The following is a 56,584-nucleotide window of genomic DNA, read 5'->3' as shown; positions in this document are numbered from 1 at the left end:
CCTACTCCCAGCAGTCCCAACGGTATGTCTCCCACAAGGAGCGGTTCCGTGCGGTCGTTCCCCCCACCGTCGCCGAGCGTTCGGAACTGCTGGCCCGGTTCGAAGCCCAGTTGCAGGCGCTGCACCAGGTCTATGGCGAGATGGTGGAGGCGGGGATTCCCGCCGAGGACGCCCGTTACCTGCTCCCCAACGCCACGGAAACCAAGATACTGGTCACCATGAACGGGCGGGAACTGCTCCATTTTTTCGAACTTCGCTGCTGCGAGCGCGCCCAGTGGGAGATCCGGGCCATGGCGGTGGAAATGCTGAAGCTGGTGAAGGGCGTGGCGCCGACCATCTTCCGGGATGCCGGCCCTGGCTGCCTCACCGCCCCCTGCCCGGAAGGGACCATGACCTGTGGCAGGATCAGGGAAGTCCGGGAGAAGTTCAGAACCATGTAGGATGCACCAGGAACGCGAAAAGCGCGTTCCTCATGAGGAACAAATGTCAAAGATAAACATCGGCGGTCAGGCTGTCATCGAAGGGGTCATGATGCGCGCCCCCCGCTCCCTGGCCATCGCCGTCCGTCGCCCCACCGGCGACATTGTCGTCAGGAAGGAAGAAGTAATCCCCCTGTCGGAGCGTTTTCCCATCGTGAAACTCCCCGTCGTGCGAGGGGCGGTGGCCCTCTTTTCGTCACTCATCACCGGGATCAAGGCACTCAACTTCTCCGCCAACGAGGCGATGGTCGAAGAGGAGAAGGAGGGGGAAGAGAAGCAGGAGCTTTCGTCCTGGGCCATGGCAGGGACCATGGCGGTGGCGTTCGGTTTCGGCATCCTCCTCTTCTTCATCCTCCCCCTCTATCTGACCAAGCTTCTCACCCCTATCATCGGTACTTCCAACATCGTCTTCAATCTGGTGGACGGGGTCATCCGGGTGGTGGTTTTTATCCTCTACATCTTTGCGATTTCCCGGATGAACGACATCCAGCGGGTCTTCCAGTACCACGGGGCGGAACACAAATCGATCTTCGCCTTCGAGGCGGGGGATGCACTGACGGTGGAGAATGTGCGCAAGTACAGCTGTCTCCACCCCCGCTGTGGGACGAGCTTTCTCCTCATCGTCATGCTGGTGAGCATCGTGGTCTTTTCCCTGATCCCCAAGCTCTGGCCTTTCTACCTGAAGGCCGGTTCCCGGATCGTGCTCCTTCCCCTCATCGCGGGGCTCTCCTATGAGCTGTTGAAGTGGAGCGCCAAGAACGACCAGTCTCCCATTGTCAGGCTCCTTATCGCGCCGGGGCTGGGACTGCAGCGACTCACCACCCGGGAGCCGGACGACAGCCAGCTGGAAGTGGCGATCCGCTCCATGGAAGAGGCACTGGAGGTGAATAGCGGGTACAAGGATGACAGATTGGTGATCTGAGAATCAATAGGACGTATGAGACGTATGAGACCTATAAGTCCACTATGTCCCGTAGGTCTCAGTTTATGCTAAGGATTTCATGATGTTCGACAAAATCGAAGAACTGGAACGGCGCTACCAGGAACTGGAAGCGCTTCTGTCCGACCCGGCGGTCATCGCCAACCAGCCGGAGTTTCGCAAGCTCTCCCGGGAGCATGCCGACCTCACCGACCTGGTTGCGGCCTACCGTCGCTATCGGAAGGTGCTGGCCGAGCTGAACGAGAACCGTGAACTGCTGTCCGACCCGGACATGAAAGGGATGGCCGAGGAAGAAATGGCATCTCTCCAGGAAGAGCGGGAACGGCTCGAAGATGAGATCAGGTTGCTGCTCCTTCCCAAGGACCCTAACGACAGCAAGGGGGTCATCCTGGAGATCCGCGCCGGGACAGGCGGCGACGAGGCGGCCCTCTTCGCGGGAGACCTGTTCCGCATGTACTGCCGTTTTGCCGAGACAAACCGCTGGCGGGTCGAGGTCATCTCCGCCTCCGAGTCGGAGAAGGGAGGTTTCAAGGAGGTCATCGCCTCGGTGGAAGGGGATGGCGTTTACTCGAAACTCAAGTACGAATCGGGGACCCATCGGGTCCAGCGGGTTCCTGAGACCGAGGCCCAGGGACGCATTCATACCAGTGCCTGCACGGTCGCCATCATGGCCGAGGCGGAGGACGTTGACATCGACATTAACCCCGCCGACCTGAAGATCGACGTCTACCGCTCATCCGGCGCCGGCGGCCAGCACGTCAACACTACCGACTCGGCGGTCCGCATCACTCATATCCCCACGGGGACGGTGGTGGCCTGCCAGGAAGAGCGGAGCCAGATAAAGAACCGGGCCAAGGCCATGAAGGTCCTGAAAACCCGCATCCTGGACACCATCCTCCAGGAACAGAATGCCAAGCTGGCCGCCGACCGGAAGCAGCAGGTCGGGTCCGGTGACCGGAGCGAGCGGATCCGCACCTACAACTTTCCCCAGGGGAGGATGACCGATCATCGCATCGGCCTGACCCTCTACCGGCTCGATGCCATCATGGCGGGGGATATCGGCGAGATTGTGGACGGGCTCAGGGCGTACTATCAGATGGAAGCGCTGAAGGCACAATCCGAAGCAGCTTGAGGAACGCGCCTTTTCCGCAATCTCGGCGTTGCCTTTCGTTGCTCCTTGTGCGGCGTAGCGCTGCTACGCCTCCGCGTCGCGCCTCGGGCGCCTTGACCTTGCGAAAAAATCGCGTTCCTGAGAATGCAATAGTTATGTCAGAAAAACAGGAAATCTGGACGGTTCTGAAGGTTCTCACCTGGACCAAGGGGTACCTGGCCCAGAAGGGGGTGGAGAACGCCCGGCTGGAGTCGGAGTGGCTTCTTTGCGGGGTGCTCGATCTCGACCGGGTCGGACTCTATCTCAATTTCGACAAGCCGCTGACCGAGGCAGAATTGGCCCGGTTACGGGGAATGGTGGCCCGGCGGGCTCGACGCGAACCGCTCCAATACATTCTCGGCAGCCAGGAGTTCATGGGTCTTGAGTTCGCGGTGACGCCGGCTGTGCTGATCCCCCGCCACGACACCGAGGTGCTGGTTGCGGAGGCAGTGCAACGGGCCGCGGACGGAAGCCGGATCCTCGATATTGGCGTCGGGAGCGGCTGTATCGCCATTGCCCTGGCCAAGGTTCTCCCCCGCGCGGAAGTCATGGGAGTAGAGGCGTCGCCGGAGGCGCTGGCCCTGGCCGAGAAGAACATCGAGGCCAATGCCGTCCGGGTTACTCTCTTCGAGGGCTCGCTGTTCGAGCCGTTTCCAACGGAGCGGTTCGACCTGATCGTCTCCAATCCCCCCTACATCCCCACCGTCGACCTGGAGAGCCTCCAGCCTGAGGTGCGGGATTTCGAGCCCCGCCAGGCCTTGGACGGCGGTGCCGACGGGCTGGATTTCTATCGCCTCATAACCCCGGCTGCACCGAGTCACCTCAATCCCGGCGGCTGGCTCCTGTTCGAGGTGGGGATCGGCCAGGCAGCGGCTGTCAAGGGGCTGTTGGAGAGGACCTGCGTATTCACCGACATCTTTACCGCCAGAGACCCGAGCGGCATCGAGCGGGTGGTGGGTGGACGGCTGGCGTAGGGGCGCTGCTTGCTGCGCCCCTGATTACCGGACCAAGATGGGCGGAGCAAGCGCCGCCCCTACATTACTGATAGAGGTACTGCAGTGGATAAGTTAATCATCAAAGGTGGCAAGAAACTCTCCGGTGAGGTCACCGTGAGCGGTTCGAAGAACGCCTCGCTCCCCATTTTCGTTTCAACCATCCTGGCCCCCGGCCGCAACGAAATCAGCAACGTGCCGTTCCTACGGGACATCAACACCACCATCAAGGTGTTGGAAACCCTGGGGGCGGTGGTCGAGGGGAACGGCAATGTGGTCGGTATCGACACCACCAACGTGAACAACCACGAGGCCACCTACGAGCTGGTCAAGACTATGCGTGCTTCGGTGCTGGTTCTCGGCCCTCTCCTCGCAAGGCTTGGCAAGGCGCGGGTGTCGCTCCCCGGCGGCTGCGCCATCGGCGCACGTCCCATCAACCTCCACCTGAAGGGGCTGGCTGCTCTGGGTGCGGACATCAATCTCACCCATGGCTACGTGGAGGCCAAGGCGAAACGCCTCAGGGGGGCACGGATCAATTTCGACATCTCCACCGTCGGCGGTACCGAACATCTCATGATGGCGGCCGCCACCGCCAAGGGGGAGACGATCCTGGAGAACGCGGCCCGCGAGCCGGAGATCGTCGACCTGGCCATTGTCCTCAACAACATGGGGGCGAAAATAGAAGGTGCCGGTACTGACACCATCCGGATAACCGGCGTGAACGAGCTGGGACCGGTCAGCCACCGGGTGATGCCGGACCGGATCGAGGCGGGGACGTTCATGATCGCGGCGGCCATCACCGGCGGCGACATCAGGATCCGCAACATGCAGCTGGAGCACCTGGATGCCCTTGTCTTCAAGCTGCAGGATGTCGGCGTGGAGATCATCAACAAGGATAACATAGTGCGGGTCAAGGGGCCGCGGAAGATCAGGGGGATCAACATCAAGACCCGTCCCTATCCCGGTTTCCCCACGGACATGCAGGCCCAGTTCATGGCGCTCATGTGCCTGGCCGACGGGGCCAGCGTCATCAGCGAGAACATCTTCGAGAACCGGTTCATGCACGTCTCCGAGCTGATGCGCTTTGGTGCCGACATCACCGTCGAGGGGAACACCGCAACGGTAAAAGGGATAAAGAAGCTTTCCGGCGCCCCGGTCATGGCCACCGACCTACGCGCCTCTGCCTGCCTCATCCTGGCGGGACTGGCAGCGGACAACACCACCGAGGTTTCCCGCATCTACCACCTGGACCGGGGGTATGAGTCCATAGAGAAAAAGCTGGCGGGGCTCGGCGCGGACATCCAAAGAGTAAAGGAGTGACGGATGCCGCTTTTCCGCAATCTCTGCGTTGGCGTTCAGAATCTCCTTGTGCGGCGTAGCGCGGCTACGCCTCCGCGGGATTCCTTCGCCGCCTTGACCTTGCGAAAAATCGACATCCGGAAGGTTACACCATGAAAGACTTCATAACAATCGCCATTCCCAAGGGGCGTATCCTCCAGGAGTCCGTGGCCCTCTTCAAGAAGATCGGGATCGACTGCGAGGAACTCCTCTCCGATACCCGCAAGCTTATCTTCGAGAATCCGGTGCAGAAGATGCGCTACATGATCGTCCGGGCCACCGATGTTCCTACTTACGTGGAGTACGGCTGCGCCGATCTGGGGATCGTCGGCAAGGATACGCTCCTGGAGCAGGACAAGGACCTCTACGAGCCCCTGGATCTCAAGTTCGGCTACTGCCGGATGATGGTGGCGGAACCGGCGGAACTCTCCCGCGACGACGACCCGGCCGGCTGGACCAACATCCGGATCGCCACCAAGTACCCCAACTTCACGGAGAAGTATTTCACCCGCAAGGGGGTGCAGGTGGAGATCATCAAGCTCTATGGCTCCATCGAACTGGCGCCGCTGGTGGGGCTCTCCGAGCGGATCGTTGACTTGGTTTCCACCGGTGAGACCCTGAAACAGAACGGCCTGGTAGAGGTGGAGACCATTGCCGAGATCACCACCCGCCTCATCGTCAACCGGGCGAGCATGAAGACGAAATACCAGCGGATTACCGAGATCATCCAAGGTCTGGAGAAGCACGTATGAGACAGGTTGCTGAAAAGCAGCCATCTCGCCGCCGTCCTCGAACGCCGCGTCGTGCGGCGTAGCGCTGCTACGCCTCCTTCGGGATTTCTGCGGGTGCGACGATCCGGCCACTTTTGAGCAACCTGGGGTTCCGAGATTCTTAACCCAGCAAAGGATAAGGCATGAAATTTCTCCATATTCACGATGCCAACTTCGACGCGGAATTTGCTGCCATTCTGGCCCGGGGTGAAGAAACCGGGCGGGAGGTGGAGCAGGTCGTCCTCGACATCATTGCGGCGGTACGGGCGCAGGGTGACGTGGCGCTTCTCGACTACACCCGGCGTTTCGACCGGCTGGAAGCCGGTTCCGTTGCTGCCCTGGAGGTGACGGAGGATGAGTTCAACGAAGCCTTCGCCCGGGTGGAAGAAGCGGACATGGCTGCCCTCAAGCTGGCGGTGGAGCGGGTTGCCCGCTTCCACGAGAAGCAGAAGCAGGAGACCTGGCTTTCCACGGATGAGACCGACATTCTCCTCGGACAGATGGTGACGCCTCTGGAGCGGGTCGGTATCTACGTTCCCGGCGGGAAGGCGAGCTATCCTTCCAGCGTCATCATGAATGCGGTGCCGGCCAAGGTGGCCGGTGTCGGCGAAGTGATCATGGTCGCCCCGACGCCGGGGGGTGAGATCAATCCCCACGTGCTGGTGGCGGCACGGCTTTCCGGCGTCGACCGGGTCTTCCGCCTCGGCGGCGCCCAGGCGGTGGCGGCCCTTGCCTACGGTACGGCGACGGTCCCGCGGGTGGACAAGGTCACCGGCCCCGGCAACATCTACGTGGCGACCGCCAAGAAGCTGGTGTTCGGCCAGGTGGGAATCGACATGATTGCCGGCCCCTCCGAGATCCTCGTCATCAACGACGGGAGCGGCACGCCGGCCCACATCGCCGCCGACCTCCTCTCCCAGGCGGAACACGACGAGCTTGCCTCCTCCATCCTCATCACCACCGACCGTGATTTCGGCGAGCGGGTGGCGGCGGAAGTGGAGCGGCAGCTGAAGGAGCTGTCACGGGAGAGCATCGCCCGGAAGTCCTGGGAATGCTATGGCGCGGTCATCGTCGCCGGCACCCTGGACGAGGCAATCGTCTTTTCCAACCGGATCGCGCCGGAGCACCTGGAACTGGCGGTGGCCGACCCCTTTGCCATCCTTCCGAAAATCAGGAATGCGGGCGCCATCTTCCTCGGTCACTTCACCCCCGAGGCGGCGGGTGACTATCTGGCCGGCCCCAACCACACCCTGCCAACCGGCGGCACCGCCCGCTTCTTCTCTCCCCTGTCAGTGGATGATTTCGTGAAGAAGTCTTCCATCGTCTATTTCAGCCAGGGGGGGCTCAACCGGCTGGGAAAAGACATCGTAAGGATCGCCGAGCTGGAAGGATTGGAAGCCCACGGCAAATCGGTCAGCATCCGCCTTTGGTGAACCGCAGCTTTTTCCCCATGTCGGCGTTGGCCTTCGGGATTCCTTGTGCGGCGTACAAACTGTACGCCTCCGCGTCATCCCTTGACTGCCTTGACCTGAGAAAAAATCCACGGTTCTGAATGTAGTGCTGTTGCAAGATAGCAATTTTAATAGTGAGGAGGTGTCCATGTCCCGCAAAGCCATCATCGAGCGCATCACCAGGGAGACCCAGATAAAGCTTACCCTCGACCTTGACGGGACGGGGGAGGCGAAGGTCTGCACGTCGGTACCGTTTCTCGACCACATGCTCAACCTGTTCGCCCGCCACGGCCTGTTCGACCTGACCGTGGAGGCGAAGGGGGATATCGACATCGACTTCCACCACACGGTGGAGGACATCGGCATCGTCCTCGGCGAGGCGCTGAAAGAGGCCCTCGGCGACAAGGCGGGAATCCGCCGCTACGGCCAGGCCACGGTCCCCATGGACGAGACCCTGGCGAGCGTGGCTGTCGACCTGTCGGGGCGTCCCTATCTGGTCTACAACGTGCGGCTCCCCAAGGTGAAGATCGGCGAGTTCGACGTGGAACTGGCGAAGGAATTCTTCCAGGCATTCACCAACCACCTGGCAGCCAATATCCACATCAACGTCATGTACGGCGACAACGTCCACCACATCCTGGAGGCCTGCTTCAAGGCCCTGGCAAGGGCATTGGACCAGGCGACCCAGGTGGACCCGCGGATCGCCGGGGTCATGTCGACCAAAGGGAAATTATAACGGCGGGACTAGGAACCGGGGATCAGGGACCAGCAAAAGCTCATGCGCTTTGCCCGTTCCCGGTCCCCGGTCCCCGGGCCCCGAGGTCTTGAGATGATTGCAATCGTTGACTACGGCATGGGGAATCTCCGTTCCGTGCAAAAGGGGTTCGAGAAGGTCGGCTTCGAGGCAATCGTTACCGCCGACCCCAAGGTGGTGCTGGAAGCGGAGAAGATTGTCCTCCCTGGCGTCGGGGCGTTTCGCGACTGCATGCGGAACCTGGAGCAGGGGGGGTTCGTGGAGCCGATTCTCAAGGTGATCCAGGAAGGGCGGCCCTTCCTGGGTATCTGTGTCGGCATGCAGCTTCTCATGACCGACAGCGTTGAGTTCGGTCTCTACCAGGGGCTGAACGTCATCCCCGGGCATGTGCTCCGTTTCCCGGAAGGGATGGAGGAGAACGGCGAGGAGTTAAAGGTCCCCCATATGGGGTGGAACCAGCTCGCCATCCGTCGCCGGTCCCCCATCTTTACCGGCATAGAGGAGGGGACCAATGTCTACTTCGTCCACTCCTACTACGAAAAGCCGGACGACGACTCGGTGGTGGCGGCAACCTCCGCGTACGGAATCGAGTTCTGCGCCTCCATCTGGAAAGACAACATCGTCGCCACCCAGTTCCATCCGGAGAAGTCCCAGGAAATAGGGCTGCGCATGCTGAAAAATTTTGGAGAAATGAAAAACTGATAGTAGCTTTGAAAGGTTTTATTGATGATAGTTATTCCGGCCATTGACTTGAAGGAAGGAAAGTGCGTCCGCCTGGAGCAGGGACTCATGGAGAAGGACACCGTCTTCTGCGACAATCCGGCCGAGCAGGCCTTGGAGTGGGAGCGGCAGGGGGGAGAACTGCTCCATATCGTCGACCTGGACGGGGCATTTGCCGGCGTGCCGAAAAACAGGGCCGCCATCGCTTCGATCATCTCGGCGGTTTCCATCCCGACCCAACTCGGCGGCGGGATACGTGACATCGAGACCATCGGGGCGTACCTCGACCTCGGTCTCTCCCGGGTGATCCTCGGCACGGCCGCCCAGCGCAATCCTCTCCTCGTGGAGGAGGCGTGCAGGCTTTTCCCCGGTCGGATTGTGGTCGGCATCGATGCAAAGAACGGGATGGTCGCGGTGCAGGGGTGGGCCGAAGTGACCGGTGTCACGGCAGTGGACCTGGCGAAACGTTTCGAGGGGTACGGCGTGGCCGCCATCATCTATACCGACATCAGCCGGGACGGGATGATGCAGGGGCCGAACCTGGAAGCTACCCGCGCCCTGGCCGAGGCGATCACCATTCCGGTTATCGCGTCCGGCGGTGTTTCCTCCCTCAAGGATATCGAGAACCTCATGGCCATTGAACCGTCCGGCGTGACGGGAGTGATCACCGGCAAGGCCATCTACACCGGCGCCATCAGGCTGGCCGAAGCGGTGGCGCTGACCAAGAAAGGCAGGTAAAGGTAGAGGTGAAGGTAAAGATAAGGCCACGGAACTGGAGCTTTTTCTCTATCTTTACCTCTACCTCTACCTGTGAATTCGGAGAATTCACATGCTGACCAAGCGCATTATCCCCTGTCTTGACGTAAAAGGTGGCCGGGTCGTCAAGGGGGTCCAGTTTCTGGAACTCCGGGACGCCGGCGACCCGGTGGAGATCGCCGAGATGTACGACCGGCAGGGGGCGGACGAACTGACCTTCCTCGATATCACCGCCTCCTCCGATGCCCGGAACATCATCATCGACGTGGTGCGCCGCACCGCCGAGCGCGTCTTCATGCCCCTCACCGTGGGTGGCGGGGTGCGGTCGGTGGATGACATCCGTAACCTTCTCAATGCCGGGGCGGACAAGGTCTCCATCAACACGGCGGCGATACATCGGCCGGACTTCGTGAGGGAGGCGGCTGAGCGGTTCGGCTCCCAGTGTACGGTGGTGGCTATCGATGCGCGCCGGGTACCGGGAGAGGAGCGCTGGGAGGTCTATACCCACGGGGGTCGCAATGCCACTGGAATCGATGCCGTGGAATGGGCCAGGCGCATGGAAGAATACGGTTCCGGCGAAATACTCCTTACGAGCATGGACCGGGACGGGACCAAGGACGGCTACGACCTTCCCCTGACCCGCGCGGTGGCGGATGCGGTCAGCATTCCGGTCATCGCCTCCGGGGGTGTCGGCAACCTGGATCATCTTTACGACGGCTTTACCCAAGGGGGGGCGAGCGCTTGCCTGGCGGCCTCCATCTTTCACTACCGTGAGTACACCATCCGGGAGGCGAAGGAATATCTCAAGGAAAGGGGCGTGCCGGTCAGGCTGTAGAACCCTGCGTGTTTTTTTGCTTTCCGGTGGTCAACGACAAACGACAGGAACTTACCATGAACGAGTCACACGACGACATCCTGCAGGCCGTATACCAGGTTGTCCAGGAGCGGAAGGCCGTCCCTGCGGAGAATTCGTACACCGCGTCACTCATGGCCAAGGGGATCGATACGATTCTCAAGAAGCTGGGAGAAGAGGCGACCGAACTGGTCATCGCCGGCAAGGGGGGTGCCAGGGACGAAATCGTCTACGAGACTGCCGATCTGTTCTTCCACACCCTGGTGCTCCTCGCTCATTATGATATCTCTCCCGACGAAATCTATGCCGAGTTGCGCCGGCGCTTCGGCATCTCCGGCATTGCGGAAAAGGCATCCCGCGTTCCATTGAAATAGCTGCTCATGGGGAGTCTCCGGATGATGGTTGCCTGAAAAAAGGGCAAATTTTTCTTGACTTTACGGGTGGCGATGGTACTATGCGTATTCCAAAAAATTACATACCGGCCTGACCTTTTGATACACGTGTAAATTTGCTAGAGGGGGGAGGGGAATATGAATGCCGGGAGTAAAGGTAAAAGAAACTGAATCTTTTGAGCTTGCACTGAAGAAATTCAAGAAGCAGTGCGAAAAAGCGGGAATCCTTTCCGAAGTCCGCAAGCGTGAGCATTTCGAGAAGCCGAGTATCAAGCGGAAGAAGAAGGCGATCGCCGCGCGGAAACGTGCGCTCAAGAAGCAGCGTAAAATGATGGATTAATCGAGGTTGGCATGTCGCTCAAGGATCAATTGACCGAGGAGATGAAGCTGGCCATGAAGGCCAGGGACGAACTCAGGCTCTCGGTCATCCGCCTGGTCCGCTCTGCGGTGAAAAACCGTGAAATCGACCAGAAGCGGGAATTGGACGACCAGGGGATCAGCGAGGTTATCGCCTCGCTGGTCAAGCAACGCCGGGAATCTATCCGGATGTTTGGCGAGGCAGGCAGGGCCGATCTGGTGGCCAAGGAGGAGCAGGAGTTGCAGGTCCTCCTGGCGTTCCTCCCCCGGCAGCTCGACCGCGAAGAAGTCGGTGAGCTGGTCGTCAAGGCCATCGCCGCGAGCGGTGCACAGGGGCCGAAGGATATGGGGCAGGTGATGAAAGCCCTGCAATCCCAGGTTGCCGGAAGGGCTGACGGGAAGATGGTCAGCGAAGTTGTCCGGGAGAAACTGGCCCAGGTATAGCCTTGTATCTCGTTTGACGGTTATTTTTGCAGTGCGAAGTAGGGGCATTTCACGGGAATGCCCCTACTTTTACTTTACGGTTGCAATCGGGTGCAGGAAATGAACCTCATCGACATCCTTATCTGGATTGTATTACTGGTGTTTGTGATAAAAGGGTTCATGAAAGGCCTGGTGCGCGAAGTCTGTTCCCTCCTTGGCCTGGTGCTCGGTGGCTGGGCCGCCTTTAACTACTATCCGTACCTTGCCGAATCCTTGCGGTCGTTTATCCGTGTCCCCCAGCACATTGCGCTGGCGCTCTCCTTTCTCCTCATCTTCCTGGTCCTGGGGCTGCTCTTCTACCTGCTTGGCCACCTCCTCACGGTTGTTTTCAAGATCATGCTGCTTGGGGGGATAAACCGGGTTGGCGGGGTGCTGTTAGGCCTGCTGGAAGGGGCCTTTCTCCTCTGCATGCTGCTCTACCTGGCGACGAGCAAGCCGGTGCCGGACCGTGTCAAGGGGTATCTTCAGCATTCCCGCACCGCCCAGCCGTTCATTGCGTCGGGGCGTGAGATAGTAGCCGGCTGGGACAGTGCGAGAAAGGTCGCTCCCCCTGGCGGGGCCAAATAGTGTGTAGGTGCGGACTGCTGTTGCGTTTACGTTCTGACGGCCTGCTTGTTGGCAGGCGGTACGGTGCAGGGAGATAAGATTCACAATGTCGATGATCCCAGACGATAAGGTGAGGGAGGTACGCGAACGGGCCGCCATCCTCGACGTGATCTCGGACTACGTGAATCTGCGGAAATCGGGCGCCAATTATCAAGGTATTTGCCCGTTCCATGGCGAAAAAACCCCGTCATTCAACGTCAACCCGGCCCGGGAAATTTTTCACTGTTTCGGGTGCGGTGTCGGCGGAAATGTCTTCACGTTCATTATGAAGATCGAGGGGCTCGCCTTCCCCGAAGCGGTCAAATTCGTGGCCAAGCGGGTAGGCGTGGTGATCGAGGATCGCCCCCTGACGGCGACGGAGCAGAGACGGCAGGACGAACGGGAACAGTTCTACCGGGTCAACGAGTTGGCGGCGCGCTTCTATCGTCGTGTGTTGCTCGAGGATGGCGCTGGCGAGGCGGGACGGCGCTATCTGGAACGGCGCGGCGTCGATGCAGCCACTTCCGAGGCATACCGGCTCGGTTTCGCTCCCGACAGGTGGGACGGGCTGGCCCATTTCCTGCAACAGCAGCGGGTGCCTCTCCCCCTGGCGGAAAAGCTCGGCATTGTCCGGCAACGTGAGGGTGGAGGCTATTACGACATCTTTCGCAATCGCCTCATCTTCACCATAGCCGATCCCCAGGGACGCCCCATAGGGTTCGGCGGCCGTGTGCTGGATGATTCCCTGCCGAAGTATATCAATTCGCCGGAATCGCCCATTTACCACAAGAGCGAGGTGCTGTTCGGTGTTGACCTGGCCCGCCAGGCTATGCGTGGCGAGGGGGCGGCGATCATCGTCGAGGGATATTTCGACCATCTCGCCCTCTTCCAGTCGGGGGTGAAGAACGTGGTCGCCACCTGCGGGACGGCACTGACGCCGGGGCACCTCAAGCTGTTACAGCGTTATGCCGGGCGGTTCTATACGCTTTTCGATTCGGACAGCGCCGGCAAGAAGGCGACCTTCCGGGCAATGGAACTCTTTCTCGGCGAGAACGTCCCCGCCAGCGTGATCGAGCTGACGGCAGGCGAAGATCCGGACAGCTACCTGAGAAAAGAAGGAGCGGATGCCTTTGCCGGTCGACTCAAGGGGGCGCGGCCGATCTTCGACTATTTTTTCCGCGATCTGGTGCAACGTAGCGATACCGGTTCCGTGGCCGGCAAGGTGGCGGTAATCGACCAGTTGACCCCCTTTCTGGCGAAGATTTCCAACCCGGTGGAGCGCGATCTCTACGTACGGGAAATTGCCCGGGTGCTGGGGGTCGAAGAGCGGGCGCTCCTGCGCAAGCTTGGGAAGGGACCGGTCACCGCAGCCGACATGGTGCCGGTTCGGGGGCAACAGCGGGGCAGCCTCGGAAGCGAGGAGATGCTCCTGGCGCTGATGGGAAAATTCCCGGAGGTTGCCGGACGGGTGCGCGAATACGGGCCGGCGGGACTTTTTTCCCCGGAGCATTTGCCGATTGCCGAGACCATCCTTGCCCAGCAGGAAACGGGCAATATGGTTGACTGGGGGCGGATACTGGAGCAGATCGGGTCGCCTGAGGAACGGAACAGGTTGGCGGCCCTTTTTGTCGCCGATGCCCATCTCGATGATATCGATCCCCATAAGGCATTCGACCAGTGTCTGCAGGCACGGGAGCGGGACTCCCTGCGGGGACTCAAATCCCTCGCCCGGGAGCTGTCACAGCTTGATCCCGATTCAACGCGTTACCGCGAGTTGCTGGAGCAGATGGAAAGCTTGCGAAATAGAAAATCGCAATTATTATAGATATACGGATTTTTCAGGGGTGAAGTGAATGGCCAAAAAAAATATGGATGAAGTCAAACAGCTGATCGACCTGGGCAAGGAGAAGGGGTTTCTCACCTACGATGAGGTGAACGATCTGCTCCCTCCCGATATTGTCTCGTCCGAGCAGATCGACGACGTCATGAGCATGTTTGGCGAAATGGACATAGAAATCGTCGATTCCGCCCAGAAGGTCAAGATTCCCAAGGTCAAGCTCGACCTTGAGGAAGAAGAGGAGATGGAAGGGGAGCAGGAGGACATGGAGTTCGAGCCGGGTGCCCTCGGCCGGACCAGCGACCCGGTCCGCATGTATCTGCGGGAGATGGGATCGGTGTCGCTCCTTACCCGCGAAGGGGAAGTGGAGATCGCCAAGCGGATCGAGGACGGGGAGCGGGACATGGCGAGCGTCATCCTCAATACCCCGATCACCGTCAAGGAGGTGATCTCCCTCGGTGATAAACTGAAAAAGTTCCAGATCAGTGCCGCTGAGATCAGCAAGGAAGTCGAAGAGGAGGAGTTGGAGGAGGATGAAGAGGATCATCAGAAAATCCGCCTGCTTGCGGTAATCGACGAGATTGCCGAGCTTGATGCCCAGGTGGACCAGTTCCAGAACTCCCTCGAAAGCGGCTCCCTGACTGCCAAGGAGCGGGACCGGCAGACGGCCGAACAGCAGGAGATGAAGGCGAAACTTGCCGAATTGCTTAAATCTCTCCGCCTGAAGGACCGCCATATAGAGAAGATTGCCCAGCGGCTCAAGGAGTTGTCCTGCAAGGTTGACAAGGTTCTGGCGGAAATCGCCGAACTCGAACAGGAGCTTCAGCTTCCCCACGCCGAGTTGGTGACGGTTTTCGAGAAACTGCACAAGAACGCCACCGAGGAAAAGCGTGCCCTCAAAAAGCTCGGCGGCGTATCCCTGGATGAGGCCAACAAGCTGGAGAAGCGTTTGCATGCTGCCGAGAAGAAGCTGAAGAAGGTGGAACAGGAGTCCGGTTTCCGGGCGACGGATCTTTCCACGGCGCTCAAGGCGATCGAGCGGGGTGAGGAAAAGGCAAAGCTGGCCAAGTCCGAACTGGTGGAGGCGAACCTGCGGCTCGTGGTCTCCATCGCCAAGAAATACACCAACAGGGGGCTCCAGTTCCTCGACCTGATCCAGGAGGGGAACATCGGCCTGATGAAGGCGGTGGACAAGTTCGAGTACCAGCGCGGCTACAAATTCTCTACCTATGCCACCTGGTGGATCCGCCAGGCCATTACCCGCGCCATTGCCGACCAGGCCCGCACCATCCGGATTCCGGTCCACATGATCGAGACCATCAACAAGCTGATCCGCACCAGCCGGCAGCTGGTCCAGGAGATCGGCCGGGAGCCTTCGCCGGAGGAGATCGCCGAACGTATGAGCCTGCCGCTGGACAAGGTACGCAAGGTTCTGAAGATCGCCAAGGAACCGATCTCCCTGGAGACTCCCATCGGCGAGGAAGAGGATTCCCACCTCGGCGACTTCATCGAGGACAAGGGGGTGGTGTCGCCCCTGGAGGCGGTCATCAAGGCCAACCTCTCCGAGCAGACCTCCCGGGTGCTTGCCACCCTCACCCCCCGCGAAGAGAAGGTCCTGCGGATGCGTTTCGGCATCGGCGAAAAGAGCGATCATACTCTGGAAGAGGTTGGACAGGATTTCGAGGTCACCCGCGAGAGGATTCGCCAGATCGAGGCGAAGGCGCTCCGCAAGCTCCGGCATCCGAGCAGGAGCAAAAAGCTCAAGAGTTTCGTGGAATAACTCCGCATGGAATAGTACAAGGCCGCCCCGGGCAACCGGTGCGGCCTTTTTCTTCTTGTCCGTGCGAACTGTGCACCACGTTCTTGACGTCCCAAGGAGGATACCCATGAGAACATCTTTCGCACTGGTGCTGGCGGCGCTTGCGTTGTCCCTTCCCCTTGCGGCCAAGGGGGAAACAAAGGATACCTCCAGGGAGAAGGATCTCTGTCTCCTTTCCCAGGAAAACTGCGGGCCGCGGCAGGATACTTTCCAGGAAAGGATCCGGAGGCTCAAGGCGGAAATTGCCAAGGGGACGAACGTCTACACGGAGAAGGAACTCCAGCGGCTGAATGCCATGCTAAAAGAGTACGAATTCCTGTACGACAGGCTCATGTTCGGGCCTTCGTCCCATTGAGGGAGGATAGGCGGAATGGCGAAGGATAAATCACCTGTTACGCCGGCAATCCGCGTTCTGCGTGCCTCCGGGATTACCTTCACCGATCACCTCTACACCTATGAGGAAAAGGGAGGGACTGCCGTTTCTGCCCGGGAACTGGGGGTTAACGAGCATTGCGTGATCAAGACCCTCATCATGGAAGACGATACCCGGCAGCCGTTCGTTGTGCTGATGCATGGCGACCGTCAGGTTTCCACCCGTGAACTGGCCCGGCAGATGGGTGCCAGGAGCGTTACCCCCTGCACGCCGGAAACTGCCCAGAAGCATACCGGTTACCTGGTGGGGGGGCCTCCCCCTTCGGGACCCGGCGCTCAATGCCCGTGTATCTAGAGGAGACGATCCTCGATCTTTCCGCAATATACCTGAACGGAGGCAAGCGTGGGTATCTGGTCGGTATAGACCCCCGGGAGCTCGTAAGGCTCTTGAAGCCTGTCCTGGTACGGGTTGCTATTTAGAGGAGGATTCCGGTGACAAGGGATGAGAGGTTCGAAACGGCCGCAGCCGCGATCAGGAAAGCCCGTGCCCTGGTCATAACCGCGGGGGCCGGCATGGGTGTGGATTCGGGGCTCCCCGATTTCCGCGGCGACCGGGGATTCTGGAACGCCTACCCCATGTACGAACGGCTGGGACTGAGCTTTGTGGATGCGGCGAACCCGGAGCATTTCGAGCGCGATCCGGCTTTCGGCTGGGGCTTTTACGGCCACCGTACCAATCTCTACCGGGAAACCGCCCCCCATGCCGGCTTCCATATCCTGCGGGGGTGGGTCGACCGGTTCGGCCTCGACTACTTCGTCGTCACCTCCAATGTGGACGGCCAGTTCCAGAAGGCGGGGTTTGCCGAGGACCGGGTACTGGAGGTACACGGCTCCATTCATCATCTCCAGTGCTGTCGCCCCTGTTCCGAGGCGATCTGGGACAACAAGGAGAGCATTTCCGTGGATTTCTCTACCATGCGTGCCGGCCGGATCCCCGCCTGCATTCACTGCGGTGGCGTCGCCCGCCCCAATATCCTTATGTTCGGTGACTGGAGCTGGCTTTCCGAACGGACCCGGCAGCAGGAGCGGCACTTCGACGAGTTCATCACCGACAACCGGGAGGTACCGCTGGCGGTCGTCGAACTGGGGGCAGGCACTGCCATCCCCACCATCCGCAGCCTCAGCGAGCGGCTTGGTTCCCAGTACGGGGGGGAGGTCATCCGGATCAATCCCCGGGAGGCCCAGATTTCGCCCCCGTTCATCTCCCTTTCCTGCGGCGCCCTTGAAGGGCTGCAGGGTATCGAATCGGTGCTGACGTCATGACGGTCATCATCCGGCGCAGGGAGAGGGTGGAAATGCCACCGGCGGAAGAGCTGCAGTTTTTTGCCACCACCGGCAAGGGGGTGGAGGAGGTGCTGGCGCGCGAGCTGGTGATGCTCGGCATGGGAAACGTCAGCCAGGAAACCGGAGGCGTTCGTTTCCAGGGGGATATGGCCGCCTGCTACCGGGCCAATCTCTGGCTCCGGACCGCCAATCGCGTTCTGCTCCCTTTGGTCGAGTTTGCCTGTCAGAACCCGCAGGAGCTCTACGACGGGGTGCGGACCATCGTCTGGGAGCGGTGGCTGACGCCGGAACTTACCCTGGCGGTGGACTGCAACCTGCGGGATTCGGCCATGACCCACTCCGGCTTCGTGGCCCTCAAGACCAAGGATGCCATCGTCGACCGGCTTCGCGACCATTTCGGTCGCCGTCCCAGCGTGGACACGAAGGATCCGGACCTGCGGGTCAATGTCCACCTGGTGAAGAACCGCTGTACCCTGAGCCTCGACACGTCGGGTTCGCCGCTCGACCGGCGCGGTTACCGCCTGGCGCGGACCGAAGCACCACTCCGTGAAACCCTGGCGGCAGCCCTGCTGGAGCTGACCGGGTGGGACGGCACGGTTCCCCTCGTGGACCCCATGTGTGGCTCCGGCACCATTCCCATCGAGGCAGCACTCAAGGCGGGCCGGCGGGCGCCGGGTCTTCTGCGGCAGTTCGGTTTCCAGCGCTGGCCGGCCTTTGACCGGACTCTCTGGCAGCGGCTGCTGGATGAGGCCCGGGAAGAGGCCCTTGCCACGCTGCCGGCACCGATCATCGGGTCCGACATGTCGGCCCGTGCCGTAGCCACAGCCCGGGAGAACTGCGAGCGGGCCGGGGTTGACTGCCTGATCCAGCTGGCTCAGCGGGAACTGGCGGACTTCACCCCGCCGCCGGGACCGGGCATCCTCATCGTCAATCCTCCCTACGGGCAGCGTCTGGGGGAGGAGGAAGCGCTCAAACCACTTTACCGGCAGCTCGGCGACGTCATGAAACAGCGCTGCAAAGGGTACACCGCCTATGTTTTCACCGGGAGCTCGGAACTTGCCAAGTGCGTGGGACTCAAGGCCACACGGCGGATCGTTCTGTTCAACGGCCCCCTGGAATGCCGCCTCCTCAAGTATGATCTGTACTGATGGGAATGGCTTAAAAAAAACTTGACACGCACGACCCAATGCCATATTGTTAACTTTCGCTTTGCGGGCCTATAGCTCAGTTGGCTAGAGCTACCGGCTCATAACCGGTCGGTCCCAGGTTCGAGTCCTGGTGGGCCCACCACCTAAATTCAGGATGATGTGGGGATGCCCATAAAGCGCCTACGCAGAAGAAAAAATACCCGCAAGGGAAAGAAAAGAGAGTGCACACCGTAAGGTTGCACTCTTTTTCTTTGGATCGCGATGAATATTCCAAAAGTTTCGGATGTTGTTGGAATCATTAATAAAATTGCCCCTTTTGCGACTGCGGAAGAGTGGGACAATGTCGGCCTCCAGGTGGGTGACCCCGCTGCCCCGGCGGAGCGGATCATGGTATCCCTCGATCCGTGCCGGGAGGCGATAGACGCCGCGATCCGGCAGCAGTGCCAGCTGCTTCTCACCCATCACCCCTTCATCTTCAAACCCCTCAAGCGCATCGCCCTCAACGATCCCCTCGGTAGCCTCATTTCCCACACGATCAAGAACGACCTGGCGGTGGTTTCCCTCCACACCAACCTGGACATTGCCGCCGGTGGGGTCAACGACCTGCTGGCACAGCGCCTGGGACTTGGCAACTGCCAGCCGCTCAAGGTTACCGGTGTGGAAGAGCTGGTGAAGCTTGCGGTTTTCGTTCCCCAGGGGCACGAGGAAAGGGTGCTGGATGCCCTGTCCCGGTTCAGCGGTGTCATCGGCAATTACCGGGACTGCTCGTTCCAGGCGCCGGGAACCGGTACTTTCCGCCCACTGGAAGGGGCCAGGCCATTCATCGGCGAGATAGGGAGGAGGGAACGGGTGGAAGAGGTCAGGCTGGAGGTGCTTTTGCGCAGGGGGGACCTGGCGGCTGCCCTCAATGCGCTCATGAAAGCGCATCCTTATGAAGAACCCGCATACGACCTTTATCCGCTCCTCAACAAGGGTGAATCCCGGGGCCTCGGGCGGATTGGCGAGCTCCCGTCGCCCCTTTCGCTTCGGGAGTTTGCTCTGACCGTCAAGGAGCGACTGGCGGCGGACGGCATCCGGATGGTCGGGGCAGCTGATCGTGCGGTGAAGAAAGTTGCGGTCTGTGGCGGCAGTGGCGCGTTTCTGCTGCGGGAGGCCCATTTTCGTGGGGCTGATCTCCTCGTTACCGGTGATGTGAAGTATCATGAGGCGAGGGAGGCGGAAGACCTGGGTATAGCCCTTCTGGATGCCGGCCATTTTGCCACCGAGCGTCTCATGGTTGGGGGGGTAAGGGAGTTGCTGGAGACGGAACTGGAGAAAAAAGGGTTTGCAGCCACGTTAACGGCTTACGAAGGGGAGAGGGAACCGTTCAGCTTTGTCTGAAAGGACCTCTCCCTTTTTGGTACGTTCATATTATAACAAGGGAAAGGGGAGACGGATTTTGCGAAAGAATTTACAACAGCTTGGTGAACTGCAGAGGATCGATCTGAAGCTTGACGGTCTGCAGGGGGAAAAACAGGCGATGCTGGCCGAGATAGCTGCACTGGAGGAGAAGGTCTCCGGGGCGCAGGGAGCGATTGCCGCCAGGAACGAGGAGCTCGCCGCACTGGAGGCAGAGCGGGTCGCGCTGGATGAGAACCTTGCAACGGAAACCGAGAACATCACCCGTTCCGAGGCACGGCTGAAGGAGATCAAGACCCAGAAGGAGTATCAGGCCGTATCCAAGGAGATCAGCACTGCCAAAAAGCTCACGACCGAACTGGAAGAGCAGATTCTGCAGAAGGGTGCCCAGGCCGAGGAGCTGCAAAAGGAAATTTCAGCCCAGCAGGAGAACCTCCAGGCGCTCGAGCAGAACATTGCTGCCCAGAAGGGTGAGGTTGAGGAGCGGATTGCCGGGCTGGAGTCGGGGATAGTGAAGGATGTGGCCACCCGTGAGGAGATCGTGAAGGGACTTCCTGCAACGGTCATCCGCCGCTACACCATGCTGCGCGAGCAGCGGCGGGGGGTGGCGGTAGTGGAGGCAAAAGACGGCTCCTGCCTCGGCTGCAACATGAACCTTCCTCCCCAGCTTTATAACACGCTGTTCCGTGGCGACGAGCTCATTACCTGTCCCCACTGCCAGCGTATGCTGGTGTTGTCTCCGGAAATCGCCAACGGGTAGTTTCACGTCTGACTTTGGCACAGTAAAAAGCTCCAGATGCAAGGCGCGCGAAGCCTGAGGAATGAGGCGTACCGATAGGTACGTCGCAGTGACGAAGGATTTGTGCAACGCCGCAGATGGACTTTTGACGAAGCCAAATGGTTTGGCCGAAGTAGACCAGATGGCCGCTGCCTGTACAGGGAGAGGAAAGTCCGGGCTCCAAAGGGCATGGTGCTGGATAACGTCCAGCGGGGGTGACCCCAGGGAAAGTGCCACAGAGAGAAGTCCGCCCGTTTCGACGGGTAAGGGTGAAAGGGTGAGGTAAGAGCTCACCGGGTCCGGCGGTGACGTCGGATGCCAGGTAAACCCCACCAGGAGCAAGGCCTAATAGGGAAGCGTCAAGGGCGGCCCGTCCGTGCTTCCGGGTTGGCTGCTTGAGGCCGTCGGCAACGGCGGCCCTAGAGGAATGGTCATCGCCCGGTGCCGGGTAACCGGCACCGGGAACAGAACCCGGCTTATGGGCTGCTTCGGCCAATTGATTCTGCGGTAACGACGGGGCGCTTCCGGGCGCCCCGCGCTATTTGGAGCGTATGTGATCGACGAGGAACTCTGGCGTACCGGAATTGCTGCGCTGGCGAGGGAATATGGGGCGCTGTCTCCCACGCTGCGGGAGCGGGTCGTGGACTTGGCGGCGCAGGTCAGGGAGGCCAAACAGGCGATCCACGACTGCGTGGCCACCGTCAACGCCTGCGGCATCTGCGCCGACTGCGGTGGAGAGTGCTGCGCCCGGGGGAAGAACCACGTCACCGTCATCGACCTCCTGGTCTACCAGGTGGAAGGGAGAGAACTGGTCTCTCCCCGCTTTGACCATGACCTCTGTCCCTATCTGGGGGAGAATGGCTGCCAGATGGCCCCTTCTTACCGCCCCTTTACCTGTATCATCTTCAACTGTGACCGGGTGGAAGGTCTCATGGCTCCGGCGGAGAAGGACCGGTTCTACAAGGCCGAACACCGGCTCCGCGCGGTGTACGGCGAATTCGAGAAACTGTTCGGCAAGCGGTTCATGGCCGGGCTGCTCATCACCTGCGAGCGGGATCTGGTACGGCAGGGGGCCACGCTTCTCGGCATGGGAAGCAGCGGAACAAAGGAGAACTGATGGCGACTGTCAACGATCTGGTCCTGGTTCATATCGACAACAAGCCGGGCTTCTACGCCCGCATCGAGGATATCGTTCCGGACGTGAAGCCTGGATGGTGGCAGGTTCGTCTGCTGGTGCTCACCATGCCGTTGCAGGTTTTTACCTGGATACTGGACGAAAGCCAGGTGAACGGAGCTCCTTACACCATGGGGGGGACGCCGGTCCGCCTCGAAAAAGTGGTGGTGCCTGTGGCGCCGGGAAAGGATGCGTCGCCGGCTCCTCCGGGCCCTGCTGTTGTGGACAGGGCGCCGAAAAAGGATGGCGGTGCCAAGGTGGTGTCACTGGTGGAGCGGAAGAAGAAAGATTGAGGCAGTTTGTGTTGTTGATGCGACAATTCATGTGACCCGGTGCTGGATGATTGCATTGCGCCCCCTTAAACGTACCCCTTATGTTGAATAAAGCCGTCTAATTTTGCTGCGTTTTCCCACCCCATTTTCCGGCGTTTCCATGACCTCCCTCCGCTCAGGTAACTCCTTAAAAAGACGTCGAAAAAATCTTTTTCTTTAGACGAATTTTACCTTGACATCTCCCTTGTTGCTTTGTATAGTTTGGCCACGTGGTGGTAAATTGTGGTAAATTGTGGCAAGAAGTGCCGGGAGAGCCATGTTTAAGGGGATGTTCGAGGCGACCATCGATGCCAAGGGGCGGACGAGTCTGCCGGCAAAGTTCCGGGAGGTACTGGTCGATGTCTACGGTGACGAGAGGTTTGTCATCACCAACTCATCTCCCGTGGATCTTGGTGGCGGCGCATTCAGCAACGGCCTGCTCATCTTCCCCCACAAGAAGTGGCTCGAGTTCGAGGATAATTTCCGGAATACCAAAGGGCTCACTTCCGCGCAGCGCAACAGCATCATGCGGACCATCATCTCTCCCGCCGAGGAGTGTGTAGCCGACAAGCTCGGCCGGTTGCTGGTTCCCTCCCATTTGCGAAAAAGCGCCGCCCTTGAGCGGGAAATCCTCTTCGTCGGTGTCATGGACAAGATCGAGGTCTGGAGCCAGGCGGAGCGGGAGAAAGTCCGCATTCAGGATATGAAGAATTTCCCTTCCGATTCCGAGACCGTGGCCGAGCTGGGACTCTAGGTGGATGGCTTCGAACATATTTCGGTCATGCCTGCAGAGGCACTTAGCTACCTGAACCCCCGTCCCGGCGGAATTTATGTGGATGGTACCCTGGGGGGGGCGGGCCATGCCGGGCAAATCCTGGAAGCTTCCTCTCCGGACGGTATCCTGCTAGGGTTTGATCGGGATCAGGCGGCACTCAAGGTCGCTGCCGAGCGTCTGGCAAAATTTGGCGACCGGCTCCATCTGGTCAACCGCAACTTCTCCGACATGGCAACTGCCCTCGCCGAGCGCGGGATAACTGGCATCGACGGACTGCTCCTCGACCTGGGGGTTTCCTCCCATCAGCTCGATACGGCGGAGCGGGGGTTCAGCTTCCAGCAGGACGCTCCCTTGGACATGCGGATGGATGTAACAGGGGGCGAGACTGCCGCCGACCTGGTGAACGGTCTGCCGGAGCGGGAGCTGGAACGGATCATCAGGGAGTACGGGGAGGAACGGTGGGCACGGCGGATCGCCAAATTTATCGTCGCTGCCCGCGCCGCCGCTCCCATCGAAACGACCCTGCAACTGGTTGACATCATCAAGGGGGCGATTCCTAGGGCCAAGTGGGAGGAGCGTCTTCATCCTGCCACCCGGACGTTTCAGGCCCTCAGGATTGCCGTTAACGAAGAACTGGCCAGTCTCGAACAGGGGCTTGCCGCCGGCCTGCAGCTGCTGAACCCTGGAGGGCGTTGTGTGGTGATTTCGTTCCATTCCCTGGAAGACCGGATCGTCAAGCAGGGTTTTCGCCGTCTGGCCCAAGGGTGTATCTGCCCGAAAAACCTTCCCCTCTGTGCCTGCGGCCATGTTCCGCAGCTGCGTATCCTGACCACCAAGCCGGTGATGGCCGGCGAGGTGGAAGTCGCACATAATCCCCGAGCCCGCAGCGCAAGACTCCGGGCAGCGGAAAAACGGTAACAGGCATCCAGGAGAGTCTCATGTCGAATGCACGAGCAGCGTACAGCAAGGTAGCGGCTCCCCGTAAACTGGAGGCGGTGTACGCCCATCGCTGGGACCTTTTCCCCTACCTCATGGTGGTGATGGTGCTCCTTACCCTGGTTGCCATCTTTCATGTCTGGTCACGGGTGAAGGTGATCGACCTCAACCTGCAGCTTGCCGAGTCAAGCCGCACCCTGAAGGACCAGCAGCAGGAGCAGAACCGGCTCACGCTGGAAGTCGCTTCCCTGAAAAACCCAGCGCGGGTCGAGGTGCTGGCCAAGGGTGAACTGGGTATGGCACTGCCAACGGAACAGCAGGTGGTGGTCGTCAAATGATGGATCGCCGGGAGAAATGGACAAAGGTCCGGATCAGGCTCATCGGGAGCCTGTTTGTCGGTGCCTTTGCCATCGTCTCGGCGCGGGCGGTCTATCTGCAGGTGGTCAGGAAAGACCAGCTCCTGAAGCTTGCGGAGAGGCAGCACCAGAAAATTGTCCAGCTCACTCCCGGCAGGGGCGATATCTATGACCGCAATAATGCCCCCCTGGCGGTTTCGGTGGAGATGGATTCCTGCTTTGCCGAACCGCGCAACATCGAGGATATCCCTGCCGCCGCAGCCCAATTGGCTCCCATTCTCGGGGTCAGCCGCGACGAACTGGTCAGGAAGATGCGGGGAAGCAAGAATTTTACCTGGCTGCAGCGTCAGGTTACGCCGGAAACCGCCCAGAAGGTCCGCGACCTGGAGATCGAGGGGATCGGTTTCGTCAAGGAGAGCAAGCGTTTTTATCCCAACGCGGAGATTGCCGCCCACGTCATCGGTTTCACCGGTCTTGATCCCGCCGGGCTCGAGGGGGTCGAGCTGAGATACAATTCCACCATCCTTGGCAATACGGGGTATCTCGTGACCGAGCGGGATGCCCTGGGGCGTGATGTGGCGCTCAAGGGGATGGTCGTGAAAAAGGCATCCAAGGGGCAGAACGTTACCCTGACCCTTGACAAGAACATCCAGTATCTTGCGGAAAAGGAGTTGACCAAAGCGGTTTTGGAAAGCCGTGCCAAGGCGGGGATCGCCCTGGTGATGGAGCCGCAGACCGGCAAGATACTGGCAATGGCCAACTACCCCAATTTCAATCCGAACTCTTACGCTAAATTCGGGCCGCAGCAGCTGCGGAACCGGTCCGTTGCCGACAGCTTCGAGCCGGGATCGACGTTCAAGGTTTTCCTCGTTGCAGCGGCTCTGCAAGAGAAAGTCATATCCGCCCGTGACGGATTCAACTGTGAAAACGGAAGTTACAACATCGGCGGGCGAACCATCCACGATACCCATCGCTACGGATGGCTCAGTGTTGCCGACGTGCTCAAATACTCGAGTAACATCGGCGCGGCCAAAATCGGGACACGGCTCGGCCCTGAGCGACTCTACAACTACCTGAGGAGTTTCGGCTTCGGTGAGCGGAGCGGGCTTGACCTGCCCGGCGAGGCGAGCGGGTATCTGCGGGGGCGCACCCAGTGGTTCGGGGTGGACCTTGCAACCATATCCTTCGGCCAGGGGGTTTCGGCCAACGCCGTGCAGATTGCAGCGGCCATTTCGGCAATCGCCAATGGCGGTGTCCTTATGAAGCCGTATGTCGTGGAAAAGATCACCGACGATAGCGGCACGGTGCTGCAGGAAATGACACCCCAGGTACGCCAACGGGTCGTGTCGCCGGAAGTGGCCCGTACGGTCGCCAAAATGATGGAAGGCGTCACCATGACCGGGGGGACCGGGACAAACGCGGCGGTGGACGGATACGGCGTTGCGGGCAAGACCGGGACCGCCCAGAAAGTCGACCCGGTTACCCGTGGCTATTCCATCGACAAACGGACCGCCTCATTTGCCGGTTTTGTCCCGGTCGACAATCCACGACTTACCATCCTGGTCGTTATCGACGAGCCCAAAACCAGTCCCTACGGCGGAGTGGTGGCGGCTCCGGCATTCCAGGCCATCGCGCAACAATCCCTCTGCTATCTGCGGGTTCCGCCGGAGAGGGCGCTGAAGAATCGGCCGGAACAGATCGAAGTGAAGAAGCCGGACGTAGGGGAACAGCAGGTGGCGGCCGAAGGGACCATAGAAGAGGCGGGAGAAGGTGTTGTCATGCCCAATTTTCACGGGATGAGCATGCGTCAGGTAATGCAGACCATGGAAAAGCGCGGCTTGAACGTGAAGCTTATAGGGAGCGGCAGGGCCGCCGAACAGAACCCCCCTGCCGGGCGCCGGGTCGGACCGAGTGAACCGGTCTGGATAAAATTCGCCCCGGCGGCCTGAGGAGTTGCAGATGCTGAAAAACCATACCAACGGTTACCGAAAGAGGCCACATGCTGCTGAGTGAACTGCTCACATCGACCACACCGCTCGCAACGGGCGGCACCGTGGCCCTGGAGATCCAGGGGCTGTACTATGATTCCCGTCAGGTAAAGCCCGGGGGTCTCTTTTTCGCGTTAAGGGGGGTAGCCTCTGACGGCCATCGCTTTATCGATACCGCCCTGCAGGCGGGTGCGGTAGCCGTGGTGCTGGAAGACGAGGCGTTTGCACCGGCTACGGCAGCTTGGATCAAAGTGGCCGATGCCCGGCTCGCCATGACCAGAATGGCTGCCATCTTTTACGGCAATCCGACCGATACCGTTCCCCTTGTCGGCATCACCGGGACCAATGGCAAAACCACCACCACCTACCTGGTGGAGGCGATCCTCGCCGAGGCAGGCCTTCCCGCCGCCGTGCTCGGCACCATCAGCTACCGGTTCCGGGAGAGGATTATCCCTTCCTCCCACACGACACCCGAATCGGTGGACCTGCAGCGGATTCTCCGGGAAGTGGCGGATATGGGGGCAGGGAGCATGGTGATGGAGGTCTCGTCCCATGCCCTTGAGCAGCACAGAGTTGATGGCTGCCGGTTCGACGTGGGGGTTTTCACCAACCTTACCCGGGATCATCTCGATTACCACCATGACATGGAATCATACCTGGCGAGCAAACAGCGGCTCTTTGCCGAGCTGCTCGTTCCCGACCAAGTGAAACCGAGACGGCGGGCGGTTATCAATCTCGATGATACTTACGGCAGCCAGGTGGCTGCAGTGACGGCTTGTCCCGTCATCGGCTACGGGCTTGGTCCCGCAGCCCAGGTGACGGCCAGGGAAATCAGCTTTTCCGTTGACGGCATCAGCGGCATGCTCGTAACCCCGGCAGGGGAACTGCCGTTCCGTTCCGCCCTGCTCGGTCGTTTCAATCTCTACAATATCCTGGCGGCAGCTGGTGCCGGGGTGGCGCTCGATATCCCCCTTGCGGCCATCCGGGAAGGCATCGAACGGCATGCCAGCGTTCCGGGGAGACTGGAGCGGGTTGCCAACGGCCGGGGCGTCGCCCTGCTCGTGGATTACGCCCATACGGGTGACGCCTTGGAAAACGTACTCCGGACAGTGACAGAATTGGCTGAGGGTCGGATCATAACGGTTTTCGGTTGCGGCGGCGACCGGGACCGGGGGAAACGGCCGGTTATGGGGGAGATCGCCGGGCGGTACAGCGACCTTGCCATCGTCACCTCAGATAATCCACGTACCGAAGACCCGGCCAGCATTCTTGCCCAGGTCCGCCAGGGTATCCTTCCTCTCGGCCTGCGGGAATACGCACCGTCTGAACTGGCGGAGGGAATCAAGGATAAGGGCTTCTGTACCATCGAGAACCGCCGCGACGCCATCAGGCTTGCGGTCCGGCTTGCACGCCCCCGCGATATCGTCCTTCTGGCGGGCAAGGGGCACGAGGATTACCAGATCATCGGCACGGAAAAACACCACTTCGACGACCGGGAAGAGGCGGCGCGCGCCTTTGCCGAGATGGAGAGCTAGGGGATGTTCACGGTCGAGGAAATAGCCCGGGCGACGGTCGGCACCATCAGCGGCCAGACCGTGGACGGGGTCAAGGGTATTTCCACCGATTCACGGACGGTGACGGCCGGTGAGCTGTTCATACCCCTGCGCGGAGAGCGGTTTGACGGCCACGACTATATAGGTGCGGCGGCCGAGCGGGGGTGCAGGGTACTGCTTGCTGAAAAGAGCTGGCTGGCCGAAAACCAGCCGCCGGCAGGTGTCTGTTGCATCGCCGTAGATGACACTCTGCGTGCCCTCGGAGATCTGGCCGCTTTCCACCGGCGACGGTTCACACTGCCGCTGTTCGGCGTAACCGGCAGCAACGGCAAGACCACCACCAAAGAGATGCTGGCAGCCATCCTCTCTCTTGCCGGCGAAGGGCTCAAGACGAGCGGAAACCTGAACAACCTGATCGGCCTTCCCCAGATGCTCCTGCAACTGACTCCCGCTCACCGCTGGGGGGTGCTGGAGATGGGGATGAGCGAGCCGGGAGAGATCGCGCGGTTGACGGAGATCACGGCGCCCCAAGTGGGGGTGATCACCAATGCCTTTCCTGCACATCTGGAAAGCATGGGGAGCGTCGATGCGGTGGCTCGCGCCAAGGGTGAGCTGTTCATGGGCCTTACCGAAGGGGCAGTTGCCGTCTACAACGCAGATGATACCCGTATAGCGGCGCTGCCGGTGCCCGCCGGGGTAAAGCGGCTGTCCTTCGGGCTGCACGGGGCAGATGTAAGTGCCGTCCAGATCGAGGGGCGTGGACGGCGCGGGCAGCACTTCGTCCTCCAGCTTCCCGCCGCTTCCGTGACGGTCACACTGCACGCTTACGGGCGACACAACATCTACAACGCCCTTGCTGCGGCGGCTGCGGCCGTTGCCCTGGGTATCGGCCCTGAAGTGATCCGTAAGGGGCTCGAGACCTTCACCCCGTACGACAAACGTTTCAAAGTGGAAGAGGTGGACGGCGTCGTTCTCATCGATGACAGTTACAATGCCAATCCTGCGTCCATGGCCGCGGCTCTCGTGACCCTGCGGGAGCTGAAGGAAGAGGGACGCGCCGTGGCGGTGCTCGGCGATATGCTGGAGCTCGGGACGGATACCGGCCAGTCTCATCAGGATGTTGGGCGTCTGGCGGCCGGCTGCGTCGACCGGCTCTACCTGGTGGGAGGGATGGCTGAGGTTGTGGCATCGGGAGCCGTGGCGGCAGGCCTGGCGGAGGAGCAGATTATCGTGGTTCCCACCCAGGACAAGCTCATTGCCGATCTCGCACGGGGAACGCTTGCCGGTGATGTCATACTGGTCAAAGGTTCGCGCGGCATGCGCATGGAACGGGTAGCCGACGCCATCCGGAGCGGCTTCGACACCGCCGGCAGGAAGGGGACGACCTGATGCTGTACCATCTGCTCTATCCACTGGCCTCCAGTGTCAAGCTGTTCAACGTGTTCAAATACCTCACCTTCCGGACCATCTATGCCATGATCACCGCCCTCATCGTCTGCTTCATCATCGGGCCCTGGATCATCCGGAAGCTTGAATCGCTGCAGGCACGCCAGGTAATCCGGACCGACGGTCCCGAGTCCCACCTCAAGAAGGCGGGGACCCCCACCATGGGAGGGGTGCTCATCCTGACGGCAATCATCGTCCCCACCCTGCTCTGGGCCGACCTGCGCAACGTTTTCGTCTGGCTGACCCTGCTGGTCATCGTCGGGTACGGCCTGATCGGTTTCGTGGACGACTACAAGAAGGTGGTGGAAAAGGACCCGAAGGGGCTGTCCCCGCGCCAGAAGATGTTCTGGCAGGTACTGATCGCCGGCGCCGTGGGAATAATCCTCTACACCCTTCCCGGATTCTCCAGCGAGGTATATTTCCCGTTCTTCAAACGGCTCCATCCCGACCTGGGGATAGCGTACATTGCGTTCGCCACTCTCGTCATCGTCGGGGCGAGCAATGCGGTCAACCTGACCGACGGACTGGACGGCCTGGCCATCGGACCGGTAGCGCTCAATGCCGGCACCTACATGCTCTTCTGCTACATCGCCGGCAACGCCCGGCTTTCCAGCTACCTACAGATACCGTATGTCGCGGGAAGCGGGGAACTGGCGGTGCTGTGCGGAGCGATGGTCGGGGCCGGGCTCGGGTTCCTCTGGTACAACTCCTATCCCGCCGAGGTCTTCATGGGGGATGTGGGGTCCCTGCCGCTGGGTGGCGCCCTGGGGGCTCTGGCGGTGATTACCAAGCAGGAGATACTCCTGGTCATCGTCGGCGGCGTGTTCGTGATCGAGGCACTGTCGGTCATCTTCCAGGTCGGCTCGTACAAATACCGCGGCAAGCGCATTTTCAGGATGGCACCGATCCACCACCACTTCGAACTGAAAGGTGTGGCGGAGCCGAAGATCATCGTCCGGTTCTGGATCATTACCATCATATTGGCCCTGGTTGCCATATCCACGCTCAAGATGCGGTAATCCAGAGAAAACGAACATGGCTATGGAACTGAAAAATAAAAAAATTCTCGTTGTCGGACTGGCCCGCACCGGCGTAGCGGTAGCCCGCTTCCTTGTGAAACAGGGGGCGCAGGTGACCATCACTGACATGAAGGGTGAGGCAGATCTTGCTTCCTGGCTTGACAAGCTTGCGGGCCTGCCGGTGACGCTGGAACTGGGTGGCCATGACGAGGAGCGTTTCCGCACCGCCGACCTGATCGTGGTGAGCCCGGGGGTCCCCCTGGATATCAAGCCGCTCCTTGCGGCCCGCGCAGCGGGGCGGATGATCGTGAGCGAGGTGGAACTGGCGAGCCGGTTCATAACCGCTCCCGTCGCGGCCATTACCGGCACCAACGGCAAGACCACCACCACGACCCTGACGGGGGAGATTTTCAAGGCGGCCGGATTTGCAACCTTTGTCGGCGGCAACATCGGCAATCCGCTCATCGAGGCGGTGGAACCTGCCTCCCCTGAGACGAAGGCGGTTGCGTACGAACGGGTGGTGGTGGAACTTTCCTCTTTCCAGTTGGAGGGAATCGAGCGGTTCCGTCCCCGGGTGGCGGTGCTCCTCAATATCACCGAGGACCACCTGGACCGCTACGCGACGTTCCAGGAGTACATCGACGCCAAGCTCCGGATATTCATGAACCAGACCGCCGAGGACTTCGCGGTGCTCAATGTGGACGACCCGCTGGTGGCCGCATCTGCCGACCGCCTGGCGGCGCGGGTGGTGCCGACCAGCCAGCGGCAGGAACTTTCCGAAGGGCTCTTCCTCCGGAACGGCGTCATCACCTTCCGCTGGGAAGGGCGGGAAGAGCACTTTACCACTGCCGGCTATCATCTGCAGGGGGTCCACAACATCGAGAACATCATGGCTGCACTGGCGACGGCGCTCCTCATGGGATGCGATGCCGCAACCTGCCAGGCGGCCGTCTCCGCCTTCCGCGGTCTTCCTCACCGGATGGAGCTGGTCCGGACGGTGAACGGCGTCCCCTGGTACGAGGACAGCAAGGCGACCAACGTGGGGAGCGTGGAGAAAGCGCTGGCCAGTTTCGATAACATCACCCTGATTGCCGGAGGGAAGGACAAGGGGGGCTCCTACGCGCCGCTGGCGGAACTCGTCGAATCCCGGGTCCGGCACATGGTGCTGATCGGCGAGGCCAGGGAGCGGATTGCCCGGGAACTGGGGCACCTCACCGACACGCACATGGCGGCCTCTCTCGAAGAGGCGGTGCAGACAGCGGCTGCTCTCACGGAACGGGGAGGCATCGTCCTCTTTTCACCCGCCTGCTCCAGCTTCGACATGTTCCGCGATTACGAAGAGAGGGCCGAGCGCTACAAGTCGCTGGTGCGTGCCCTGGAGGAGAAACCGTGTTGAAGCAGATGGAGCGCTACGACCTGGTGATCCTGCTGATGGCGGTGGCCCTCACCTGCTTCGGCGTGGTCATGGTCTATTCCGCTTCGTCGGTCATGGCGGCAAAGAAATATCACGATGGTTTCTTTTTCCTCAAGCGGCAGGGAGCCTATGCCGTACTCGGATTCGGCCTGATGGCCTTTGCCATGACCATGGATTACGAAAAATGGCGTCGCTGGGCGGTGCCGGGACTGCTGGGATGCCTGGTGCTGCTGGTGCTTGTCTTCGTGCCGGGGATCGGCGGGACCGCCAAGGGAGCGTCGCGCTGGATCCGGCTCCCCGGCTTCAACTTCCAGCCATCGGAACTGGCCAAGATCGCCCTCATCGTCTACATGGCCTATTCACTGGACAAGCGGCAGGAGAAGGTCAAGTTCTTTGCCGCCGGTTTCCTCCCCTACATGGTCCTCCTGGCCGGCCTGCTGCTTCTGCTCCTCAAGCAGCATGACCTGGGGGCGGCGCTGACCCTCGGCATGGTGGCGGTCGTCATGCTTTTCGCCGCAGGGACACGTCCCCGCTACATACTCGGCATGGTGGTGCTGGCGCTGCCGTTCCTCTACTTCCTCGTCATGAACGTAGACTACCGGCGCCGCCGGATACTGGCCTACCTCAACCCCTGGGAGGATCCGACCGACAGCGGATTCCAGATCATCCAGTCGTGGCTCGCCTTCGGCAACGGCGGCATACTGGGGCAGGGGCTCGGCGAGGGTAAGCAGAAGCTTTTCTATCTCCCCGAGGCCCATACCGACTTCATCCTGTCGGTTGTGGGGGAGGAGCTGGGGCTCATCGGTGTGCTCATCATCGCCGCCATGTTCCTGCTCCTCGTCAGTCGGGGGATGCGGGTCGCTCTCCAGACCGACAACAATTTCGGCCGCTACCTGGCATTCGGCATCGTAACCCTGCTGGGAATCGAGGCATTCGTCAACATGGGGGTGGTTACCGGCCTTCTTCCGACCAAGGGGCTGGCGCTGCCGTTCCTGAGTTACGGAGGCAGCTCGCTGGTGGTAACCCTGTTTGCGGTGGGGATACTCCTCAACGTGTCATCGCGGATGCGGGGGACGCCATGAAACTGGTCATTGCCGGCGGCGGAACCGGCGGGCACCTGTTCCCCGGCATAGCGGTGGCGGAGGAATTCCTGGCGCGGGACGCTTCGAACGAGGTCCTGTTCGTCGGCACCGAGCGGGGAATCGAGGCGCGGGTGCTCCCCCGGCTCGGCTACCGGCTCGAACTGATCTCCGCTGCAGGGGTCAGGGGGAAGAGCGGCATTGCCCAGATGGTCGGCCTTGCCAAGTTCATGCACGGATATTCCCAGTCGCGGCAACTGCTCAAGAGCTATCGTCCCGACCTGGTGCTCGGTGTCGGCGGTTACGCTTCAGCCCCCATGGTTCTGGCGGCGCGGGGGATGCAGGTTCGCCGGTTCATCCATGAGCAGAACGCCATCCCGGGGATGACCAACAAAATCCTGTCCCGGGTTGCGGAAAAGACCTTCATCTCCCTGGAAGAGGCGCGAAAATTCTTTCCCGAGGGGAAGACGCTCCTGACCGGCAACCCCTTGCGCCGCCAGATCCTGGATGAGGTGGTGGCAGAGCGGCCAGCAGCAGCGGATGGACGGTTCAGCCTGCTGGTGTTCGGGGGGAGCCAGGGGGCCCGCAGCATCAACCGGGCGCTCGTCGCGGCCCTCCCCCACCTGGATGCACTCCGTGAGCGGTTGGCCATAACCCACCAGACCGGTGAGAGCGACCTGGCAGAGGTGCGGGAAGGGTATGAAAAGGCGGGGTTTCCCGCCGAGGTGGTTCCGTTCATCGACAACATGTCGGATGCCTATCACCGGGCGGACCTGGTCGTCTGCCGGGCCGGGGCTACCACCATCGCCGAGGTGACAGCCTGCGGCAAGGCATGCCTCTTCATACCGTTTCCCCATGCCACGGACGACCACCAGCGCAGGAATGCCGAGGCGCTGCTCAAGGAAGGGGCCTGTTTCATGCTGCTGGAGCATGAGCTCACCGGGGAACGGCTGGCCCAGGAGATCATCGGGCTGGTCGGGAACCGGGAGAAACTGGCTGAAACGGGCAGAAACGCCCGCAATCTGGCCAGGCTCGATGCGGCAAAGGTCATCGTGGATGAGATGCTGAAATACAGGGACTAGGCTCCGGGCGACAGGCGCCAGGGAAAACTCAAACCCAGTGCCTCGTGCCCATAGCCCATAGCCCAGAGGGGTTCCATGTACGGCAAAATAGAGAAAATCCACTTCGTCGGTATCGGCGGCATCGGCATGAGCGGCATCGCCGAGGTGCTTCTCAACCTGGGGTACAAGGTGTCCGGTTCGGATCTGCGGAAGTCGGAGATTACCGACCGGCTTGCCTCCCTCGGGGGAGAGATATTCACCGGCCATGCCCGGGAGAACGTGGCCAGCGTGGACGTGGTGGTCATCTCCAGCGCGGTTCATGACGACAATCCCGAGGTGATCGAGGCGCGGGAGCGGCTCATACCGGTCATACCCCGGGCGGAGATGCTTGCGGAGCTGATGCGGATGAAGTACGGCATCGCCATCGCCGGCACCCACGGCAAGACCACCACCACCTCCATGGTCTCTACCGTCCTCGGTTTCGCCGGCATCGACCCGACCATCGTCATCGGCGGCCGGCTCGATTCCATCGGGAGCAACGCCAAGCTGGGGCAGGGGAAGTTCCTGGTGGCCGAGGCGGACGAGTCGGACGGCTCGTTCCTGAAGCTCTCTCCCACCATCGCCGTGGTGACCAACATCGATGCCGATCATCTGGACTTCTACAGCGGCATCGGGGAGATCAAGGATACCTTCGTCGAGTTCATCAACAAGGTTCCCTTCTACGGCCTGGCGGTGCTCTGTCTCGACAGTCCCAACGTGGCGGATATCATCCCCCGGGTGAAGAAGCGCTTCACCACCTACGGACTTTCCAGCCAGGCCGATTTCCGGGCCAGCGACATCCAGCTGGCGGGAAACAGCACCTCCTTCGTCGCCCACTACCGGGGGGAACGGCTGGGGGAGATTTCCTTCAAGATGCCCGGCGCCCACAACGTGCTCAACGCCCTGGCCTGCATCGCCGTGGCCATGGAGCTCAACGTCCCCTTCGAGACCATCCGGGAAGGTTTCCGGGATTTCGGGGGGGTGGGGCGCCGCTTCCAGATCAAGGGGGAGGGCAAGGGGATCATGGTGGTGGACGATTACGGCCATCATCCCACCGAGATCCGTGCCACGCTCGCCGCGGCCAAGGGGGGGTGGGGGGACCGGCGCCTCGTGGTTGCCTTCCAGCCCCACCGCTACACCCGGACCAAGGAGCTGTTCGACGACTTCGTCAAGGCGTTTTACGATGCGGACGTGCTGGTGCTGACCGATATCTACCCGGCCGGCGAGCAGCCGATCCCGGGGGCCACCTCGGCGGAGCTGGTCGCCAGCATCAGGAAGCATGGCCAGAAGGACGTCACCTATATCGCCGACCGGGAAGAGCTGTGCGACCACCTGCTGCAGATCCTGAAGCCGGGAGACCTCTGCCTCACCCTTGGCGCCGGCAATCTCTGGCAGGTGGGGGAAAAGCTCCTCACGCGGCTGCAGGAAGATCTTTGACAAGCGGGCTGGCGACCCTCCTGCGGGAGAGGCTGCGCGGCCAGGTACTCGAAAGGGAGCCACTGTCCCGGCATACCTCCCTGAAAGTGGGGGGGGCGGCCGACATCTTTGCCGTTCCGGATGACCGGGACGACCTGCAGGTGCTGATGACGCTCCTTGCCGGGCAGACGACCCCCTACCTGGTCATCGGCGGCGGCTACAACCTGCTGGTGCGGGACGGCGGCTTCCGCGGTGCGGTCATCTCCCTGGCCCGGCTGATGGCCCTGGAACAGCTCCCCGGCAATCGGGCCGACGTGGAGGCGGGGGTGACCAACCGGCAGCTGGTAAACTTCTGCCGGGAACGGGGACTGTCCGGGGCGGAGTTTCTCGCCGGCATCCCGGGGAGCATGGGCGGCGCCCTTGCCATGAACGCCGGTGCCCATGGTGGGGCGATCCTGGAGCTGGTGGTGAGCCTCACCACCCTCAGGGAGGGGACGGTCGTCACGACGGAACGGAGCGAACTCCGTTACGGATACCGCCACCTGGAACTGGCGTCCGGCGAGATCATCCTCGGAGCGCGGCTGCAACTGGCCACCGGCGACCCGGCGGCACTTGCAGAGCGGATCGACAGCTACCTGGCCCATCGCCGCCAGCATCAGAACGTCGGCCATCCCAACGCGGGGTCGTTCTTCAAGAATCCCACCGGCGAGCAGGCGTGGCGCCTTATCGACCGGGCAGGCCTGCGGGGATACCGGGTGGGGGGAGCGCAGGTCTCCGAAGTCCACACCAATTTCCTCGTCAACGCCGGCGGGGCGACCGCCGCCGATTTTCTCGAACTGGCGCGGGTCATCAAGGAGCGGGTCAAGGAACAGTGCGGGGTCGAGCTGGAAGAGGAAGTGCGGATCGTCGGGGAAGATGGGGAGTAGTGACTGGGGACTGGTACAACCTATGACGAAAGATGACTTGAAAAATAAGAAGATCGGTGTCCTGTATGGCGGGCTTTCCGCCGAACGGGAGGTGTCCCTGAAAAGCGGCGCAGCGGTCCATGGCGCCCTTCAGGACCAGGGCTACAATGCCGTCACCATCGACGTGGGGCGCGATCTGGCGAAAGCCCTGGAGCGGGAGCGGATTGAGGTGGCGTTTATCTGCCTCCATGGCCGCTACGGCGAGGACGGGGCGGTGCAGGGGCTGCTGGAGCTGATGGGGATTCCCTATACCGGTTCCGGTGTCCTGGCGAGCGCCCTGGCCATGAACAAGATATTCGCCAAGCAGGTCTTTGCCGCAAGCGGCCTGACCGTGGCATCGTACCGGGTACTGCGGCGAGGGGAGGAGTTGGAGCTCGCGGGACTCGACTTCGGGTTCCCCCTCGTGGTGAAGCCCTCCCAGGAGGGGTCATCGGTCGGGGTAAGCATCGTCAAGCAGGTGGAGAGCCTGCCGGCAGCCTTTGCCGAGGCATTTCGCTACGACGAGGAAATCCTCGTAGAGCAGTTCATCAAGGGGCGGGAGATCCAGGTCGGCATCCTGGACGACCATGCCATGGGTGCCATCGAGATCGTGCCGAAGAACGAGTTTTACGATTTCGAGGCCAAGTACACGGAGGGGATGGCGGAACATATCTGCCCCCCCGTCCTCCCTCCCGAACTGTACCTTCGCCTGCTTGCCCAGGGGGAGGCTGCCCACCGTGCCCTGGGGTGTTCAGGATACAGCCGGGTCGATTTCCTGGTGACGGAAGCGGGGGAATGCTATCTCCTGGAGGTGAACACCCTGCCGGGGATGACGGCCCTTTCCCTCCTCCCGGAAATTGCCCAGAAAGAGGCGGGAATCGGATTCGGAGAGCTGGTCGAGCGGATAGCCTGCGGCGCCGCCCAGAAAATAAACGGGTAGAGGGTTTGCCTTTCGTGACTGACTATGCGTGACCTGCACAAAAAAAAACCGAAGGTGGCGCCGAAGAACCGGCTGAAAAAGCCGCCCCGGCCCCCCATAAACTTCCGGGCCATCTTCAAGAAGGTAGCCCGGGCAGGGGGCATCGTCCTGGCGGGGGCGCTGGTCGTGGTAATCGTCTATCAGATCCACGGCGTGGTGTCCCGGGCCACGTTTCTCCGCCTGGAGCGGATAGAGGTTTCCCCCCTCAGCCGGTTGACGAGGGACGAGGTCATCGACCAGGCCGGGGTTAAACCGGGCGACGAGATGCTCGGATTGCGGTTGCGGCGCATCGGCGAAATGCTGGCAAAAAACCCCTGGGTCGAAAGTGTCAAGGTCCGGCGCTATTTCCCCCATACCCTGGCCATTGAAATAGCCGAACGGGAGCCGGTGGCGGTCATCAACATGGGGTTTCTCTACTACCTGGACAAACGGGGCGATGTCTTCAAGCCACTCACCGTCGGTGACCGCCTCGATTATCCCGTCGTTACCGGCGTCACGGAGGACGACCTGAGCAGGGACCCTGCCGGGAGCAAGGCCGCACTCCAGGGAGCCATCGAGCTGATGGGAATGCTCGGCAAGGGGGCGGTGTTCCGCCTGGAGGATGTGTCGGAGATCCATTTCGACAAGGGATTCGGGTATACCCTCTTCACGGCCCAGGGGGGGGTGCCGGTCCGGCTGGGGAACGGATCCCACGCTGACAAGCTGGCGCGGCTGGCGAGGATTTACGGCGACCTGCGGGCCCAGCTGCCCAGCCTGCAGTACATAGACCTGGACTACAACGACAAGATCATCGTTAAAAAGGGATAAGGGGGGGATAACATGACTTCAGGGAGACGGGACAACATCATCGTGGGTCTCGACATCGGGACCACGAAAATCTGCGCCATCGTCGGCAATCTGTCGGAGGACGGGCTCGATATCATCGGTATCGGCACCAGTCCGTCGCGGGGACTGCGCAAGGGTGTGGTCATCAACATCGAGAGTACCGTCGCCTCCATCAAGAAGGCGGTGGAAGAGGCGGAACTCATGGCCGGCTGCGAGATCAAGTCGGTGTACGCCGGTATCGCCGGAGGGCACATCAAGGGGTTCAACTCCCAGGGGATCATCGCCATCAAGAACCGCGAGGTGTCGCCGGAGGACGTGAAGAGGGTCATCGACGCCGCCAAGGCGATCGCCATCCCCATGGACCGGGAAGTGATCCACATTCTCCCCCAGGAGTTCATCATCGACGATCAGGACGGCATCCGCGAGCCCCTCGGCATGAGCGGGGTCCGGCTGGAGGCAAAGGTCCACATCGTTACCGGCGCGGTGGCGAGCGCCCAGAACATCATCAAGTCATGCAACCGGGCCGGTCTTGACGTGGCCGATATCGTCCTTGAGCAGCTGGCTTCCTCCGAGGCGGTTCTCTCCGCCGACGAGAAGGAGCTGGGGGTGGCCCTAGTGGACATCGGCGGCGGCACCACCGACATCGCCATCTTCGTGGACGGTGCCATCAAGCATACGTCGGTCCTCTCCCTGGGGGGGAACCACCTCACCAACGACATCGCGGTGGGGCTCAGAACCCCCATGGCGGAAGCGGAGAAGATCAAGCAGAAGTACGGTTGCTGCCTCGCCTCGCTGGTGGGGAAGGACGAGACCATCGAGGTGCCGAGCGTGGGAGGGCGCAAACCGCGTATCCTGTCGCGGCAGCTTCTGGCCGAGATCCTGGAGCCGCGGGTGGAGGAGATATTCACCCTGGTCAACCGTGAGATCGTAAAGAGCGGTTTCGAGGACCTCATCGCCTCCGGCGTGGTCATCACCGGCGGGAGCACCATTCTCCAGGGGATGCCCGAACTGGCGGAGCAGGTCTTCAATCTGCCGGTACGCCGCGGCGTCCCCCAGCAGATCGGCGGTCTGGTGGATGTGGTCAACTCGCCGGTCTACGCTACCGGCGTGGGGCTCGTGGTTTACGGCAGCAAGAACGTGGGGATCCGCGAGTTCCCCACGTCCCAGACCGACGAGAACCTGTTCCGGAGGGTGAGCAGGAGGATGAAAGAGTGGTTCGGTGAATTTTTCTAGGGGGAAACGTCGCGGTATCGACGTTTCGTGATCAGTTGGCATTAATCAATTCAATGGGGAGCACCACAAGAAAGGGGGAAGTAACATGTTTGAATTCGATGAGAGCATTGACCAGAGCGCGAAAATCAAGGTGATCGGGGTTGGGGGCGGCGGGGGGAACGCGGTCAACACCATGATCAGCTGCAGCATGAACGGGGTGGACTTCATTGTCGCCAACACCGATGCCCAGTCGCTCAGAAACGCCAAGGCGCCATCCAAGATCCAGCTCGGCGGCCAGCTGACCAAGGGGCTCGGCGCCGGTGCGAATCCGAACGTGGGGCGCGATGCGGCCATGGAAGACCGGGAGCGGATGGTGGAAGCGCTTAAGGGCGCAGACATGATCTTCATCGCCGCCGGAATGGGTGGCGGTACCGGTACCGGTGCGGCGCCGGTCATCGCCGAAGTGGCGAGGGAAGTGGGCGCGCTGACCGTCGGTGTGGTGACCAAGCCGTTCTCCCGCGAAGGCAAGCAGCGTCTGGCCAAGGCGGAAGAGGGTATCCGGGAGCTGAAGAAGCACGTTGACTCCCTCATCGTCATCCCCAATGACCGGCTTCTGGGTCTCGCCGGGAAGTCCATGACCATTCTCGATGCGTTCAAGCCGTCCGATGACGTGCTGCGCCAGGCGGTTCAGGGTATTTCCGACCTCATCACCGCCTCCGGCTTCATCAACGTGGACTTTGCCGACGTCAAGGCGATCATGAGCGAGCGCGGCATGGCCATGATGGGTATCGGTGTCGCCACCGGCGACAACCGGGCTGCGGAAGCGGCCACCAAGGCGATATCCAGCCCGCTTCTGGAAGATATCGATATCTCAGGCGCCAAAGGGGTGCTCGTGAACATCTCCGGTTCTTCCTCCATGACCATGGACGACTTCGACGCCGTCAACCGGATCATCCACGAGAAGGTCCACGAGGACGCCAACATCATCATCGGCGTGGTCATCGACGAGTCACTGACCGACACCATCAAGGTGACCGCCATAGCCACCGGCTTCGGTGACCGGTTCGACGTGCAGAAGAGCCGCCAGGAGCTGAAGGAGAATGTGGCGACCATGACCCCCCGGGTCAGTGAAATCAACCGGGAGATCCCGACGTTCATCCGCGAGAAGCACCAGCGGCAGGGGATCGCGCGGCAGAACAGCTTTTTCATGGATGAGGAGGAGCAGTACGATATTCCGACATTTCTCCGCAAGTCCGTCGACTAGCGGTTGAGGAACGCGCCTTTTCCGCCAGGGCTGCGTAAGTCTTCGGGTTTTCTTGTGCGGCGTAGCTGGGCTACGCCTCCGCGCGCTCCCTCGACAGCCTTGCCCTAACGAAAAAATCGCGTTCCGCTGGTGCTGTGAAATATGCACTGGTGATGAATTTTGTAATTTATTGGCAGTAGGTTCGTGTAACGCGTTCTGACCGGCGGTGGTCCCCCTGCCGCCGGCGAGGCTTTCCCTGCCCGGCCCTCCGTTTTTCCCCCTCCATGGGGGGCCGGGTCTTTTTCCCCTTTGTTCCCCTTCTGTTTCGTGGTACGTTTTTCCCATGTCCTGGAAAATAGTCGAAAAATACCGCCGGCTCCTGGCCGAGGAAGAGGGCGCATCGCCCCGTGGCTGGGGGGGGAAGCTGACGGTCTGCCTCGTCTACCCCAACCGCTATTACACAGCCATGAGCAATCTCGGCCTCCAGGCGGTGCATTCCCAGCTGAACGCCCATCCGGACGTGGTCTGCGAGCGGGCCTTCCTTCCCGATCCCGATGACCTTGCCGAGTACGAAAAGTCCCGCACCCCCCTCCTCTCCCTGGAGTCCCAGCGCCCCCTCACCGACTTCCACGTCATCGCCTTTTCCGTTTCCTTCGAGAGCGACTACCTCAACATGCCGGCCATCTTCCGCCTGGCGGGGATACCGCCGCTGGCGCAGGAGCGGGACGGTTCCCATCCCCTCGTGATGGCGGGTGGAGCGGCGCTGTTCCTCAACCCGGAGCCGGTGGCCGATTTTCTCGACCTGGTCTGCATCGGTGAGGCGGAGCCGCTTCTGCCGACCCTTCTCGATCTGCTCCGGAGCGGTGCGGGCGAGGGGCGGCAAGAATTGCTGGCCCGGGCCGCCCGGCTTCCCGGCATCTACGTTCCCTCCCTCCATGAGCTGGAATATGACGGGCTGCGGATTGTGACACGACGCCCCCTGGCCGGTGCGCCGGAGCTGGTGGAGCGGCAGTGGCTGGGGGAACTGGACCGGCACGCCACCACCTCCGAACTCCTCACTCCCCGGACCGAGTTTGCCGACATGTACCTCATCGAACTCTCCCGCGGCTGTCCACGTGGCTGCCGCTTCTGCGCGGCGGGCTTCATCTACCTCCCCTACCGGCAGCGTTCCCTGGAGGAGATCAAGGTTCAGGTGCGACGCGGGCTGAAAGAGCGGCAAAAGCTGGGTCTCGTGGGAGCGGCGGTTTCCGATTTCAAAGGGATCGGCGAGCTCTGCCGTTTCATCCTCCAGGAGGGGGGGAAGGTGTCGGTGTCGTCCCTGCGTCTCGACCAGCTTGACGGGGAGATGATCGCGGTCCTGAAGGCGAGCGGCCACAAGACCGTGGCCCTGGCGCCGGAAGGGGGGTCCCAGCGGCTGCGCAACCTGGTGAAGAAGGATATCACGGAGGATCAGATACTGGCCGCCTGCGACCTTCTCATCGGGAACGACATCCTCAACCTGAAGCTCTATTTCATCATCGGCCTCCCGACCGAAACCACGGCCGACCTGGAGGAGCTGGTTGTCCTGGTGGAGAAAATCCGCGCCCGGGTCATTGCCGCGGCCAAGGCAAACCGGCGCCTCGGCGAAGTGGTCCTCTCCGTCAACCCCTTCGTCCCTAAGCCGTTCACCCCCTTCCAGTGGTGCGGCATGGAAGACATGAAGTCGCTGGAAAAGAAAGGGCAATTTCTCAAGAAGTCAGTGGGACGGCTTTCCAACGTCCGCCTCCAGATGGAAAGCCCGCGGGAGGCTTACCTCCAGGCGCTTCTTTCCCGGGGGGACCGACGAATGGCGGCGCTGTTGCTCAAGGCGGACGAGACGGGAAGCTGGAAACGGGCGGCCAAGGCGCTCCAGTTCGATACGGACAGCTGGGTGTACCGGACCATCCCCCCGAACGAGATCCTTCCCTGGGATTTCATTGCCAGGGGGAGCCGGGAGCGGCTCGAACGGGAATACCGGCTGGCGTTTGTCGACCAAGCGTAAGCAATCAACCTATGTGGTTAAATCCAATGCATGTCGAGGAGGGAATACCATGGTGCATTTCAGGATGGTGGCGGTGATGGGGAGCTTCTGCTGTATGACCGGCCTGGCCGCCGCTGCGGGTGGCGATTTCAAGGAGCCGTACCGGCGGGGGGTGGAATTCAACAAAAAGGGGGAGTATGCCCAGGCCATTGAGCAGTACACCAGGGCGATTGCCCTCAAGAAAGACTCTGCCGAGCTCTATTTTGTCCGTGGCCGTGCCTACCGTCAGAACAGCCAGTACGACCAGGCCATTGCCGATCTCGGCAAGGCCGTCGCCCTGAAGCCTGCGTATGGGGAGGCGTACAACAGCCGTGGGGTTGCTTTCATCGGCAAGGGGGACAAGGAAAAGGCCCGGGCAGACTTCAAGAAGGCCTGCGACCTGGGGGACAAGGACGGTTGCGACAACCTGGCGAAACTCAAGGAGAAGAAATAGATCGAAAGATGCAGGGGGTCAGTTTCTTGCCAGGTCGGGTCGCACCCGTTTCGTCACCAGGATGACCACTCCGGCTACGGCAACTGAGACGACAAGGAGCGCGATGGAGACGAGGGCGTTATTGAGGAGGTTCGGGGCGACCAGGAGCACGGTGCCGAGAGCGAGCATCATGGTCCCGGAGATGAGTTTGAGGACCCGCCCTTCCCACGCGGTGAGCTTTCTCCCCCCCAGGGTCACGACGAACAGTGCGACTATGATCGCCAGGGGGACCATGTAAACTCCGTTGTAGAGGGCCAGATAGAGGTAGTGCTGGAGCGGCGTAAGGTGGTTGAGGGTGAGGACCCGGGTGTAGACCATGGGGAAGCCGGCGGTGCAGAGAAGTTCGTAGCTGTTGGCGGCAAGGGCCAGCACCACCGTGCCGGCGAGCATGGCAGGGAGGGCGCTTGCCCGCAGGAGGGCGCGCATCCGGGCGAAGAGCTTCGGTTTCGCCTCTTCGGGGATGGTGAGGGATACTCCCTTGTGGAACAGGAAAAAATCCTTGATGTTGATGAGGGCGATGACGACGGCGATCACCCCGGCCGCAACGGTCACCGCGGGCAGCTGGCCGACAAGGAGAAAGAGGTTGAGCCAGGCCGCCATGAAGAGGAAATAGACCACCCCCGAGCAGAGGACGAAGGTCCCGCCGATGATGAGCATCCTGCTCCGGGAGCGGGCGTGGACCAAAAGGCTTAAGAGGAAGAAGAGGACGAAGAAGGCGCAGGGGTTGAAGCTGTCGGCGGCGGCGATGATGACGGTGAAAAGGGGGAGGGAGACGGCGCTCCCTTCAAGCCGCCCGATGAACGGCAGGTAGATAGCGGTATCGGTTCCTGTCGTGCTCTTTCCTCCCTTCAGACCGACCAACTCTTTCTGCACGGCGTTCTCAATCTCCACACCCTTTTCCGTCGAAAATCCGGCGATGACTGTGGTGCCGACGAAGATCATCGGGACGCCGGTCGCCTCCACCCCGTAACGTTTCGCCGTATCTTCCAGGAGCGGCAGGTTTTCCCGGTGTGCCATCACCTCATAATCCCGGACCACGAGAGCCGGGTAGCGGCGCTGAAGTTCCTCCAGGAACGGTTTGGCCCGGGCGCAGTGGGGGCACCCTTCCCCCCAGAAAAATGAGAGAACGACCTTCCCCCCATCCTTTCCCACAGCTCCACGTTCCGCGGAGCCGGCAGCAGAAAAGCCCCCCAGCAGAACCAGAACCATCGCCGCGACTGTCAGTGCCAACCGTTTCATGGCGAACTATCCCGTCCGGAGCAGAGTGAAACAGGCGTATTCAACCTGCAAAGAGAAGCAGACGCTAGACGCAGAGACAAAGAAAAATCAGCCTGAAAGCAGGTACACACCAGCAAACCTGGTGCGTGCGAATCATGCGTCAGTTTCTATCAATCATACAAGTATACTGCGGTTCGTACCATCTGCAGGGGAGCTGCGAGACTTGAATGTACAGCTTGAGTAGTGGAAGGGGATAACGAGGCGTTATCGGTAGTAATCGAAGAGGAGCTTGGCGGTGATGGCGAGGGACATGGTGATGAAGATCGGTCGGACGAACCGTGCCCCTCGGGAGAGGACGAGGCCTGCGCCGACCTGGGCGCCGATGAGCTGCCCCACCCCCATCACCAGCCCGGCGGTGTAATAGACGTGCCCTCCGAGGATGAACATGGCGAGGGAAACGATGTTGCTCGTGAAGTTCATCACCTTGGTGTAGCCGGTGGCGGTGGTCATGTTGTAGCCGAGGCCGAGCATGAGCGCGATCACCCAGAAGGAGCCGGTACCGGGGCCGAAGAACCCGTCGTAGAAACCGATGGCGAGCCCGCCGCAGAGGTAGAAGGGGAACTTGGCCAGGCGGGGATGGATGTCCTCCAGCCCGAGGCGCGGGGTCAGCAGGGTGTAGATGGCGATGGCGAGGAGGAGGAAGGGGATGATGCCCCTGAGAAAGCCGGGGTCGAGGCGCTGCACCGTCAGCGCTCCGGCGGCGGCTCCGATGGCGGTGAAGGCGATCCCTTCCAGGCTCTCCTTGAGGGTGATGGTGCCGGCTCCGGCGAAGTGGGCCATGGCGCTTCCCGACCCGAAGGTGGACTGGAGCTTGTTGGTGCCGAGGGCATACTGGGGGGGGATGCCGGTCCAGAGGAGCACCGGAAGGGTGATCAGCCCGCCGCCGCCGGCGATTGCATCCACCAGCCCGGCGACGAGGCCGGTGGCGAAGAGAAGCGGCAGGAGCCAGTAGGAGATGGTCATGGGAGTTCCGGGTGGGCGAAGGGAAAGTGGGGACGGCGACCGGCACTATAGCACAACGGCGCCCTCTTGATAAGGTGGTATTCGCGGATGTCGACCGGCAGGTCAGCCGGCGAGGCGGAACGTCTGGTGGGTGGAGCCGACCGGTTCCATGGCGCCGTTGAAGGTCTGCTCGATGAACTCCACCAATCCGTCCCTTCCAACGAGCAGGACGGTGGCGGAGCGGGTGCCGTAGTCGGCGCTGGCGATATGGAGGGGGGAGAGGAGCCGTTCCCGTTCCAGGCCGACGCCGGTATCGGGGAGAAGCTGGTCAGCTGCCACGGTGCGGTCAGCGAGGATGGCGAACAGTTCCGCCGGTTCGATCCGGTCGTGGCGCTGCACGATATCGGCCAGGGCTGCCTTCCCCCGGCTCACCTTGGGCCAGGGGGTGTCCAGCAGCCGGTTGCTCAGGCCGTGGGTGTCGTGGGAAACGGGGGCAGGCGGGCCTCCCCGGTCGGAATAGTGCCAGAGGCTTTCCGGGGTGCCGCAGACGAGGTTGAAGCTGTTGTAGCCCGGGTTGCTCGCCGCAAGCTCGGCCAGGAACGTCTCGGCCGGAAGGGAGCTTTGCAGGAAGTCGCTCACGAGCAGGCCGCGGGAGGGGGCATTCGGCCGGTGCGAGGCCAGGTCCCGGTAGTTGGTGATGGCGGCGAGCCGGCCGGTGGTGGTGATGCCGAACCAGGTCCCCCCCACCTTCAGATCCCGTCCCGCCAGGATGGATGGATCGTCGTCCCAGAAGGCGGCCGGTGCTGTGGGGCGGTCGTAGAATTCGTCCCGGTTGGCGGCCAGGACCAGCCGGTAGAACGGGTGGCAGTCGTGGGCAAAGAGAATCAGGCACATGGCGTCAGCGGGGCTCCACCTCGAATGACTGGAAGTGGTGGATCTTGTCCCCATCTCCCCCTTCCGAGGCCCGGTAGCGGTAGAAGAGCCTGAGTTTTTCCGGTGTTTCTCCCGGGGCGAGGGGGAGGTTGAGGGTGAAGGGGGTGTCCTCGTCCATGGACAACTGGCGGGGGAAGAAGAAAAAGGTCGCCTCGGAGAGCTTTTTCCCTCTCCCGTCCAGGAGCGTGCCGGTAATTTCCAGATCGTGCACGGAGACATAGCGGGTGTTCCGGGCAAATCCCTCGACGGTATATGCCGTGGCTGACCGATCCACCCGCCAGGAGAGGGTCAGGTCGAACTGCTTATAGGTGCGGGGGTAGTGGGCCGGGTCGAAGCGGGGTTGCGCATACCCGTGGCAGGAAGCCAGCAGCAAAGCGGTTACTGCTACCATCATGAGCCGATATGTCATGTGCTCCTCCCTGAGACGGAGACGCTCCGTGTTGTTAACCACCCGAGGAAACCTGTCTGGCGTTAATCAGAAGGGACCTGACTACTCGTATTCCCCCCTCCTGCCTCCCCCCTCCGGGGGGAGAACACTTTGCCCTCCCCCAGCGGGGGAGGGTTGGGTGGGGGAAGAAACGATGCCGAGAAGTCAGCATGTTCCTTAGTAACCCCCGACAGTGCAACACATAGTATACACCATGAAGAGATGGAATCCACATGCATCGCATCAAGGGGAGAGGCCGGCGGACCGCCGGCCTTTTTGCTTCCGCCAGGGAGTGAAACAGGGTAGTATTCTGTCGCAAACGGAATTCAGCGTTGACGGGGAGGTCGAATGAAGAAGGGAAAGCCGGCGAAAAAGTATTCCCAGGCGGGACGGGTGCACGACATCATCCGCCTCATCGAGGCGCGCCACGGCATCACCATCGAGGAGCTGGCGGAAGAGGGGGGAGTGAACCGGCGCACCATCCACCGGGACCTGAATGCCATCCAGGAGGCGGGGTACCCCCTCGTCTCCGAATGGGAGGAGGGGCGCAAGGTCTACCGCTTCCTTACCCGCTTCAAGGACGTCCCCCCCATCAACTTCACCCTCCAGGAGCTGCTCACTCTCTCCTTTCTCCGCTCCCAGCTGGACTTCCTCAAGGGGACCCCCTTCCGGGACGACATGGAAGCGGTGTTCCGTAAGGTCAATTCTGTCCTCCCCCCCCGCTACGCGGCCCACATGGAGCGGATCGCCCGGGTGTCCCTGCCGCTGCTCCAGGGGGCGCGGGACTACGGGCGGGTGGCGGAAGAGCTGAAACTCCTGCGCGATGCCCTCCTCTACCAGTACCGGGTCACCATCGGCTACCGGGCAGGAGGGGAAGGGCGGGCGGCCTCCTACCAGGTTGACCCCTATACTCTCCTCTTCTACAAGGGGGGGCTCTACCTTCTCGGTTACGCCCATAACCGCAAGGCGCTCCGGACCTTTGCCGTGGAGCGGCTGACCAGGGTGGAGGTGACGCGGGAGCGCTTCGAGATGCCCGAGGATTTCCGGCCGGAGGAACAGCTGAAATCGGCCTTCGGCATAGTGGATGAGGCGGCGCTGCCGGTCCGGGTCCGGTTCGACGCCACCGTGGCCCACATGGTGCGGGACCGGCTCTGGCACCCGACCCAGCGGCTGGTGGAGGAAGAGGGGGGGAGTGTGGTCCTCTCTTTCCAGGCGGGGGGGCGGATGGAGATCGTCGCCTGGGTCCTCTCCTACGGCCGCCACGCCGAACTGCTGGAACCGGCGGAACTGCGGGAGGAGATGGGGAGTATCGCGGCGGAGCTGGCGGGGGTGTACGGCAAGGGGTAGCTTACCCCTTAGTAAAAGGCAGGGGCTCCCCGGCTGGTTCTTCGGCGCGGGTTTTTGCGGATAACCTGAACATCTGGGCAATGGTATAGGTATTGACGGTGGCGATGACGGCTTCGAGCAGGGTGCCGCCGATGGAGCCGCTGATGATGTTGTTCGCCAGCCAGCAGAAGGTGCTGACGAGAATCGCCAGCCGCAGGGGAATGCCCCGCATGGTGAACATGGCATAGGTAGAGATGCACGAGCCGATCACCGGCAGCCAGCCGGTGCCGTTTCCGGCAAGGGCAAGGCCGACGGAGACGTTGGCGGCGATTACGATGACGGTCAAGCTAAGGGAGCGGGTCTTCATCGCCAGGAACGAGCGGCCGCTGGTGATCAGCGCGCTCGCCGCGGCGGGGGTGTTCCCCAGCAGGAAGAAATGGACGGTGTAGGCGAGGCTTTCCAGGCCGACGTAGAACTTGAGAGGGCGGTCCTTCTTCTGGAAGAAGGCGATGACGCCGAGAACGAAGGCTACATATCCCACACACTGGGAGAGGGAGAAAAATTCCACCGGTCTACTCCTGCGACGGTTTCACTTCTGGCAACCATCGAATTTCTGTCGCTCATATCACTCTAGTCAAAGCTGGTGAGATGTTCAAGGGGAAAGATTCCCGATGCTTGCAGCCCTTAATCCCTTGACAGTTCTGTCTCTCGGGGTGTATGAAGGTTAGGGTTTTGTCATGTCGTGCCCGGGAGGGGTGGATGGAAGGCGGAAGCGCAGGTTAACAGGGTCGCTGTGTCAGCATGAGAGCTGATGGAGCGGCTTTTTTGTTCAAGAATGGACCTTGTTGGACCACCGACGTACGTTCTTAGGAACTTATCTCTCCCCTTCGAAGTTGGGAATGGAATTGAACGGTGATGAGACTGGACAAGCGGAAAGGATCTGCTGATTCATGAGCAAGAAAACTATCGAAGAGATTACCCTTAACGTTCAGAAGTTCTGCGAAGAACGTGACTGGGACCAGTTTCATGGGCCAAAAGATTTGGCCATTGGTGTCATAACGGAGGCTTCAGAGTTGCTCGAACATTTCCGCTTTCTTTCGGAAGAACAGGCGCTGGAACTTTTAAGCAATCCACAGCAGAAAGAGGAGATTGAGGACGAACTTTCCGATGTCCTCTTTTTTTTGCTTCGCTTCTCCCAGCGGTTCGATATCGATCTAACCAAGGCTTTGCTGCGGAAGATCGAGAAAAGTGAACGGAAATATCCCGTAGAGAAGGCAAAAGGGAAAAATACCAAATACACCAAGCTTTAAGCCAATATCAGAATTCACAGAGGCAAGCATTGATCGTCTATTCCGCCACTAAAGCCAGGTTTCACGATGATGTGATGACGAACGATATCGACGGCATCATTCATAGCGCCTTCGAGTCAGCCACGGGAAGGACTACCGGCAAGTCTGAAATCCATTCTTGGAAGAGCTCCTTGGAGTACATGGAGCGAGTTCTGAGAGACAACGAGATTCCCTTTGATGCCGGCGTTGCCATCGAGTACCACCTCCCGCAGACCTCCAAACGCATCGACTTCATCCTTACCGGCCAGGACAGGGACCGGCGCGAGTCGGCCATTCTCGTCGAACTGAAGCAGTGGGAGAAAGCAGAGTTGACTCGGAGCGATGCCATCGTCATCACGCGGTTCAAGCGCGGTCCCGCCGAAACCCTCCACCCGTCCTACCAGGCATGGTCCTACAAGCAACTGCTGGAAGACTTCAACCAGACCGTACAGGAAGAGCATATAGGGCTGTACCCGTGCGCCTACCTGCATAACTACGAAGACGACGGGGTGATCACCAATCCGTTCTACGGGGATTACCTCAAAAAAGCACCGGTTTTCCTCAAGCCCGATGCCCTGAAGCTGCAGCAGTTCATCAAGTCCCACGTCAGGTACGGCGACACGACCCGGATCATGTACCGGATCGAGCACGGCAAGATCAAGCCGTCCAAGAACCTAGCCGACGAGTTGGCGTCAATGCTCCACGGCAACCGGGAATTCGTCCTGATCGACGACCAGAAGATGGTGTTCGAGAAGGCGAAATGGCTGGCAGAGCAGGCTTCGGAGCGTGACAAGAAGGTCCTGATCGTCGAGGGGGGACCGGGTACCGGCAAGTCGGTCGTGGCGATCAATTCCCTAGTGTCGCTTACCGGCAAGGATCACGTCGTTCAGTATGTCACCCGCAACTCGGCCCCCCGGCTCGTCTATGAGGCACGACTTACCGGCCACTTCAGGAAGACACGCATCTCCAATATGTTTTCCGGTTCGGGTTCGTTCCATGCGGTTCCACCCAATACGTTCGATTGTCTCATTGTTGATGAGGCGCATCGGCTGAACGAGAAGTCCGGCATGTTCAGCCACCTGGGGGAGAACCAGATCAAGGAGATCATCAGCGCCAGTAAGCTGAGTATTTTCTTCATCGACGAAGACCAAAAGGTGACCCTGAAGGATATCGGTGACAAGGAGGCAATCCGCACCTGGGCGAAGAAACTCGGTGCGGAGGTCGTTGAGGTGAGCCTGGAATCCCAGTTCCGGTGCAATGGTTCCAATGGCTACCTGGCGTGGCTCGACAACAGCCTGCAGATTTGTGAGACGGCAAATGAAACTTTGGATACCCGTGAATACGACTTCCGCATCGTCGACTTCCCGGCGGAGTTGCACGACCTGATCCGGGAGAAGAACAAGCTAAGCAACAAGGCGCGGATGGTGGCCGGCTACTGCTGGGACTGGATCAGTAAGAAGAATCCCATGCTGAAGGACATAGTCATCGGCGACTACCGAGCAACCTGGAACCTGGAGACTGACGGCCAGGCATGGATCATCAAACCCGACTCAGCCAGTGAGGTGGGGTGCATCCATACCTGCCAGGGGTTAGAGGTAGACTATATTGGCGTCATCGTCGGGCCGGACCTCGTCGTCCGCGACGGCCGCGTGCTGACCCGGCCGGCCGAGCGGTCGAGAATGGACAAGTCCATTCAGGGGTGGAAAAAGTTGCTCAAGGACGATCCCGAAGGGGGGGCAGTACGGCTCGACGCCATCATCAAGAACACCTACCGGACCCTCATGACCCGCGGTCAGAAGGGGTGCTACGTTTACTTCGTCGATGATGAAACGCGCCGGTTCTTCGCCGGCCGGATGCAGGCCGTCCCGGCAGTGGAGGCGGTCACCGAGAAGCCGGTGATGCCGGCACATGAAGAACCTGCAACGGTTCTGCCGTTTCGCCGTTTAGGGCCGGGTGAAGTACGGCCGTACGAGAACTGTGTGCCGCTCTACGACCTCAAGATCGCCGCCGGCGGGTTCAGTGACGAGCAGCAGCTTGACGACTGTGAATGGGTAGAATTACCGGAAGCTTTTCGTTCACAAAAGGGTCTTTTTGTTGCCCAAGTAGTGGGTGAATCTATGAATAGGAGAATTCCAAATGGGGCGTGGTGCTTATTTCGAATCGCTTCAGCAGGTTCACGTAACGGCAAGGTCGTCCTGGCTTCGCATCGGGAGATTGCCGATACTGATACCAGCGGCCATTACACCGTCAAAATTTACGAGAGTACGAAGGAGAACCTTGCTGATGGTTCGTGGCGGCACTTATCAATCATTTTGCGACCGGACAGTTATCTGCCAGGATATGAACCGATTGTCCTGAGTAAGGATCAGGCGGAGGAGTTGCGGGTGGTTGCGGAGTTAGTGGTGGTGCTTGGATGAAATACTGCTTCAGACGATCCAGCAACGAGCATTTGTGGGCGAATAGGCGTCTGAAATAAGGGGGATTGTGGGGGAGAGTCTTAGCGGGAAGTATCAGAAGATTCTTTCTCGGCCTTTTCTCTATCGAAACGATCCAAATCTTCTTCGGTGATATAAATACCTTCAATGGCACTGGAAGAGATGATTGACCTGCGCATCATCTTCTTTCGCATTTCCGGATCTCTCAGATAAGGATTGGTTTCAAGAAGTGACTTTTTCATGAACAAATCATACCATGTTCACCGAGTAGAACCGAGGGATTTTAAGTCCCTTACGAGCACAAGAACCTGAATCTTGCGTGCCCATGACTTGGTCTTCGGGTTATGCGCCTGACGGGCTTACGCATCAGATCCTAAGTCTGGTGTGTTGTAACCCACGGCTTAGAAGGCCGTTGCTCGGATACTAACAGAAATGGCAACAGTTTCCATTTTGGAAATAGCTGCCACCTCTTTTCACTTGATGCATTTTTTGCACAAACTGGAACGACCGAGAAATACTCGGTAGTTCAGCGGCGACTAAACAGTCAAAGGAAAGTAGTGATATGAATTCCGAGAAGGGCGATATTGTTATTTATCAGGCTGAGACCGGCGCAACAGCTCTCCAGGTTCATCTTGATCACGATACTGTCTGGTTGACCCAGAAGCAAATTGCAGAGCTGTTCCAGCGTGAGCGAAGCGTTATAACCAAGCATCTGCGTAATGTTTTTGCTGAGGGGGAGCTGGATGAAAAAAGCAATGTGCAAAATATGCACTTTGCTTTTTCCGACAAGCCGGTGACTATGTACAACCTCGACGTCATCATCTCCGTCGGCTACCGGGTCAAGTCCCAGCAGGGGACCCGCTTCCGACAGTGGGCGACCCAGGTGCTGCGCGACCATATCGTCAAGGGGTACACGGTCAACGAGCAGCGGTTGCGGGAGGAGTCGGCCAAGCTGCAGGAGATGCGGCGGACCATGGAGTTGCTGGAGCGCACCCTGACGACGCAGAAACTAGTGAGCGACACGGGTAAAGATGTCCTGCGGGTCATCAACGATTATGCCTATGCTCTGGCGACTCTGGACCGCTACGACCACGGCACCCTGGCCATCGAGGGAACAACCCGCCAGGTGTTGCACTCCATCGACTACGCCGAGGGGATCGGCATCGTCAATGCCATGAAAGGCGAGTTCGACGGCCTGTTCGGTCTGGAAAAGGACCAAGGGTTCAAGAGTGCTCTCGGCACCATCTACCAGACCTTCGACGGCAAGGAGCTCTACCCCAGCGTTGAGGAGAAGGGGGCGAACCTCCTCTACTTCGTCGTCAAGAACCACGCTTTCAGCGACGGCAACAAGCGGATCGCCGCCGCCCTGTTTATCTACTTTCTTGGCATGAACGCCATTCTCTACCGCCCCGATGGCTCCAAAAGGCTGGCCGACAATGCCTTGGTGGCATTGACCCTGCTGATAGCCGAAAGCAAACCAGAAGAGAAGGAAACGATCGTTAAGGTGATCGTCAATCTGATAAACCGATGCAACGACTGATCATGACACACCAGCATCCAAAGCTCGCGGGGAACAGCTCCGGCTGGTCGCCGAGGATGTTGGAGAGGAAGAACAGCTCCCGTCCCCGCACGTTGACAAACCACCCGCAATGCTCTATACAATAAGACTTTCGGGGGTATGCCGTGGAAGAGAACCTGACTACACCTTTGCTGAAGATTATCGTCGACCGTATCGGGGCCCGGGGACCGCTCACCTTTGCCGAGTACATGGCCGCCTGCCTCTACGAGCCGGGTCTCGGCTACTACACGTCGCCGGGGCGCAAGGTGGGGGCGGAGGGGGATTTCTACACGAGCAGCAACGTCCACGAGGTGTTCGGCCGGCTCATCGGCCGGGAGATATGCCGCATGTGGGAGATCATGGGGCAACCCGCCGGTTTCCAGATCGTCGAAGTCGGGGCGGGGAACGGCCGCCTGGCCAGTGATATCGTCGGCGCCATTGCCGAGCTCGCTCCGTCTCTTTATGCAGGCCTCACCTATCGCTTCATCGAGGCAGAGCCGTCCCTGGCCGATGCCCAGCGCCTCATGCTGGGAGAGCATGCCGCCAGGGGTGCCTGGAGCTCCCCCGCCGACCTGGCCGCCGGCGATCTTGCCATCACCGGCTGCATCCTTTCCAACGAACTGATCGACGCCCTGCCGACCCATATGGTGGAAATGACCGCCGACGGATTGCGGGAGGTGTACGTGACCGCCCGGGACGGCGAGCTGGCGGAAGTGCTGGAAGCGCCATCCACGCCGGATCTCCAGGCCTACCTGGACCGGATCGGCATCCGGCTGGTGGAGGGGCAGCGGGCCGAGATCAACCTGGCGGCCGGCAACTGGCTGGCCGGGGTCGCCCGTTCCCTGGTCCGCGGCTTCGTCATGACCATCGACTACGGCTACCCTGCCGCTGAACTCTACTCTTCCCATCGCCTCAACGGCACCCTCCTCTGCTACCACCGCCATACCATCGAGGAAAACCCCTACATCCGCCCCGGCGAGCAGGACATCACGAGCCATGTGGACTTCACCAGCCTGAGCCTGCGTGGCGCCGAACTGGGACTTCAGGATGTCTGGTTCGGCGAGCAGTACCGCTTTCTCATGGGGGCGGGGATGATGGAGGAGCTCCTGGCCCTGGAGGCAAAGGCCACCACCGAGCCGGAGCGGATCAGGCACCGGTTGGCTTTGAAGAAGCTGCTTCTCCCCGACGGCGGCATGGGGGACACCTTCAGGGTCCTCATCCAGTCCAGGGGGGTGGAGAATCCCCGGCTCCTCTGCATGCGGGACTGGGGCAAAAGCTTTTGACAGTTACCCGCCAGCTGTTAGACTTAAAGACTGTCCGCGACGCCCGTCGCGGATAGTTCCCTCATGCAGGCCGGTTCTCCGCGAAACCCGGCCGATCCCCCCCCGCGGGGAGCGAAAGGACGCTTCGACGTGCTGAACGATCTGCGAGCAATTGTCTTCGACCTCGATGGTACCCTCTATGTCAGCAATGACCTCGGCCGGGAGATCAACCTGGCTGCCAGCCGCTACATCGCCGAACTGAAGCGGATCGACCTGGTGGGGGCTGCGGCGCTCATCCGGGCCACCAAGAAGATGCTGTCGGCGGCGAGCGGCGTCGATACACCCCTCACCATGGCCATCATAGAGCTGGGAGGGGATGTCCGCGAACTGCACCGGCGGTTTTCGACGGAGATTGAGCCGGAGCGCTACCTGAAGCGGGACGAGCGGGTGGGGGAACTCCTCCGGGTCCTGGGTGAGAGTTTCGAACTCGCCATTTACACCAACAATAACCGCGCCCTGACGAACCGGATCATGAAGTCCCTCGGGGTCGGCGGGATGTTCAACCACGTTTTCACCATTGAGGACACCTGGCGCCCCAAACCGGACCAGCCAACTCTGGACGGTATACTCCAGGCCATGGGGCGAAAGCCGGTGGAGTGTCTCTTCGTCGGAGACCGCTACGACATCGACCTGCGCCTTCCCGCGTCCCTCGGGAGCGCGGTATTCCTGGCGAAGAACGTGGAGGAGCTGCTGAACCTGATAAAATTCACGAGCGAGGAGAGCTGATGAGCGAGGAGAGGAAAGCGGTGCTGGACGCGATCATGCGGGCCATGGAGATCGAGAAGGAAACCTTCGACTACTACACGAAGGCCGAGCAGAAGACCTTCAATCCGGGGGGAAAGAAGGTGTTCCACTGGCTGGCGCGGACCGAGGAGGCGCATTACCTGAAGCTCAACGAGCTCTATACCTCCCTGCACGAAGGGGGCCGCTGGGTATTCTATGGCGGTTCCACCATCGAACTTGAGCCGGACGGGCCGGCAGAGAAGCACGTCGGTTTCGATACGGGGGACCGGGAGGCGCTGGAGATCGCCCAGGAGATCGAGAAGAAGGGGATTGCCTACTACGGCGACCTCATCGGGAAGACCACCGACCCGGACGGCAAGGGAATGCTGCAGACCTTGCTGGACGAGGAGCGGGAGCATCTGCGGGTGATCACGGAGAAACTGAACGGACTAAAGTAGGAAATGGCCCTTTTCCGCCCTATCTGCGTAAGTCTTCGGGATCACTTGTGCGGCGTAGCAGTGCTACGCCTCCGCGCAATCCCTCGACAGCCTTGATAGGACGAAAAATTGCTCATTTCTGGTGATGTAGGAAGTTTTCAGGGAGCAAGCTTGGAAACATACCCATGACTACACGGACGGAAAAGGATACCCTCGGGCTTGTCGAGGTCCCGGCGGACGCCTACTACGGGGCGCAGACGGCACGGGCGGTGGCCAATTTTCCCATTTCCGGGCTTCGTCCCCACCCCGCGCTGGTTTGGGGGACCCTGGTCATCAAGAAATGCGCCGCCAGGGCCAATATGGCCACGGGGCGGTTGCCCGTAGAGATCGGCGATGCCATCGTCCGGGCCGCCGACGAGGCCCTGGCTGGCCGGTTCGATGCCGATTTCGTGGTGGACCCCTTCCAGGCGGGGGCCGGTACCTCCCATAACATGAACGTCAACGAGGTGCTCGCCAACCGGGCCGAAGAGCTTCTCGGGGGAGAACGCGGCGTCTACGGCCGGGTGAACCCCAATGACCATGTCAATATGGCCCAGTCCACCAACGATGTCATCCCCACCGCCATGCGGCTGGCCGCCCTGCGCCTCCATGCCTCCCTCGGACCGGCCCTGGCGGGACTGGTTGCCTCCCTGCTCAGGAAGGGGAAAGAGTTCGATCAGGTCCTGAAGTCGGGTCGTACCCATCTCCAGGACGCGGTGCCCCTTCGCCTCGGTCAGGAATTCGAGGCCTACGCGGTGGCACTGGAGAAGAACCTGACGGGACTGGAGCGGACGCTCCCCGGCCTGTGCGAGCTGGGGC

56 protein-coding genes, 1 tRNA gene, 1 other RNA gene and 1 pseudogene (2 of these 59 cut by a window edge) are annotated in these 56,584 nt (G+C 60.8%); 53 read left to right on the top strand and 6 right to left on the bottom strand.

Annotated features, from left to right (window positions below):
- The 45 genes and pseudogenes from thyX to KI810_RS09565 all read left to right on the top strand — a co-directional run.
- On the top strand, positions 1-440 hold the 3' portion of the coding sequence (gene thyX / locus KI810_RS09785; protein ID WP_214175348.1) for an FAD-dependent thymidylate synthase. 250 nt of this gene lie to the left of the window's left edge; 440 of the gene's 690 nt are visible here — the last part of the coding sequence; its start codon lies beyond the left edge, outside the window; it ends in the stop codon at positions 438-440.
- 43 nt (positions 441-483) lie between these two features.
- Positions 484-1,401: a DUF1385 domain-containing protein gene (locus KI810_RS09780; RefSeq protein WP_214175347.1), complete on the top strand. Its 918-nt coding sequence runs from the start codon at positions 484-486 to the stop codon at positions 1,399-1,401.
- An 82-nt stretch (positions 1,402-1,483) separates the two neighbouring features.
- Complete coding sequence (gene prfA, locus KI810_RS09775; RefSeq protein ID WP_214175346.1) at positions 1,484-2,551, top strand: peptide chain release factor 1; 1,068 nt, start codon at positions 1,484-1,486, stop codon at positions 2,549-2,551.
- 134 nt (positions 2,552-2,685) lie between these two features.
- Entirely contained in the window at positions 2,686-3,543 is an 858-nt protein-coding gene (gene prmC / locus KI810_RS09770) for a peptide chain release factor N(5)-glutamine methyltransferase (protein WP_214175345.1), read from the top strand.
- Between the two features lie 84 nt (positions 3,544-3,627).
- Positions 3,628-4,881: a UDP-N-acetylglucosamine 1-carboxyvinyltransferase gene (gene murA, locus KI810_RS09765; protein WP_214175344.1), complete on the top strand. Its 1,254-nt coding sequence runs from the start codon at positions 3,628-3,630 to the stop codon at positions 4,879-4,881.
- Positions 4,882-5,012: 131 nt separating this feature from the next.
- Positions 5,013-5,651, top strand: a complete 639-nt coding sequence (gene hisG / locus KI810_RS09760) for an ATP phosphoribosyltransferase (RefSeq protein ID WP_214175343.1) — start codon at positions 5,013-5,015, stop codon at positions 5,649-5,651.
- 161 nt (positions 5,652-5,812) lie between these two features.
- Entirely contained in the window at positions 5,813-7,102 is a 1,290-nt protein-coding gene (hisD, locus tag KI810_RS09755) for a histidinol dehydrogenase (RefSeq protein ID WP_214175342.1), read from the top strand.
- 166 nt (positions 7,103-7,268) lie between these two features.
- On the top strand, positions 7,269-7,856 hold the full coding sequence (gene hisB, locus KI810_RS09750; RefSeq protein WP_214175341.1) for an imidazoleglycerol-phosphate dehydratase HisB: 588 nt from the start codon (positions 7,269-7,271) through the stop codon (positions 7,854-7,856).
- Positions 7,857-7,949: 93 nt separating this feature from the next.
- On the top strand, positions 7,950-8,576 hold the full coding sequence (hisH, locus tag KI810_RS09745; protein ID WP_214175340.1) for an imidazole glycerol phosphate synthase subunit HisH: 627 nt from the start codon (positions 7,950-7,952) through the stop codon (positions 8,574-8,576).
- Positions 8,577-8,600: 24 nt separating this feature from the next.
- Positions 8,601-9,332: a 1-(5-phosphoribosyl)-5-[(5-phosphoribosylamino)methylideneamino]imidazole-4-carboxamide isomerase gene (hisA, locus tag KI810_RS09740; RefSeq protein ID WP_214175339.1), complete on the top strand. Its 732-nt coding sequence runs from the start codon at positions 8,601-8,603 to the stop codon at positions 9,330-9,332.
- A 91-nt stretch (positions 9,333-9,423) separates the two neighbouring features.
- Positions 9,424-10,185, top strand: coding sequence for an imidazole glycerol phosphate synthase subunit HisF (gene hisF, locus KI810_RS09735; protein ID WP_214175338.1), 762 nt, complete (start codon positions 9,424-9,426; stop codon positions 10,183-10,185).
- A gap of 56 nt (positions 10,186-10,241) precedes the next feature.
- Positions 10,242-10,577, top strand: coding sequence for a phosphoribosyl-ATP diphosphatase (locus tag KI810_RS09730; protein ID WP_214175337.1), 336 nt, complete (start codon positions 10,242-10,244; stop codon positions 10,575-10,577).
- A gap of 160 nt (positions 10,578-10,737) precedes the next feature.
- The gene (gene rpsU, locus KI810_RS09725; protein WP_214175336.1) at positions 10,738-10,935 is read left to right on the top strand and encodes a 30S ribosomal protein S21; all 198 of its coding nucleotides are present in this window, start codon (positions 10,738-10,740) and stop codon (positions 10,933-10,935) included.
- Between the two features lie 11 nt (positions 10,936-10,946).
- Positions 10,947-11,396: a GatB/YqeY domain-containing protein gene (locus KI810_RS09720; protein ID WP_214175335.1), complete on the top strand. Its 450-nt coding sequence runs from the start codon at positions 10,947-10,949 to the stop codon at positions 11,394-11,396.
- A gap of 99 nt (positions 11,397-11,495) precedes the next feature.
- Complete coding sequence (locus KI810_RS09715; RefSeq protein ID WP_214175334.1) at positions 11,496-12,002, top strand: CvpA family protein; 507 nt, start codon at positions 11,496-11,498, stop codon at positions 12,000-12,002.
- 85 nt (positions 12,003-12,087) lie between these two features.
- Positions 12,088-13,845, top strand: a complete 1,758-nt coding sequence (gene dnaG / locus KI810_RS09710) for a DNA primase (RefSeq protein WP_214175333.1) — start codon at positions 12,088-12,090, stop codon at positions 13,843-13,845.
- Between the two features lie 28 nt (positions 13,846-13,873).
- Positions 13,874-15,637 (top strand): RNA polymerase sigma factor RpoD, encoded by a 1,764-nt coding sequence (gene rpoD / locus KI810_RS09705; RefSeq protein WP_214175332.1) that lies wholly within the window; start codon positions 13,874-13,876, stop codon positions 15,635-15,637.
- Between the two features lie 106 nt (positions 15,638-15,743).
- Complete coding sequence (locus KI810_RS09700; RefSeq protein ID WP_214175331.1) at positions 15,744-16,031, top strand: hypothetical protein; 288 nt, start codon at positions 15,744-15,746, stop codon at positions 16,029-16,031.
- Between the two features lie 15 nt (positions 16,032-16,046).
- Positions 16,047-16,528: pseudogene (ybaK, locus tag KI810_RS09695) on the top strand (Cys-tRNA(Pro) deacylase).
- Positions 16,529-16,540: 12 nt separating this feature from the next.
- Entirely contained in the window at positions 16,541-17,371 is an 831-nt protein-coding gene (locus KI810_RS09690) for an SIR2 family NAD-dependent protein deacylase (protein ID WP_343213487.1), read from the top strand.
- Positions 17,368-18,540 (top strand): THUMP domain-containing class I SAM-dependent RNA methyltransferase, encoded by a 1,173-nt coding sequence (locus KI810_RS09685; RefSeq protein WP_214175330.1) that lies wholly within the window; start codon positions 17,368-17,370, stop codon positions 18,538-18,540. The genes KI810_RS09690 and KI810_RS09685 overlap by 4 nt, the downstream gene beginning before the upstream one ends.
- 65 nt (positions 18,541-18,605) lie before the next feature.
- A tRNA-Ile gene (locus KI810_RS09680) sits at positions 18,606-18,682 on the top strand.
- Positions 18,683-18,801: 119 nt separating this feature from the next.
- Positions 18,802-19,920, top strand: a complete 1,119-nt coding sequence (locus KI810_RS09675; RefSeq protein ID WP_214175329.1) for a Nif3-like dinuclear metal center hexameric protein — start codon at positions 18,802-18,804, stop codon at positions 19,918-19,920.
- Positions 19,921-19,978: 58 nt separating this feature from the next.
- A complete protein-coding gene (locus KI810_RS09670) occupies positions 19,979-20,698 on the top strand; it encodes a zinc ribbon domain-containing protein (RefSeq protein WP_214175328.1) in 720 nt (239 codons plus the stop codon).
- A 148-nt stretch (positions 20,699-20,846) separates the two neighbouring features.
- Positions 20,847-21,210: RNase P RNA component class A (gene rnpB, locus KI810_RS09665), an RNA gene on the top strand.
- Between the two features lie 59 nt (positions 21,211-21,269).
- Entirely contained in the window at positions 21,270-21,833 is a 564-nt protein-coding gene (locus KI810_RS09660; RefSeq protein WP_214175327.1) for a hypothetical protein, read from the top strand.
- A complete protein-coding gene (locus tag KI810_RS09655; protein WP_214175326.1) occupies positions 21,833-22,183 on the top strand; it encodes a hypothetical protein in 351 nt (116 codons plus the stop codon). The genes KI810_RS09660 and KI810_RS09655 overlap by 1 nt, the downstream gene beginning before the upstream one ends.
- Before the next feature lie 295 nt (positions 22,184-22,478).
- Positions 22,479-22,955 carry a division/cell wall cluster transcriptional repressor MraZ gene (mraZ, locus tag KI810_RS09650; protein WP_214175325.1) on the top strand — a complete coding sequence of 159 codons (477 nt, stop codon included), beginning with the start codon at positions 22,479-22,481 and terminating at the stop codon, positions 22,953-22,955.
- The gene (gene rsmH, locus KI810_RS09645) at positions 22,956-23,894 is read left to right on the top strand and encodes a 16S rRNA (cytosine(1402)-N(4))-methyltransferase RsmH (protein WP_214175324.1); all 939 of its coding nucleotides are present in this window, start codon (positions 22,956-22,958) and stop codon (positions 23,892-23,894) included.
- A gap of 20 nt (positions 23,895-23,914) precedes the next feature.
- Positions 23,915-24,250, top strand: a complete 336-nt coding sequence (ftsL, locus tag KI810_RS09640; RefSeq protein WP_214175323.1) for a cell division protein FtsL — start codon at positions 23,915-23,917, stop codon at positions 24,248-24,250.
- A complete protein-coding gene (locus KI810_RS09635) occupies positions 24,247-26,217 on the top strand; it encodes a penicillin-binding protein (RefSeq protein WP_214175322.1) in 1,971 nt (656 codons plus the stop codon). The genes ftsL and KI810_RS09635 overlap by 4 nt, the downstream gene beginning before the upstream one ends.
- Before the next feature lie 50 nt (positions 26,218-26,267).
- The gene (locus KI810_RS09630; RefSeq protein ID WP_214175321.1) at positions 26,268-27,791 is read left to right on the top strand and encodes a UDP-N-acetylmuramoyl-L-alanyl-D-glutamate--2,6-diaminopimelate ligase; all 1,524 of its coding nucleotides are present in this window, start codon (positions 26,268-26,270) and stop codon (positions 27,789-27,791) included.
- A 3-nt stretch (positions 27,792-27,794) separates the two neighbouring features.
- On the top strand, positions 27,795-29,198 hold the full coding sequence (locus KI810_RS09625; protein WP_214175320.1) for a UDP-N-acetylmuramoyl-tripeptide--D-alanyl-D-alanine ligase: 1,404 nt from the start codon (positions 27,795-27,797) through the stop codon (positions 29,196-29,198).
- Positions 29,198-30,274, top strand: coding sequence for a phospho-N-acetylmuramoyl-pentapeptide-transferase (mraY, locus tag KI810_RS09620; RefSeq protein ID WP_214175319.1), 1,077 nt, complete (start codon positions 29,198-29,200; stop codon positions 30,272-30,274). The genes KI810_RS09625 and mraY overlap by 1 nt, the downstream gene beginning before the upstream one ends.
- A 22-nt stretch (positions 30,275-30,296) precedes the next feature.
- Positions 30,297-31,670: a UDP-N-acetylmuramoyl-L-alanine--D-glutamate ligase gene (murD, locus tag KI810_RS09615; protein ID WP_214175491.1), complete on the top strand. Its 1,374-nt coding sequence runs from the start codon at positions 30,297-30,299 to the stop codon at positions 31,668-31,670.
- Positions 31,671-31,675: 5 nt separating this feature from the next.
- Positions 31,676-32,770 (top strand): putative lipid II flippase FtsW, encoded by a 1,095-nt coding sequence (ftsW, locus tag KI810_RS09610; RefSeq protein WP_214175490.1) that lies wholly within the window; start codon positions 31,676-31,678, stop codon positions 32,768-32,770.
- On the top strand, positions 32,767-33,849 hold the full coding sequence (murG, locus tag KI810_RS09605; protein ID WP_214175318.1) for an undecaprenyldiphospho-muramoylpentapeptide beta-N-acetylglucosaminyltransferase: 1,083 nt from the start codon (positions 32,767-32,769) through the stop codon (positions 33,847-33,849). Before ftsW ends, murG begins: the two co-directional genes overlap by 4 nt.
- A gap of 75 nt (positions 33,850-33,924) precedes the next feature.
- A complete protein-coding gene (gene murC, locus KI810_RS09600; protein ID WP_214175317.1) occupies positions 33,925-35,304 on the top strand; it encodes a UDP-N-acetylmuramate--L-alanine ligase in 1,380 nt (459 codons plus the stop codon).
- Positions 35,301-36,209 (top strand): UDP-N-acetylmuramate dehydrogenase, encoded by a 909-nt coding sequence (murB, locus tag KI810_RS09595; protein WP_214175316.1) that lies wholly within the window; start codon positions 35,301-35,303, stop codon positions 36,207-36,209. The genes murC and murB overlap by 4 nt, the downstream gene beginning before the upstream one ends.
- 22 nt (positions 36,210-36,231) lie before the next feature.
- Positions 36,232-37,167 carry a D-alanine--D-alanine ligase gene (locus KI810_RS09590; RefSeq protein WP_214175315.1) on the top strand — a complete coding sequence of 312 codons (936 nt, stop codon included), beginning with the start codon at positions 36,232-36,234 and terminating at the stop codon, positions 37,165-37,167.
- A 24-nt stretch (positions 37,168-37,191) separates the two neighbouring features.
- Positions 37,192-38,013, top strand: coding sequence for a cell division protein FtsQ/DivIB (locus tag KI810_RS09585; protein ID WP_214175314.1), 822 nt, complete (start codon positions 37,192-37,194; stop codon positions 38,011-38,013).
- Between the two features lie 12 nt (positions 38,014-38,025).
- Positions 38,026-39,264: a cell division protein FtsA gene (ftsA, locus tag KI810_RS09580; RefSeq protein WP_214175313.1), complete on the top strand. Its 1,239-nt coding sequence runs from the start codon at positions 38,026-38,028 to the stop codon at positions 39,262-39,264.
- A gap of 85 nt (positions 39,265-39,349) precedes the next feature.
- Complete coding sequence (gene ftsZ / locus KI810_RS09575) at positions 39,350-40,507, top strand: cell division protein FtsZ (RefSeq protein ID WP_214175312.1); 1,158 nt, start codon at positions 39,350-39,352, stop codon at positions 40,505-40,507.
- A 322-nt stretch (positions 40,508-40,829) separates the two neighbouring features.
- Positions 40,830-42,506, top strand: coding sequence for a radical SAM protein (locus KI810_RS09570; protein WP_214175311.1), 1,677 nt, complete (start codon positions 40,830-40,832; stop codon positions 42,504-42,506).
- A 49-nt stretch (positions 42,507-42,555) separates the two neighbouring features.
- Positions 42,556-42,978, top strand: a complete 423-nt coding sequence (locus KI810_RS09565) for a tetratricopeptide repeat protein (RefSeq protein ID WP_214175310.1) — start codon at positions 42,556-42,558, stop codon at positions 42,976-42,978.
- A gap of 18 nt (positions 42,979-42,996) precedes the next feature.
- Here KI810_RS09565 and KI810_RS09560 read toward each other — a convergent pair whose 3' ends face one another.
- From KI810_RS09560 to KI810_RS09545, 4 genes are all read right to left on the bottom strand, one after another.
- The gene (locus KI810_RS09560; protein WP_214175309.1) at positions 42,997-44,256 is read right to left on the bottom strand and encodes a glutaredoxin family protein; all 1,260 of its coding nucleotides are present in this window, start codon (positions 44,254-44,256) and stop codon (positions 42,997-42,999) included.
- Between the two features lie 243 nt (positions 44,257-44,499).
- A complete protein-coding gene (locus KI810_RS09555) occupies positions 44,500-45,258 on the bottom strand; it encodes a TSUP family transporter (protein WP_214175308.1) in 759 nt (252 codons plus the stop codon).
- 102 nt (positions 45,259-45,360) lie between these two features.
- Positions 45,361-46,131 carry an NRDE family protein gene (locus KI810_RS09550; RefSeq protein ID WP_214175307.1) on the bottom strand — a complete coding sequence of 257 codons (771 nt, stop codon included), beginning with the start codon at positions 46,129-46,131 and terminating at the stop codon, positions 45,361-45,363.
- A gap of 4 nt (positions 46,132-46,135) precedes the next feature.
- Positions 46,136-46,579: a hypothetical protein gene (locus KI810_RS09545; RefSeq protein ID WP_214175306.1), complete on the bottom strand. Its 444-nt coding sequence runs from the start codon at positions 46,577-46,579 to the stop codon at positions 46,136-46,138.
- 366 nt (positions 46,580-46,945) lie between these two features.
- Here KI810_RS09545 and KI810_RS09540 point away from each other — a divergent pair, with 366 nt between their 5' ends.
- A complete protein-coding gene (locus KI810_RS09540; RefSeq protein WP_214175305.1) occupies positions 46,946-47,944 on the top strand; it encodes a helix-turn-helix transcriptional regulator in 999 nt (332 codons plus the stop codon).
- A gap of 1 nt (position 47,945) precedes the next feature.
- Here the strand turns inward: KI810_RS09540 and KI810_RS09535 are convergent, their stop codons facing one another.
- Positions 47,946-48,491, bottom strand: coding sequence for a YgjV family protein (locus KI810_RS09535; RefSeq protein ID WP_214175304.1), 546 nt, complete (start codon positions 48,489-48,491; stop codon positions 47,946-47,948).
- A 382-nt stretch (positions 48,492-48,873) separates the two neighbouring features.
- Between KI810_RS09535 and KI810_RS09530 the strand changes: the two genes are divergently transcribed.
- Positions 48,874-49,233 (top strand): nucleotide pyrophosphohydrolase, encoded by a 360-nt coding sequence (locus KI810_RS09530; protein ID WP_214175303.1) that lies wholly within the window; start codon positions 48,874-48,876, stop codon positions 49,231-49,233.
- Positions 49,234-49,307: 74 nt separating this feature from the next.
- On the top strand, positions 49,308-51,668 hold the full coding sequence (locus KI810_RS09525; protein WP_246525447.1) for a DNA/RNA helicase domain-containing protein: 2,361 nt from the start codon (positions 49,308-49,310) through the stop codon (positions 51,666-51,668).
- A gap of 80 nt (positions 51,669-51,748) precedes the next feature.
- Here KI810_RS09525 and KI810_RS09520 read toward each other — a convergent pair whose 3' ends face one another.
- Positions 51,749-51,928 (bottom strand): hypothetical protein, encoded by a 180-nt coding sequence (locus KI810_RS09520; RefSeq protein WP_214175301.1) that lies wholly within the window; start codon positions 51,926-51,928, stop codon positions 51,749-51,751.
- A gap of 320 nt (positions 51,929-52,248) precedes the next feature.
- On the opposite strand from KI810_RS09520, the gene KI810_RS09515 reads away from it, so the two are divergent.
- The 5 genes from KI810_RS09515 to KI810_RS09495 all read left to right on the top strand — a co-directional run.
- Positions 52,249-53,226 carry a virulence RhuM family protein/type II toxin-antitoxin system death-on-curing family toxin gene (locus KI810_RS09515; protein ID WP_214175300.1) on the top strand — a complete coding sequence of 326 codons (978 nt, stop codon included), beginning with the start codon at positions 52,249-52,251 and terminating at the stop codon, positions 53,224-53,226.
- Positions 53,227-53,369: 143 nt separating this feature from the next.
- Positions 53,370-54,527, top strand: a complete 1,158-nt coding sequence (locus tag KI810_RS09510) for a class I SAM-dependent methyltransferase (protein WP_343213486.1) — start codon at positions 53,370-53,372, stop codon at positions 54,525-54,527.
- Between the two features lie 63 nt (positions 54,528-54,590).
- Entirely contained in the window at positions 54,591-55,292 is a 702-nt protein-coding gene (locus tag KI810_RS09505) for an HAD family hydrolase (protein WP_246525445.1), read from the top strand.
- A complete protein-coding gene (locus tag KI810_RS09500; RefSeq protein ID WP_214175299.1) occupies positions 55,292-55,747 on the top strand; it encodes a ferritin family protein in 456 nt (151 codons plus the stop codon). The genes KI810_RS09505 and KI810_RS09500 overlap by 1 nt, the downstream gene beginning before the upstream one ends.
- A 164-nt stretch (positions 55,748-55,911) precedes the next feature.
- Positions 55,912-56,584, top strand: the start of a protein-coding gene (locus KI810_RS09495; RefSeq protein WP_214175298.1) for an aspartate ammonia-lyase. 737 nt of this gene lie beyond the right edge of the window; only the first 673 of its 1,410 coding nucleotides appear in the window; its start codon is at positions 55,912-55,914; its stop codon lies off the right edge, out of view.

Origin of the sequence: Geomobilimonas luticola (assembly GCF_018476905.1) — a bacterium.
Lineage (GTDB): Bacteria > Desulfobacterota > Desulfuromonadia > Geobacterales > Geobacteraceae > Geomobilimonas > Geomobilimonas luticola.
Note: the sequence above shows the minus strand (reverse complement) of the source record. Positions and strands in the feature narration are given on the sequence as shown.

What these genes read in the sequence shown, in the direction of transcription:
- hisD (WP_214175342.1), top strand. Translation starts at nt 5,813, where the DNA reads ATGAAATTTCTCCATATTCACGATGCCAACTTCGACGCGGAATTTGCT.
- KI810_RS09550 (WP_214175307.1), bottom strand. Translation starts at nt 46,131, where the DNA reads ATGTGCCTGATTCTCTTTGCCCACGACTGCCACCCGTTCTACCGGCTG.
- KI810_RS09585 (WP_214175314.1), top strand. Translation starts at nt 37,192, where the DNA reads ATGCGTGACCTGCACAAAAAAAAACCGAAGGTGGCGCCGAAGAACCGG.
- KI810_RS09520 (WP_214175301.1), bottom strand. Translation starts at nt 51,928, where the DNA reads ATGAAAAAGTCACTTCTTGAAACCAATCCTTATCTGAGAGATCCGGAA.
- KI810_RS09570 (WP_214175311.1), top strand. Translation starts at nt 40,830, where the DNA reads ATGTCCTGGAAAATAGTCGAAAAATACCGCCGGCTCCTGGCCGAGGAA.
- hisA (WP_214175339.1), top strand. Translation starts at nt 8,601, where the DNA reads ATGATAGTTATTCCGGCCATTGACTTGAAGGAAGGAAAGTGCGTCCGC.
- KI810_RS09685 (WP_214175330.1), top strand. Translation starts at nt 17,368, where the DNA reads ATGACGGTCATCATCCGGCGCAGGGAGAGGGTGGAAATGCCACCGGCG.
- hisG (WP_214175343.1), top strand. Translation starts at nt 5,013, where the DNA reads ATGAAAGACTTCATAACAATCGCCATTCCCAAGGGGCGTATCCTCCAG.
- murG (WP_214175318.1), top strand. Translation starts at nt 32,767, where the DNA reads ATGAAACTGGTCATTGCCGGCGGCGGAACCGGCGGGCACCTGTTCCCC.
- hisH (WP_214175340.1), top strand. Translation starts at nt 7,950, where the DNA reads ATGATTGCAATCGTTGACTACGGCATGGGGAATCTCCGTTCCGTGCAA.
- prfA (WP_214175346.1), top strand. Translation starts at nt 1,484, where the DNA reads ATGTTCGACAAAATCGAAGAACTGGAACGGCGCTACCAGGAACTGGAA.
- dnaG (WP_214175333.1), top strand. Translation starts at nt 12,088, where the DNA reads ATGTCGATGATCCCAGACGATAAGGTGAGGGAGGTACGCGAACGGGCC.
- KI810_RS09505 (WP_246525445.1), top strand. Translation starts at nt 54,591, where the DNA reads ATGCAGGCCGGTTCTCCGCGAAACCCGGCCGATCCCCCCCCGCGGGGA.
- murC (WP_214175317.1), top strand. Translation starts at nt 33,925, where the DNA reads ATGTACGGCAAAATAGAGAAAATCCACTTCGTCGGTATCGGCGGCATC.
- KI810_RS09555 (WP_214175308.1), bottom strand. Translation starts at nt 45,258, where the DNA reads ATGACCATCTCCTACTGGCTCCTGCCGCTTCTCTTCGCCACCGGCCTC.
- hisF (WP_214175338.1), top strand. Translation starts at nt 9,424, where the DNA reads ATGCTGACCAAGCGCATTATCCCCTGTCTTGACGTAAAAGGTGGCCGG.
- mraZ (WP_214175325.1), top strand. Translation starts at nt 22,479, where the DNA reads ATGTTTAAGGGGATGTTCGAGGCGACCATCGATGCCAAGGGGCGGACG.
- KI810_RS09715 (WP_214175334.1), top strand. Translation starts at nt 11,496, where the DNA reads ATGAACCTCATCGACATCCTTATCTGGATTGTATTACTGGTGTTTGTG.
- rpoD (WP_214175332.1), top strand. Translation starts at nt 13,874, where the DNA reads ATGGCCAAAAAAAATATGGATGAAGTCAAACAGCTGATCGACCTGGGC.
- KI810_RS09655 (WP_214175326.1), top strand. Translation starts at nt 21,833, where the DNA reads ATGGCGACTGTCAACGATCTGGTCCTGGTTCATATCGACAACAAGCCG.
- prmC (WP_214175345.1), top strand. Translation starts at nt 2,686, where the DNA reads ATGTCAGAAAAACAGGAAATCTGGACGGTTCTGAAGGTTCTCACCTGG.
- KI810_RS09530 (WP_214175303.1), top strand. Translation starts at nt 48,874, where the DNA reads ATGAGCAAGAAAACTATCGAAGAGATTACCCTTAACGTTCAGAAGTTC.
- mraY (WP_214175319.1), top strand. Translation starts at nt 29,198, where the DNA reads ATGCTGTACCATCTGCTCTATCCACTGGCCTCCAGTGTCAAGCTGTTC.
- ftsA (WP_214175313.1), top strand. Translation starts at nt 38,026, where the DNA reads ATGACTTCAGGGAGACGGGACAACATCATCGTGGGTCTCGACATCGGG.
- hisB (WP_214175341.1), top strand. Translation starts at nt 7,269, where the DNA reads ATGTCCCGCAAAGCCATCATCGAGCGCATCACCAGGGAGACCCAGATA.
- KI810_RS09565 (WP_214175310.1), top strand. Translation starts at nt 42,556, where the DNA reads ATGGTGCATTTCAGGATGGTGGCGGTGATGGGGAGCTTCTGCTGTATG.
- KI810_RS09675 (WP_214175329.1), top strand. Translation starts at nt 18,802, where the DNA reads ATGAATATTCCAAAAGTTTCGGATGTTGTTGGAATCATTAATAAAATT.
- KI810_RS09635 (WP_214175322.1), top strand. Translation starts at nt 24,247, where the DNA reads ATGATGGATCGCCGGGAGAAATGGACAAAGGTCCGGATCAGGCTCATC.
- KI810_RS09720 (WP_214175335.1), top strand. Translation starts at nt 10,947, where the DNA reads ATGTCGCTCAAGGATCAATTGACCGAGGAGATGAAGCTGGCCATGAAG.
- ftsL (WP_214175323.1), top strand. Translation starts at nt 23,915, where the DNA reads ATGTCGAATGCACGAGCAGCGTACAGCAAGGTAGCGGCTCCCCGTAAA.
- KI810_RS09500 (WP_214175299.1), top strand. Translation starts at nt 55,292, where the DNA reads ATGAGCGAGGAGAGGAAAGCGGTGCTGGACGCGATCATGCGGGCCATG.
- KI810_RS09590 (WP_214175315.1), top strand. Translation starts at nt 36,232, where the DNA reads ATGACGAAAGATGACTTGAAAAATAAGAAGATCGGTGTCCTGTATGGC.
- KI810_RS09515 (WP_214175300.1), top strand. Translation starts at nt 52,249, where the DNA reads ATGAATTCCGAGAAGGGCGATATTGTTATTTATCAGGCTGAGACCGGC.
- KI810_RS09730 (WP_214175337.1), top strand. Translation starts at nt 10,242, where the DNA reads ATGAACGAGTCACACGACGACATCCTGCAGGCCGTATACCAGGTTGTC.
- ftsZ (WP_214175312.1), top strand. Translation starts at nt 39,350, where the DNA reads ATGTTTGAATTCGATGAGAGCATTGACCAGAGCGCGAAAATCAAGGTG.
- KI810_RS09700 (WP_214175331.1), top strand. Translation starts at nt 15,744, where the DNA reads ATGAGAACATCTTTCGCACTGGTGCTGGCGGCGCTTGCGTTGTCCCTT.
- KI810_RS09525 (WP_246525447.1), top strand. Translation starts at nt 49,308, where the DNA reads ATGACGAACGATATCGACGGCATCATTCATAGCGCCTTCGAGTCAGCC.
- KI810_RS09540 (WP_214175305.1), top strand. Translation starts at nt 46,946, where the DNA reads ATGAAGAAGGGAAAGCCGGCGAAAAAGTATTCCCAGGCGGGACGGGTG.
- ftsW (WP_214175490.1), top strand. Translation starts at nt 31,676, where the DNA reads ATGGAGCGCTACGACCTGGTGATCCTGCTGATGGCGGTGGCCCTCACC.
- rpsU (WP_214175336.1), top strand. Translation starts at nt 10,738, where the DNA reads ATGCCGGGAGTAAAGGTAAAAGAAACTGAATCTTTTGAGCTTGCACTG.
- KI810_RS09625 (WP_214175320.1), top strand. Translation starts at nt 27,795, where the DNA reads ATGTTCACGGTCGAGGAAATAGCCCGGGCGACGGTCGGCACCATCAGC.
- murD (WP_214175491.1), top strand. Translation starts at nt 30,297, where the DNA reads ATGGAACTGAAAAATAAAAAAATTCTCGTTGTCGGACTGGCCCGCACC.
- KI810_RS09545 (WP_214175306.1), bottom strand. Translation starts at nt 46,579, where the DNA reads ATGACATATCGGCTCATGATGGTAGCAGTAACCGCTTTGCTGCTGGCT.
- KI810_RS09560 (WP_214175309.1), bottom strand. Translation starts at nt 44,256, where the DNA reads ATGAAACGGTTGGCACTGACAGTCGCGGCGATGGTTCTGGTTCTGCTG.
- KI810_RS09780 (WP_214175347.1), top strand. Translation starts at nt 484, where the DNA reads ATGTCAAAGATAAACATCGGCGGTCAGGCTGTCATCGAAGGGGTCATG.
- KI810_RS09630 (WP_214175321.1), top strand. Translation starts at nt 26,268, where the DNA reads ATGCTGCTGAGTGAACTGCTCACATCGACCACACCGCTCGCAACGGGC.